Origin of the sequence: Corynebacterium sp. 5QC2CO, assembly GCF_024580435.1 — a bacterium.
GTDB lineage: Bacteria > Actinomycetota > Actinomycetes > Mycobacteriales > Mycobacteriaceae > Corynebacterium > Corynebacterium jeikeium_D.
The window spans coordinates 1-50,266 of the sequence record NZ_JANIKI010000013.1 but is presented as its reverse complement, the minus strand read 5'-3'; the positions used below and the strand labels follow the sequence as shown (position 1 = coordinate 50,266).

The 50,266-nt window shown below is 58.9% G+C and carries 39 protein-coding genes, 2 tRNA genes, 1 other RNA gene and 2 pseudogenes; 24 read left to right on the top strand and 20 right to left on the bottom strand.

The window, feature by feature from the left end; genetic code table 11:
• The first annotated feature begins 470 nt into the window (after positions 1 to 470).
• The 5 genes from NQ014_RS09725 (at position 471) to NQ014_RS09705 (ending at position 4,838) form a co-directional block, all read left to right on the top strand.
• A complete protein-coding gene (locus NQ014_RS09725; protein WP_257075071.1) occupies positions 471 to 1,643 on the top strand; it encodes a tyramine oxidase subunit B in 1,173 nt (390 codons plus the stop codon).
• Positions 1,644 to 1,715: 72 nt separating this feature from the next.
• Entirely contained in the window at positions 1,716 to 3,173 is a 1,458-nt protein-coding gene (glnA, locus tag NQ014_RS09720; protein WP_257075069.1) for a type I glutamate--ammonia ligase, read from the top strand.
• 160 nt (positions 3,174 to 3,333) lie between these two features.
• The gene (locus NQ014_RS09715) at positions 3,334 to 3,528 is read left to right on the top strand and encodes a PspC domain-containing protein (RefSeq protein WP_038625912.1); all 195 of its coding nucleotides are present in this window, start codon (positions 3,334 to 3,336) and stop codon (positions 3,526 to 3,528) included.
• Positions 3,529 to 3,579: 51 nt separating this feature from the next.
• A complete protein-coding gene (locus tag NQ014_RS09710) occupies positions 3,580 to 3,870 on the top strand; it encodes a PspC domain-containing protein (protein ID WP_070595644.1) in 291 nt (96 codons plus the stop codon).
• Between the two features lie 308 nt (positions 3,871 to 4,178).
• On the top strand, positions 4,179 to 4,838 hold the full coding sequence (locus NQ014_RS09705; protein ID WP_257075066.1) for a YtxH domain-containing protein: 660 nt from the start codon (positions 4,179 to 4,181) through the stop codon (positions 4,836 to 4,838).
• A 102-nt stretch (positions 4,839 to 4,940) separates the two neighbouring features.
• Here the strand turns inward: NQ014_RS09705 and NQ014_RS09700 are convergent, their stop codons facing one another.
• Complete coding sequence (locus tag NQ014_RS09700) at positions 4,941 to 5,558, bottom strand: DNA-3-methyladenine glycosylase I (RefSeq protein WP_257075065.1); 618 nt, start codon at positions 5,556 to 5,558, stop codon at positions 4,941 to 4,943.
• 52 nt (positions 5,559 to 5,610) lie between these two features.
• A complete protein-coding gene (locus NQ014_RS09695; RefSeq protein ID WP_257075064.1) occupies positions 5,611 to 6,528 on the bottom strand; it encodes a 2-dehydropantoate 2-reductase in 918 nt (305 codons plus the stop codon).
• A 261-nt stretch (positions 6,529 to 6,789) separates the two neighbouring features.
• On the opposite strand from NQ014_RS09695, the gene NQ014_RS09690 reads away from it, so the two are divergent.
• The 9 genes and pseudogenes from NQ014_RS09690 to NQ014_RS09650 all read left to right on the top strand — a co-directional run bounded on the left by NQ014_RS09690 (position 6,790) and on the right by NQ014_RS09650 (position 20,157).
• Positions 6,790 to 8,910: a glucose PTS transporter subunit IIA gene (locus NQ014_RS09690; RefSeq protein ID WP_257075063.1), complete on the top strand. Its 2,121-nt coding sequence runs from the start codon at positions 6,790 to 6,792 to the stop codon at positions 8,908 to 8,910.
• A 41-nt stretch (positions 8,911 to 8,951) separates the two neighbouring features.
• Positions 8,952 to 9,791: pseudogene (locus NQ014_RS09685) on the top strand (PRD domain-containing protein); the annotation flags it as partial.
• Between the two features lie 177 nt (positions 9,792 to 9,968).
• The gene (locus NQ014_RS09680) at positions 9,969 to 10,235 is read left to right on the top strand and encodes an HPr family phosphocarrier protein (protein WP_224433282.1); all 267 of its coding nucleotides are present in this window, start codon (positions 9,969 to 9,971) and stop codon (positions 10,233 to 10,235) included.
• An 88-nt stretch (positions 10,236 to 10,323) separates the two neighbouring features.
• Positions 10,324 to 12,015, top strand: coding sequence for a phosphoenolpyruvate--protein phosphotransferase (gene ptsP / locus NQ014_RS09675; RefSeq protein WP_257075062.1), 1,692 nt, complete (start codon positions 10,324 to 10,326; stop codon positions 12,013 to 12,015).
• Between the two features lie 464 nt (positions 12,016 to 12,479).
• Positions 12,480 to 13,883, top strand: a complete 1,404-nt coding sequence (gene brnQ / locus NQ014_RS09670) for a branched-chain amino acid transport system II carrier protein (protein ID WP_257075061.1) — start codon at positions 12,480 to 12,482, stop codon at positions 13,881 to 13,883.
• A gap of 80 nt (positions 13,884 to 13,963) precedes the next feature.
• Entirely contained in the window at positions 13,964 to 15,208 is a 1,245-nt protein-coding gene (locus NQ014_RS09665; protein ID WP_257075059.1) for a dicarboxylate/amino acid:cation symporter, read from the top strand.
• Positions 15,209 to 15,331: 123 nt separating this feature from the next.
• Positions 15,332 to 16,780 (top strand): threonine synthase, encoded by a 1,449-nt coding sequence (gene thrC / locus NQ014_RS09660; RefSeq protein WP_257075056.1) that lies wholly within the window; start codon positions 15,332 to 15,334, stop codon positions 16,778 to 16,780.
• 135 nt (positions 16,781 to 16,915) lie between these two features.
• Positions 16,916 to 18,652 (top strand): thiamine pyrophosphate-binding protein, encoded by a 1,737-nt coding sequence (locus NQ014_RS09655; protein ID WP_257075054.1) that lies wholly within the window; start codon positions 16,916 to 16,918, stop codon positions 18,650 to 18,652.
• Positions 18,653 to 18,729: 77 nt separating this feature from the next.
• Complete coding sequence (locus NQ014_RS09650) at positions 18,730 to 20,157, top strand: nitrate/nitrite transporter (RefSeq protein WP_257075053.1); 1,428 nt, start codon at positions 18,730 to 18,732, stop codon at positions 20,155 to 20,157.
• Positions 20,158 to 20,186: 29 nt separating this feature from the next.
• On the opposite strand, the gene NQ014_RS09645 is transcribed toward NQ014_RS09650, so the two are convergent.
• The 3 genes from NQ014_RS09645 to NQ014_RS09635 all read right to left on the bottom strand — a co-directional run bounded on the left by NQ014_RS09645 (position 20,187) and on the right by NQ014_RS09635 (position 27,073).
• On the bottom strand, positions 20,187 to 22,391 hold the full coding sequence (locus NQ014_RS09645) for a hypothetical protein (RefSeq protein WP_257075052.1): 2,205 nt from the start codon (positions 22,389 to 22,391) through the stop codon (positions 20,187 to 20,189).
• A 98-nt stretch (positions 22,392 to 22,489) separates the two neighbouring features.
• Positions 22,490 to 25,672: a bifunctional [glutamine synthetase] adenylyltransferase/[glutamine synthetase]-adenylyl-L-tyrosine phosphorylase gene (locus tag NQ014_RS09640; RefSeq protein WP_373467722.1), complete on the bottom strand. Its 3,183-nt coding sequence runs from the start codon at positions 25,670 to 25,672 to the stop codon at positions 22,490 to 22,492.
• Between the two features lie 60 nt (positions 25,673 to 25,732).
• A complete protein-coding gene (locus NQ014_RS09635) occupies positions 25,733 to 27,073 on the bottom strand; it encodes a glutamine synthetase family protein (RefSeq protein ID WP_005511085.1) in 1,341 nt (446 codons plus the stop codon).
• A gap of 140 nt (positions 27,074 to 27,213) precedes the next feature.
• Between NQ014_RS09635 and panB the strand changes: the two genes are divergently transcribed.
• The 3 genes from panB to NQ014_RS09620 all read left to right on the top strand — a co-directional run bounded on the left by panB (position 27,214) and on the right by NQ014_RS09620 (position 30,526).
• Positions 27,214 to 28,023 (top strand): 3-methyl-2-oxobutanoate hydroxymethyltransferase, encoded by an 810-nt coding sequence (gene panB, locus NQ014_RS09630; RefSeq protein ID WP_257075050.1) that lies wholly within the window; start codon positions 27,214 to 27,216, stop codon positions 28,021 to 28,023.
• 30 nt (positions 28,024 to 28,053) lie between these two features.
• Complete coding sequence (locus NQ014_RS09625) at positions 28,054 to 29,877, top strand: CYTH and CHAD domain-containing protein (RefSeq protein WP_257075047.1); 1,824 nt, start codon at positions 28,054 to 28,056, stop codon at positions 29,875 to 29,877.
• Between the two features lie 226 nt (positions 29,878 to 30,103).
• Positions 30,104 to 30,526, top strand: a complete 423-nt coding sequence (locus tag NQ014_RS09620) for a DoxX family protein (protein WP_257075046.1) — start codon at positions 30,104 to 30,106, stop codon at positions 30,524 to 30,526.
• 19 nt (positions 30,527 to 30,545) lie between these two features.
• Here NQ014_RS09620 and NQ014_RS09615 read toward each other — a convergent pair whose 3' ends face one another.
• Positions 30,546 to 30,749, bottom strand: a complete 204-nt coding sequence (locus NQ014_RS09615) for an SPOR domain-containing protein (RefSeq protein WP_016423068.1) — start codon at positions 30,747 to 30,749, stop codon at positions 30,546 to 30,548.
• A gap of 263 nt (positions 30,750 to 31,012) precedes the next feature.
• Here NQ014_RS09615 and NQ014_RS09610 point away from each other — a divergent pair, with 263 nt between their 5' ends.
• Positions 31,013 to 32,176, top strand: a complete 1,164-nt coding sequence (locus NQ014_RS09610) for a galactokinase family protein (protein ID WP_257075045.1) — start codon at positions 31,013 to 31,015, stop codon at positions 32,174 to 32,176.
• An 11-nt stretch (positions 32,177 to 32,187) separates the two neighbouring features.
• Here the strand turns inward: NQ014_RS09610 and rnpB are convergent.
• The 5 genes and pseudogenes from rnpB to cobC form a co-directional block, all read right to left on the bottom strand.
• An RNA gene (gene rnpB / locus NQ014_RS09605) (RNase P RNA component class A) lies at positions 32,188 to 32,652 on the bottom strand.
• Positions 32,653 to 32,711: 59 nt separating this feature from the next.
• Positions 32,712 to 33,377, bottom strand: a pseudogene (locus NQ014_RS09600) (histidine phosphatase family protein); the annotation flags it as partial.
• Between the two features lie 24 nt (positions 33,378 to 33,401).
• Entirely contained in the window at positions 33,402 to 34,145 is a 744-nt protein-coding gene (locus NQ014_RS09595; protein ID WP_049189597.1) for a zinc ribbon domain-containing protein, read from the bottom strand.
• Between the two features lie 5 nt (positions 34,146 to 34,150).
• Positions 34,151 to 35,338: a Nif3-like dinuclear metal center hexameric protein gene (locus NQ014_RS09590; protein ID WP_257075040.1), complete on the bottom strand. Its 1,188-nt coding sequence runs from the start codon at positions 35,336 to 35,338 to the stop codon at positions 34,151 to 34,153.
• Positions 35,339 to 35,407: 69 nt separating this feature from the next.
• Positions 35,408 to 36,541, bottom strand: a complete 1,134-nt coding sequence (gene cobC / locus NQ014_RS09585; protein WP_257075038.1) for an Rv2231c family pyridoxal phosphate-dependent protein CobC — start codon at positions 36,539 to 36,541, stop codon at positions 35,408 to 35,410.
• A 35-nt stretch (positions 36,542 to 36,576) separates the two neighbouring features.
• Between cobC and NQ014_RS09580 the strand changes: the two genes are divergently transcribed.
• Together NQ014_RS09580 and NQ014_RS09575 are read left to right on the top strand one after the other, a co-directional pair.
• Positions 36,577 to 37,257 (top strand): HAD hydrolase-like protein, encoded by a 681-nt coding sequence (locus NQ014_RS09580; RefSeq protein WP_257075037.1) that lies wholly within the window; start codon positions 36,577 to 36,579, stop codon positions 37,255 to 37,257.
• A gap of 68 nt (positions 37,258 to 37,325) precedes the next feature.
• A complete protein-coding gene (locus tag NQ014_RS09575) occupies positions 37,326 to 37,829 on the top strand; it encodes a low molecular weight protein-tyrosine-phosphatase (RefSeq protein WP_370547223.1) in 504 nt (167 codons plus the stop codon).
• Here the strand turns inward: NQ014_RS09575 and NQ014_RS09570 are convergent.
• Positions 37,826 to 38,407 (bottom strand): GtrA family protein, encoded by a 582-nt coding sequence (locus NQ014_RS09570; RefSeq protein ID WP_257075034.1) that lies wholly within the window; start codon positions 38,405 to 38,407, stop codon positions 37,826 to 37,828. The genes NQ014_RS09575 and NQ014_RS09570 overlap by 4 nt on opposite strands.
• 136 nt (positions 38,408 to 38,543) lie before the next feature.
• Here NQ014_RS09570 and NQ014_RS09565 point away from each other — a divergent pair, with 136 nt between their 5' ends.
• A complete protein-coding gene (locus NQ014_RS09565) occupies positions 38,544 to 39,530 on the top strand; it encodes an SURF1 family protein (RefSeq protein ID WP_257075033.1) in 987 nt (328 codons plus the stop codon).
• Here the strand turns inward: NQ014_RS09565 and NQ014_RS09560 are convergent.
• The 4 genes from NQ014_RS09560 to NQ014_RS09545 all read right to left on the bottom strand — a co-directional run bounded on the left by NQ014_RS09560 (position 39,527) and on the right by NQ014_RS09545 (position 41,354).
• The gene (locus NQ014_RS09560) at positions 39,527 to 40,486 is read right to left on the bottom strand and encodes a cobalamin biosynthesis protein (RefSeq protein WP_257075030.1); all 960 of its coding nucleotides are present in this window, start codon (positions 40,484 to 40,486) and stop codon (positions 39,527 to 39,529) included. The genes NQ014_RS09565 and NQ014_RS09560 overlap by 4 nt on opposite strands.
• A gap of 1 nt (position 40,487) precedes the next feature.
• Positions 40,488 to 40,676, bottom strand: coding sequence for a hypothetical protein (locus NQ014_RS09555; RefSeq protein ID WP_257075029.1), 189 nt, complete (start codon positions 40,674 to 40,676; stop codon positions 40,488 to 40,490).
• A gap of 72 nt (positions 40,677 to 40,748) precedes the next feature.
• Positions 40,749 to 40,820, bottom strand: a tRNA-Val gene (locus NQ014_RS09550).
• A gap of 123 nt (positions 40,821 to 40,943) precedes the next feature.
• Positions 40,944 to 41,354: a DUF3052 domain-containing protein gene (locus NQ014_RS09545; RefSeq protein WP_005511050.1), complete on the bottom strand. Its 411-nt coding sequence runs from the start codon at positions 41,352 to 41,354 to the stop codon at positions 40,944 to 40,946.
• Positions 41,355 to 41,630: 276 nt separating this feature from the next.
• On the opposite strand from NQ014_RS09545, the gene aceE reads away from it, so the two are divergent.
• Together aceE and NQ014_RS09535 are read left to right on the top strand one after the other, a co-directional pair.
• A complete protein-coding gene (aceE, locus tag NQ014_RS09540; RefSeq protein ID WP_257075027.1) occupies positions 41,631 to 44,387 on the top strand; it encodes a pyruvate dehydrogenase (acetyl-transferring), homodimeric type in 2,757 nt (918 codons plus the stop codon).
• On the top strand, positions 44,387 to 44,752 hold the full coding sequence (locus NQ014_RS09535) for an acyl carrier protein (RefSeq protein WP_257075026.1): 366 nt from the start codon (positions 44,387 to 44,389) through the stop codon (positions 44,750 to 44,752). The genes aceE and NQ014_RS09535 overlap by 1 nt, the downstream gene beginning before the upstream one ends.
• On the opposite strand, the gene NQ014_RS09530 is transcribed toward NQ014_RS09535, so the two are convergent.
• From NQ014_RS09530 to NQ014_RS09515, 4 genes are all read right to left on the bottom strand, one after another.
• The gene (locus NQ014_RS09530; protein WP_257075025.1) at positions 44,728 to 45,351 is read right to left on the bottom strand and encodes a DUF3145 domain-containing protein; all 624 of its coding nucleotides are present in this window, start codon (positions 45,349 to 45,351) and stop codon (positions 44,728 to 44,730) included. The genes NQ014_RS09535 and NQ014_RS09530 overlap by 25 nt on opposite strands.
• 267 nt (positions 45,352 to 45,618) lie before the next feature.
• Entirely contained in the window at positions 45,619 to 46,473 is an 855-nt protein-coding gene (locus NQ014_RS09525; protein WP_257075024.1) for a serine hydrolase, read from the bottom strand.
• Positions 46,474 to 46,483: 10 nt separating this feature from the next.
• Entirely contained in the window at positions 46,484 to 47,866 is a 1,383-nt protein-coding gene (locus tag NQ014_RS09520; protein WP_257075022.1) for a dicarboxylate/amino acid:cation symporter, read from the bottom strand.
• 317 nt (positions 47,867 to 48,183) lie between these two features.
• A complete protein-coding gene (locus NQ014_RS09515; protein WP_257075021.1) occupies positions 48,184 to 49,827 on the bottom strand; it encodes a DHA2 family efflux MFS transporter permease subunit in 1,644 nt (547 codons plus the stop codon).
• Positions 49,828 to 50,109: 282 nt separating this feature from the next.
• On the opposite strand from NQ014_RS09515, the gene NQ014_RS09510 reads away from it, so the two are divergent.
• Positions 50,110 to 50,186: transfer RNA gene (locus NQ014_RS09510), tRNA-Ile, on the top strand.
• Positions 50,187 to 50,266 lie beyond the last annotated feature (80 nt).

Genomic DNA, 50,266 nt, shown 5'->3' with positions numbered 1-50,266 from the left:
GATGCGGGGGCGGGGGCGGATGCGGGGGAAGCCGCCAAGAGCGGATGGGGCATGCTGCGAAGGTAGGAGGCCTGGCAATCACGCCCGTTGAACCAGAAATGTGTCGCAGCTTAATGACATGTGACAAAGTTCATAAACATTGATGCGTGGGAGGATAATTCACTCATCGGTAGTCGTTCTCAAAAAGTATCAATTGTGCATGTCGAAGTAGTTATTACGGGCGACTTATTGACGGAAATTGGGCTCTGTCGCTGTGACCGTCGTAAAGCGGAAATGGTGCGCTGAAGACTACATAAACGCCCCTACGCTGTGGTTTTTCCGTATGGTGGTTCGACATACCCCCGGAAAAGGCGACTCGAGAGCCCACGCCGAGGTATTTTGATTGATTCTGGAGAGCATGCATCTGGAATTTCTTAAGCACAGCCGCCACATACGGTGGCCGATGAACATTAAGAAGGATTTGAGCATTCTTGACTAACGACAACGCTGCCAACCCAGAAAACTCAACTCGCATTGATTTTCTCTACCTCAGCGAACCTGACATGGTTGAAGCTGGTGTCACGGATTTCGCCAAGTGCGTTGAGACCATGGAAGAAACCCTGATTCTGCTGGCTGACGGCGACTACCGCATGGCCGGCGCTTCCGCTAACTCCCACGGTGCCCAGATCAACTTCCCGGATAACCCAATCCATGAAGGTATGCCGGCAAATGGCCCTGACCGTCGTTTCATGGCAATGCCCGCTTACCTCGGTGGTCGCTTCAATGGCGCAGGCGTGAAGTGGTACGGCTCCAATGCCGATAACCGCCAGAACGACCTGCCACGTTCGATCCACCTGTTCATTCTCAACGATGCGATTACGGGTGCACCGAAGGCTGTCATGTCGGCAAACCTCCTGTCGGCCTACCGCACCGGCGCTGTTCCGGGTGTCGGCGTCAAGCACCTCGCAGTCGAAGATGCCGAGGTCGTTGGCATCATTGGCCCGGGTGTTATGAGCCGCACCATTCTCGGCTCTGCCATGTCGCAGCGCCCGAGCATCAAGAAGGTTAAGGTCAAGGGCCGCTCCCAGGCTTCGACCCAGAAGGCTGTCGATTGGATTAAGAACGAGTTCCCACAGCTTGAAGAGGTCCGCATCGTCGAGACCGAAGAAGAGGCCATCCGCGACTCCGACATCCTCATCGCCGGCACATCGACTTCCTCCGATGGCCCGTCCGGTTTCCCGTACTTCAAGAAGGAGTACCTGAAGCCCGGCGCGCTGCTGCTCATGCCGGCTGCTGCACGCCTCGACGACGATTTCGTGCGTTCCGACGACTGCAACCTCGTCGTTGACTACACCGGCCTGTACGAAGAGTGGTTCAACGAGAATGGCCCAGACGTGACCTATGAGCGCTTGCTCGGTATTCCGGGTAACCGCTGGTGGGACATGAAGGAAGAGGGCACTCTTCCCGCCGAGAAGCTTGTCAACATTGGCGATATCGCTTCCGGTAAGGCCCCGGGTCGCCAGAACGACGAGGAAATCTTCTGCTACTCCATCGGAGGCATGCCAGTCGAGGACGTCGCCTGGGCCACCGATGTCTATGACAACGCCCTGGCAAAGGGCATCGGCACCAAGCTGAACCTGTGGGATGTTCCGCTGTTGAAGTAATAGTGACCAGTAAGTTCGACAACACGATTAGTAAGCTCAACAAGCTAGACGCGAAGTAGGCGAGTTTTACCAATGGGTAAGTTCAAACCCAGCAGTGACCAGACAACTCCGGAAGGAATCCAACGATACATCCGGGACAATGCCATTCGCTGGGTAGACGTCCAGTTCACCGACGTTCCCGGCATCGAACAGCACCTGACCGTTCCGGTATCCGAGTTTGATGAGGACTCAGCCTATGAGGGCCTCGCCTTCGACGGATCGTCCATTGCGGGTTACACCTCGGTGGATAACTCCGACATGATGCTGCTGCCCGACCTGGACACGGCTTTCATCGACCCGTTCCGCAAGTCGAAGACGCTGAACATGAAGTTCTTCGTCCATGACCCGCACACCCGCGAGCCGTTTAGCCGCGACCCGCGCAATATTGCCCGTAAGGCCGAGAACTACCTGAACGAGCTGGGCTTCGCCGATACCTGTAATTTCGGCGCTGAGGCAGAGTTCTACATCTTCGACTCCGTCCGATACGACTCCACTTCGAACAAGTCATTCCACGAGGTGGACTCGGTTGAGGGCTGGTGGAACTCCGGTGTGAAGGTAAACCCGGACGGATCGCGCAACCTCGGCCACAAGGTACGTACCAAGGGTGGCTACTTCCCTACTGCTCCGTATGACCATATGCAGGATCTTCGTGACGAAATCGGTGAGCACCTGCAGGATGTTGGCTTCCATGTTGAGCGCTCTCACCACGAGATGGGATCGGGTGGCCAGCAGGAGATTAACTACCGTTTCAATACTCTGCTGCACGCCGCCGATGACATGCAGACTTTCAAGTACGTGGTGAAGAACACCGCCAAGTTCAACCAGAAGTCCGCTACCTTCATGCCGAAGCCGTTGGCTGGCGATGGCGGCTCTGGCATGCACATCCACCAGTCGCTGTGGAAGGATGGTAAGCCACTGTTCCACGATGAAAATGGCTACGGTGGCCTGTCGGACATGGCGCGCTACTACATTGGCGGCATCTTGAAGCACGCCGGTGCAGTCTTGGCGTTCACCAACCCGACAATGAACAGTTACCACCGTCTGGTTCCGGGATTCGAGGCTCCCGTTAACTTGGTCTACAGCCAGGAGAACCGCTCGGCTGCCATCCGCATCCCGATTACCGGTGCAAACCCGAAGGCTAAGCGCATCGAGTTCCGTGCTCCGGATCCATCGGGCAACCCGTACTTGGCTTTCACCGCCGCAATGATGGCTGGTCTCGATGGCATCAAGAACCGCATCGAGCCGGGCAAGCCGATTGACAAGGACCTCTACGAGCTGCCGCCAGAGGAACTCAAGGATGTTCCCACCGTCCCGCATTCGCTGGAGGGTGCGCTGAAGGCACTGGAGGAGGACCACGAGTTCCTGCTCGCCGGTGACGTCTTCACAAAGGACCTCATCGACGCGCACATCCGCTACAAGTTCGAGCAGGAGATTATGCCGGCACGTCTGCGCCCGACAACGCAGGAGTTCGAGCTCTACTACGACTGCTAGTACACGCCCGTTAAACTCGCTTGACGACGCCCACACCGCTACCCCACCTAACCGTGTTGGGGTAGCGGTGTTTTTAGCTGGGGCATGCTGTTTTAGTCGGCACATTTAGTAGAGCTAGCACCACTGCGAACTAAACGGATCAGGGCTACCCTTGATAGGTATGAACAACAAGTCACTGACCCGTTCCACTAATAACAAAATGGTTGCCGGTGTGCTCGGTGGGTTCGCTGAGTACTTCAACTGGGATGCGACTTTGCTGCGCGTTATATTTGTCGCGTCTTTCCTGATGCCGGGCCCGCAGTTTCTTCTCTACATTGCAGCATGGATTATCATGCCGAAGGAAACTTACGTATAAGCGCAATCAACCGGAAATACCTAAATATCCATACCTTGGAGTATTTATCTAATGAGCGATGCCGCTCCCGAAAAATCCACCAAGAAAATTTACCGCTCGCGTAATGACCGCCTCCTCGGTGGCGTCCTCGCAGGAATTGCGGAAAGCCAAGGTTGGGATATCACTTTCACACGAATGGTCTACATCATCCTTCCCTGCGTTGGATCGATGCTTGGCTGGAAGATTGGCGCTGGATTCCTCGCTCTTTACCTCTTGGCCTGGTTCGTCCTACCAGATGGTGAGTACACGCTTGACGACGAGGCCCGCGGCTCCAATCCCGCAGGGAAAGAAAATAAGCAATAAATGTCAAGCTTAATAAGATTGATACCTATCCGTTACCCAGAACGTCCTCACCAGCACTATTCCAATTTCGCAGTCACGCAAAATCAGTAACAAATAGTGCACAAAGTGCACAGATTCACGTCATTTGACTTGCGCAAGTCTCAGAATTACCTAATGTTGTTTCTGTACGGCTTTGAAGCCACGCCCTCTTCCGATGCCTGATATTCAAAAGAATTGTCATTTTCTCTTTGAATTTAATTCGGGCAAATAGTGGAAGATGCCGATAATTGAATAGGTAACTTAGTTAGCTCTCAAGAAAGTGGTTTGAAATGCAGAACAAGAAGATGACCCGTATCGCTACCGCAATCGTCGGCTCCGCCGCTCTTCTCGGCGGCCTGGCTGCATGTTCTTCCGATGATGCACAGGATGCTGCTAACAACTCCAAGGATCAGGCTGGCCAGGTAGCAACCGACGCCACTGATAAGGCTGGCGACGCTGCTGACGGCGCCAAGGATAAGGCCGGCGACGCTGCTGATGGCGCCAAGGATAAGGCTGGCGACGCTGCTGACGGTGCTAAGGACAAGGCTAACGAGGCTATGAACGGTCTGGGTCTGGGCGACGCTGCTGGCGAGGATGTGGCAGAAGCTGACCTGCCTGAGTCCATCACCGAGGCAGCTTCTTCCTTCACCTCCCCGTACGGTACTGAAGCTGGCGAGTTCAAGTCCGCCAAGAAGGTCGGCGACGCAGTTGCCGCTGAATACGAGAACGTCACCTTCGTTGAGTCCCCGGAGACCAATGGTGCACAGCCACTGATTGGTAAGATTCGCGAGACCTGGGTCGCCAACGGTGCACTGGAAAACGAGATTGGTCTGCCGACCGCTCCGGAGTCCGAGATTGAAAACGGCTGGGAGCAGCCGTTCACTAAGGACACCATGAAGTGGACTTCTGAGGACGGCCAGAACTACTCCGACTCCTACGAGAACAAGTAGTTCTACGCTGGCCGGTAGATTATGAGCGTGCCTGACGGCACGCTCTTTTTCTTTCCCCCTTAGCTAGTCACGTTCCCCACTCACCTAGTTTCCCCCACTCACCTAGTCAAAAACGCCAGAGGCACCGCGCCGATGTGCGCCAACAATGTTGATATCGACAATCCCCACGGCAGCCATTGATGCAAAGACCGTGGTGGGGCCTACGAACTTAAAACCGGCTTTCTTTAATGCCTTGGCAAGCGCCTTGGACTCTTCGGAGAAGCTGGGAACCTCTTCGATTGAGCGTGGCTCCGGAGACTTCTCCGGTTTAAACGACCACATCAGCTCGGCTAAGCCGCCGTGCTCACGCAGTGCAATAGTCGCCTCGGCGTTATTGATTACTGCGGTTATCTTCCTGCGATTCCGAATGATCTGTTCATCATTCATCAGTCTTTCGACGTCTTCGTCATCGAAATCAGCAACCGCATCGGGGTCGAAGTTCGCGAAGGCTTCCCGAAACGCGGGCCGCTTCTTCAGAACTGTCTCCCACGACAGTCCCGCCTGAAATACTTCCAGGCTGAGCCGTTCGAATAGTCCTTGCTCATCACGCACCGGCATCCCCCACTCGGTATCGTAATAGTCTCTCAGCAGCTCGCTGTGAGCCGCCCACGCCGGTCGAGCCAATTCATCGTCACCGATGATGAGCCCATTGTTTTCCGTGTAGTCCGATCCAATTTTCATCAGTCTTTCCAATCCCCCAATTCCGGTTTGATTTAACTGCGCGCCGCAGCTGTTAATCCTTGTGGTTCTGTTGACGCCCAACCAGAGCGCCATACACCAGATCGAGTGTCGGTGTTTCCACTGACACCTTCTGCCCCATCCGGCGGATTGCGCCAATCTGAGCATCGAGCTCATTGGCAAGGCCTTCGGTGTAGTCACGCTGCATCGACGAGGTGTTGTCGTACCCCTGAGCATCAGTAAAGGCCAAGGTCCGCGACACGATGTCCTCTGGCAGCGCGACACCGCAGGCTCGACCAACTGCTTCAGTTTCTTCAAACATCCGCGTCAAGCTGTCGCGCATTTCCGAACGCAAGTAACCAATCGGGCTATCAGCCAGGGCACCTAGTGCACCGAGGTTAGCCACGAACATCGCTTTTGCCCAGATATCGACCCAGATATCCGGGAGCTGTTCGCCACCGAGCCCAGCCGTGTGCAATGCCTCGATAACTTCCCCGACCAGGTCATTAGTGGAGCCATCGAATGTGCCGATGTTCAGGCTCATCGGTCCTGGGCGGAAGGTAACTTCCGCCGGGCCAGTGTGGATAAAGAAACCGCGGATAACACCCGGGAACATCTTGTCCTCACCGAACCGCCCCGCTGCCAAATAAGGGATTTCCACCGAGTTATGGGTGGTCACAACCGCGGCTCCAGCCGGAACTTGTGGGAAAGGATCGTTGCCCGGCAGCGCCTTGGTTGCCGCAATCACAACATCGACGCCGATGCCATCGGCAGTGAGTTCGTCCCAGTTGTCGGCTGCCTTAACGGGGATAATGCTGCGTTCCCCGTGCTCGTCGATAAGCGTGAGCCCCACCTCACGAAGACGTGCCAGGGTCTCACCGCGGGCGAGAAAGACGACATCATAACCCGCTTGCACAAGGCGACCGCCAAACCAGCCGCCCACAGCTCCTACACCTAAAACTCCAATCCTCATAGCTGCCACCTTACGACTTCCGCGTTGAGCGCGAAGCAAGTTGCATGCGGTTGTCCACAGGCAATCCGGGCTATCCCCAAATGTGAAAATTGGACTTGAATTACTACCTTGTCAAAACTATGTAAAGCGGAGTAGAGTCAGAACTAATAGATATCAACCCAGGGTTGTTACTCTTTTGAGGCAAGACCTGAGGCTCACAGTTTGTGGTGCCTCGGGTCTTTTTGCGTTTAACGGCCCTGTTTACTGTGAAGGAAGGTCACGATGGGGTCGTCAAAAGATTCCAGCGCGAGGGCAATAGTTGAAAACCTCGGTGGACCCGGAAACATCACAAGCATGACGCACTGTGCGACGCGTCTGCGTTTTGAACTCGGTGATGTCTCCAAGATCAACGAGGACAAGATTGACAAGGTGCCGGGCGTACTCGGCGTCGTTCACCAGGGCGACAACCGCTACCAGGTCATCTGTGGCGGTGGTGTCGAGTCGATGTACACGGCAATTAAGCATCTGCCAGAGATGAAGGAGGCGGGCGCGGTCGCCACTAAGTCCGATGCAGACGTAAAGGCAGAAGCCCGCTCGAAGGCACGCGGCAAGTATTCCTGGCTGGATAACTTCTTCGAGTACCTCTCGGATTCGTTCCGCCCAATCCTGGGCGTGCTGCTGGGTGCATCGCTGATCATCGCGATTGCCGCTGTTCTCGATGGTCTGAATATCGTCGACTTCCGCGCTGACGATAAGTCCGCCACCTGGGTTTTCGTCGATGCCATGTGGCGCAGCGTCTTCTACTTCCTGCCAATCATGGTCGCCTACAACGCAGCGAAGAAGCTGCGGGTAGATCCATGGCTGGGCGCGGCCATCATGGCTGCCCTGATGACTCCGGAGTTTATGAGTCTGCAGGATACTGATCGTTTCTCGGACACCGTCAGGACAGTCAACGAGGAACTCGGTACCGAGGCTTTCACCGCCAACATCTTCGGTCTGCCAATGCAGCTCAATGATTATGGTGGACAGGTCTTCGTACCACTAATCATGGTGGCCATCCTGGCAGTGGTCTACCACGGTTTGAAGAAGGTCTTCCCGGAGAATGTGCAGATGGTCTTCGTGCCGTTTATCTCCATGTTGATTATGATTCCGCTGACCGCTTTCCTTATTGGCCCGCTGGGCATCTGGCTTGGTAACGGCATCGGCTCGGGCCTGGCATGGATGAACTCGAACGCACCATTCGTATTCGCAATCCTCATTCCGATGCTCTACCCGTTCCTCGTACCGCTGGGCCTGCACTGGCCACTGAATGCGCTGATGCTGGTCAATATCCAGACTCTCGGCTACGACTTCATCCAAGGCCCAATGGGCGCCTGGAACTTCGCCTGCTTCGGTGCAACTGCCGGTGTGCTGGTTCTTTCCATGCGCGACCACGACACTCAGATGCGCCAGACTGCAACGGGTGCACTCGCTGCCGGTCTTTTCGGCGGTATCTCCGAGCCGTCCCTCTACGGTATTCACCTGCGCTTTAAGAGGATCTACCCGCGTATGCTGCTCGGCTGTTTCGCCGGTGGTCTGACCATTGCGATCCTCTCCGCCCCGTACGGTGGCGTGACCACCAACGCCTTCGTCTTTACCTCTCTGATTACCACTGTCGTGTTCAAGCCAATCTGGGTCTACTTGATCTCCATTGCAGTGGCGTTCTTCGTCGCCATGTTCGCAATCATCCTCACCGACTACCGCACGCCGGAAGAGAAGGCTGAGGCCGAGGCCGCACGCGCCGCAGAGCTTGACGACGAGCCCCGCGACGATACCCCACGCGCTGCCTCAGGTGACTCCGCTTCCGCTCCCGCTGGGACTCCAGGTGAAAGCGGCGCCAACGCCGAGGCTGCCGCACCGGCTGCTGCGGCAGCTGGCGCCGGTGGTGTCGCAACTGCCGTTGATACCAAGCCTGTACAGGTGCAGGCCCCGGTTGCCGGTGAGGTTGTCAGCCTTGCCGAGGCCGGCGACGCGGTCTTTGCCTCCGGTGCTCTCGGTGACGGTGTCGGTATCAAGCCAACCAGTTCTACCGTGGTCGCACCCGTATCGGGCACGTTGATGACTGTGGCAAAGACCGGTCACGCCTTCGGTATTAAGACCGATGACGGTGTAGAGGTACTCGTCCACGTCGGTATCGACACAGTCAAGATGGCCGGTGAAGGCTTCGATGTCCAGGTTTCCAAGAAGCAGCACGTCGAGGCCGGCGATGTACTTGCCGAGGTCGATTTCGACAAGGTCAAGGAAGCTGGTTACCCAACCACGACACTGATGACCATCACCAATACCAAGAAGCTAACCAAGGTTTCCCCGGTCACCGGCATCTCTGTCCAAGCCGGCGACATGGTCATCGAAGTTCAGCCATAATTGATTTCTAGAAGGCATACCGGCCTGAAATCCCTCAACTTATGGAGGAGTTCACGGTTACCGACATGGAAATCCTGAGAGTATTCAATAACAACGTGGTCCTGGCCAAGGACGCGACCGGTGAAAAAATCATCACCGGCCGCGGAATTGGGTTCAAGGCTCGCCCGGGACAGCCGGTTGATTCGAGCAAAGTAGTCCGAATCTTCGTCCCGGCAGAAGGCCGCGATCCGGACCAAATTGCCACGATGCTCACAGAAATTCCGCTGGCTCACATGACTCTTGTGACCGATGCGGTAACCGCAGCCGGCCTGCCGGAATCAATGACGAAGAACGCTTCCCTCCTTGTGGCGTTGGCCGATCACATTGGTTTCGCCATCATGAGGGCAGCTAACGGGCAGCGAGCCGATTACCCGCTGCTCGCGGAAGTCAGCCAACTTTATAGTGAAGAATACGCGCAGGCGCAGGCGATTTTGTCGCATATCAATCGCGCCCTCAATGACCGTCGTATAGCGCCATTGCCCCGCTCAGAAGCGGTGGCAATTACGTTACACCTGGTCAATGCTGGTTTTTCTACGGGCGATTTGAGCTTCACCTACACCATGACGGGCGTGCTGCAGCAGCTGCTCACAATCATTGAAAGTGATTTTGGCATCACGCTGGAGCCAGAGACTGTCAATGTGGGGCGCTTCATCACGCACCTGCGCTACCTGTTCGTCCGGATCGCCAAGCATGAGCAGTTGAAAGACCACTCCTCCGCTATTGGCCAGGCCATCCGTGACTCCGCCCCAGAGGCGTTTCGCTGCGCACAGCGTATCTCCGCAGTCATTGAACTGCGTCTGGGGTCGGGGCTGACGGAAGACGAAGTTTCCTACCTCACCCTGCATATTGCACGCATTGTGCAGGCAGCGGCTGTATCTCCCACCGCCTCCAGGGTTTCCCGGAGCGTGCGCGACGTTGATGCTAAGCAAGCACCAGCGGGCGGCGCACCAGCGGTGGGGTGTACAGGCACTGTGCCGGAGTCAGAGAATTTCACATATTCGACCCGAAAGGATTCAACCATGATTACTCGTACCGCTACCATCGGTTCCTCCGTAGGCCTGCACGCTCGCCCAGCTTCCCTGTTCACTCAGGCTGCTGCTGAGTACGACTACGACATTGTCATTTCCCTTGACGACGAAGAGGCCGATGCCGCCTCGATCCTGGAGGTCATGACCCTCGGTGCTAAGCACGGCGACGAAGTCACGCTGAGCTGCGAGGACGACTCCGCAGCTGCAGCTCTGGACGAGCTTGCTGCCATGCTCGAGCGCGACCTTGATGCCGAGTAAGCCCAGCTAGAACGCTCCTGGATAACACCACGGCACACCACGACCGACGAGTATCCCCGCAGAGGTCCCGAAAAGGAGATCGGAAGCAATGAACGAGCAGCACACTGTCATCTATGGCATCGGTGTCTCGACCGGTACGGCCAGCGCTGAAGTAGTAAAAGTACTCCCCGCTCCGGGAGTTGATACCAAAGAGCCGTCGTCGACCGATCCCGTCGCCGATGGTGAGCGCGTCCGCGCAGCGATGGCCAACGTCGCAGAGTCGCTGAAGAAGCAGGCTGAGCACTCCAGCCCGCAGGCACGTCCAATTCTGGAGGCCACGGCGCAACTGGCTTCCGATAGGGCGCTCGCCAAGGCCGTGGTGAAGAAACTCAAGGCGGGCTCCGGCATCACCCAGGCCGTTCACGATGCCGTTGAGGACTACGCGCAGCTCCTAACCAGTCTCGGTGGCTACATGGCTGAACGTGTCACCGACCTCTACGATGTTCGCGACCGCACAATTTGCGAGCTGCGTGGCCTGCCAAAACCGGGCGTCCCGGATGTCTCCACCCCAACTATTCTGCTTGCCGACGATCTCGCGCCCGCCGAAACCGTGGGTCTTGACCCCGAGTTGGTCGTAGGCATTGCCACCGCCGGTGGCGGGCCGACCAGCCACACGGCTATCCTCGCAGCACAGCTGGGCATTCCGGCCGTCGTTAAGGCGAAGGGCGTCATGGAACTTGAGGCCGGTACCTTCGTCGCCATTGACGGTGGTGCAGGTGAGGTAATTGCGAATCCGACCGCCGATGAGGTCGCCGCGTTGGAAGAGCGCGCTCGACGCCGGGAAGCAGCCCTAGCGCAGTCTGTGGGCGCAGGCAAGACCGCTGATGGTTACCCGGTGAATCTGCTGGCCAACATTGGTACAGCGGAAGATGGTGAGTCTGCAGCAGCGCAGGATAATGAGGGCACCGGCCTGTTCCGTACTGAGTTCCTTTTCCTCGACCGCGACAAGGCTCCGAGTTTGGAAGAACAAACGGAAACCTACACTCGTGTGCTGAAGGCATTCGGTGAGCGACGCGTGGTTGTGCGCACACTGGATGCGGGTGCGGATAAGCCACTGAGCTTTGCCGACCTAGGCGAGGAAGAAAACCCGGCGCTGGGGCGCCGCGGACTGCGCCTGTCGCAGGCTCGGGAAGATTTGCTGGATACGCAGCTGGATGCACTCGCCGCTGCGTTTGACGCCACCGGCCGTAAGGCTGACCTGCGGGTTATGGCTCCGATGATCGCAACGGTCGAAGAAACAAAGTGGTTTGCAGACAAGGCACGGGAGCGTGGCCTGCCGAAGGTCGGCATCATGATTGAGGTCCCCGCAGCAGCGATTCGCGCGAAGCAGCTGCTGTCCATTGTGGACTTTGCCTCCATTGGTACTAACGACTTGTCGCAGTACACTATGGCAGCCGACCGTATGCAGGGGGCTCTGGCGGATCTGCTTTCCCCGTGGCAACCAGCGGTACTGCAAATGATTAAGTCCGCATGCAAGGGCGGCAATGCTACCGGCAAGCCGATTAGTGTCTGCGGTGAAGCCGGCGGTGACCCGCTGCTGGCACTGGTCCTGGTGGGTCTCGGCGTGAGCTCGCTGTCCATGGCTGCCAAGAAGGTGCCGGCCGTCCGCGCCGCTCTCCGCCTCCACGACCGCGCTACTTGCCAGCAGATGGCAGCGTACGCTGTCGATGCCGAGACTGCGGCTGATGCGAAGGCCGCAGTGACCGCGCTGGTGAATCCGAAGGTGAAGGATCTGCTGTAGAGCGACGGAATCAATACTGAGCCTGGTGCGCACACGCTGTCAGCGTAAATGTGTGTGTCAGGCTCTTTCTTTTTGTCCGCTGCCCCATCACAGGCAGAAAGTTTTCTGGGAAACTCCTTGATTTTCCCTCTCTGGAACGCCCCATTAGGATAAATAGAGTACCTTCGTCGGCACCACCAACGCCGTCGAAGCCCCTTAATAATTCAAAAAGACGGCTCATACAAGCCGCAACTTAATTCACGCATCAGGCTCCACCCAGCCCGTGAAAATTCACAATTTCACATTAAAAGTGTCAGTTTTCGACATCGTGGCCTTTCATCTACATGGGCACACGAACTGCAATTGCGCTGCTGTAACGGGCGTTTGCGCCACCGCAGCACCGGCAACAACGGCGTCGCCACAGCAGCATGCAGCATCGCCCTTGACCTTACGGGCGACACTATTTTAGAAAGAACACAATTCTCATGACCAAGTCGAGCGGAGTGGAGTCCCCGAAGTCTTTCGCTTCCATTATCGTTGTTACCGCGCTCATGCTGTTTTCGATGTTCTTCGGCGCGGGTAACCTTATCTTCCCGCCGAAGCTCGGAGTGGATTCCGGTAGCAACTTTGGCCCCTCAATCACCGGTTTCCTGCTCACCGGTGTGGCGTTGCCAGTTCTGGCCATCATCGCCATCGCCATTTCAGGCAACAACCTGCGTGACCTAGCGTTCCGCGCGGGCCGCATCTTTTCCCTGGGCTTCCCGGTAATCGCATACCTTTCCATCGGTGCTTTCTACGCTCTACCGCGTACCGGTGCCGTGTCGTACGAAACCGGTGTCCAGCCGATTGTCGGCAGTGATTCGCTGGCCGCCGCTGCGGCCTTCTACTTTGTTTTCTTCGGTATCGCCTTAGTATTGGCGTGGAATCCGAATGAAATTGTGTCCAAGCTGGGCAAGATTCTCACCCCGGCTCTGCTGATTCTCTTGGTTGTATTGGTTGGGATGTCGGCATTCAAATTCGATGCCGCTCCGGCTGCGCCAATTGAAAAGTACTCCTCTACCCCATTTGCCTCCGGCCTAGTCGAGGGCTACCTCACCATGGACTCCATCGCAGGTCTGGCATTCGGCATCATTGTCATTTCTGCCCTCCGCGTTAGCGGTGTCCCAGAGGGCAAGCGCATGGTTCGCGGCACAATGATCTCAGGTCTGTTCGCCGGCATTTTGCTTGCCATCATCTACTTGGGGCTGGGCTATGTCGGCCAGGTGCTGCCGAATGCCGCCTCCTTCGATAACGGCTCGGGCATTCTCGCAGAGGCTTCCAAGCAGGCCATGGGCCAGGTCGGGCAAATCGTCTTTGGCCTCATCGTTTTGCTCGCATGTATGACCACCGCTGTCGGCCTGATTGCCGCAACCAGCGAGTTCTTCAACCTGCTGCTTCCGGGCATCAGTTACAAGGCCTGGGCAATTATCTTCACGGTCATGTCCTTCGCGATGGCAACGCAGGGGCTATCTCAGGTACTGGCGATTGCAGCGCCGATCATTACCTTTATTTATCCGCCGGCAATCACACTGATCGCACTGACTCTTCTCGACCCGGTCATTTCCTACTCCTTCAAGCTGCATTACACCTACCGCCTGGGCGTCTGGGTTGCCACCATCTGGTCGGGTATCTCAGTGCTCTCCGGTCTGGGTGTCGGTGGTTCTGCTTTGGCGGACTTCCTCAGTCTCGTACCTGGTCAGACCATCGAGTTCGGATGGTTCCTGCCGACTCTGGCAGCGACGGTGATCGGATACGCAATTGACGTCGTCACGCGAAAGCAGCGCGCAAATCGCCCGGCGAGTGTGCTTGCCGACGAGGCCGCCAAAGAAGAGGTAGCCGAAAAGGCGTAAAACCACACCCGGTTATTTGCGTTGCATAACGTAAATACCGCACGCTAGAGAAGTAAATTCCATCCGAACAAGGATTGACTATGAGTACCCGAATGCGTTTTACGCAAACGCTCCTATTCCGCGTTATTGTCGCGGTTATTCTGGGCATTGTCTGCAGCTTTTTCTTCCCGGAATGGCTGGCTCGAATTTTTGTCACTTTCAATGGCCTCTTTGGTAACTTCCTGGGCTTCTTTATCCCGGTGCTGATTTTTGCCCTCATCACGCCGGCGATTGCCAGCCTGGGCCGCGGCGCCGGAAAGTGGCTGGGTATTACCACTGCTATCGCCTACGGCTCGACGGTGTTTTCGGGTCTATTGGCCTACGCCGCCACCCAGGGGCTCTACCCTTGGCTGCTCGGCGCTGACCAAGCCGGCGCATCGGTGGATATTGATGAGGGCGCGCTGGAGAGCTTCTTCAATGTGGAGATGCCACCGCCGTTTGATGTCATGACCGCCCTGCTGCTGGCTTTCACGGTCGGTGTGGCGATGACCACCGTGAAGTCGGACTCGCTCTACCGCGGTGCAACGCAGCTGCGCGACGTGATTATGAAGATTATCTCGGCGTTTATCATCCCGCTGCTGCCGATTTACATCTTCGGCATGTTCCTGTCTATGGGCATGAACGGCAACCTGACCACGACGCTGTCGATGTTCTTCAAGGTGCTCGTTCTGGCAGTCATCGGCACCGTGCTTCTGTTGGCAATCCAGTTCTCCATCGCTGGTGCCATCACTGGCCGCAGCCCGTGGCAATCCCTGAAGAACATGCTGCCTGCCTACGCCACCGCACTCGGCACCTCCTCCTCGGCCGCTACCATTCCGGTGACTTACAAGGCCGCGCTGAAAAATGGTGTCTCGGAGAAGGTCGCTGGCTTTACCGTGCCGCTGTGCGCGACCATTCACCTGGCCGGTTCGATGATGAAGATCACCCTGTTCGCGTTTGCGGTGATGTTCATGGCGGACAAGCAGGTTTCGCCGGGCATGGCCATCGGCTTCATTCTCACTTTGGGTATCACCATGATCGCGGCCCCGGGCGTTCCGGGTGGCGCAATTATGGCCGCGGTCGGTGTGCTGCAGTCCATGCTGGGCTTCGATCAGGAGCAGGTCGCTTTGATGATTGCCGCCTACATCGCCATCGACTCCTTCGGTACCGCATGTAATGTCACTGGTGACGGTGCAATTGCCATGATCGTTAACCGCTTCGCCAAGGACGATGTCATCGACCGTTCCGAAGAGCTCAGCTTCGACGCTGAAGAGGCCAATTCCGCATCTTCCGCAACCGGGGCCTAACTGGCTTCGGTGCGTATGTAAAAATTAAAGAAAACATCCACCGGTCAACCCCGTCGCAATCTTTCAAAAGGCCTTCTTATGGGCCGATGCGGCGGGTGTTGGCATACATGTAAGGGGCCCGCCTTGGACTTCATTTCGACTCGCGACCCAGAGCGCACGCCGCACAAGTTCTCAGACATTCTCCTGGGAGGTCTCGCTAACGACGGTGGCCTCTACCTGCCGGTCGAGTACCCACAGGTTGACGATGCCACTTTGACGCGTTGGCGCTCCGTGCTTGTCGACGACGGTTACGCAGCCTTGGCTGCAGAGGTCGTCAGCCTTTTTGTGGACGACATTCCACTGGAGGATTTGCGCGGTATCTGCGCACGGGCGTACACCTACCCGAAGTTCTCCGATCCGGATATTGTGCCGGTGACGAAGCTGGAAGATCAGCTCTACATCGGTCACTTGTCCATGGGCCCCACGGCGGCATTCAAGGATATGGCGATGCAGCTGCTCGGTGAGTTCTTCGAGTATGAGCTGGCTCGTCGTGGTGAGACCCTGAATATCCTCGGCGCCACCTCTGGTGACACGGGTTCCTCGGCCGAGTACGCAATGCGCGGCCGTGAGGGAATCAGCGTGTTCATGCTAACTCCGGCTGGTCGAATGACCGCTTTCCAGCAGGCTCAGATGTTTGGTCTGCAGGACGCCAACATTCACAACGTTGCCCTCGATGGGGTCTTCGATGATTGCCAGGACATCGTTAAGGCGGTCTCCGGTGATTTGGACTACAAGGCCAGCCGCCACATTGGCGCAGTCAATTCCATCAACTGGGCTCGCCTGATGGCTCAGATTGTGTACTACGTCTCCTCGTGGATTCGTGTCACTGGTGGCAACGGTGCTGAGGCCGATAACTCGCAGAAGGTCAGCTTCAGTGTGCCGACCGGCAACTTCGGCGATATCTGCGCTGGCCATATTGCACGTCAGATGGGTGTGCCAATTGACCGCCTGATCGTGGCTACCAATGAAAACGATGTGTTGGATGAGTTCTTCCGCACGGGCGCCTACCGCGTGCGCAGCGCTGCGGAGACGCAGGCTACCTCTTCCCCATCGATGGATATCTCCCGCGCGTCTAACTTCGAGCGTTTCATCTTCGACCTGCTGGAGCGCGATGCTGAGCGCACTGCAGACCTCTTTGGTGTCAAGGTCAAGGAGGGCGGCTTCTCTCTTACTGCTGATCCGATTTTCCCGGAGGCTTCTGCCCAGTACGGTTTCCTCTCCGGTCGCTCGACTCACGCTGACCGCGTCGAGACCATCAAGGACTGCTGGGAGCGCCTGGAGGTCATGGTCGATCCGCACACCGCTGACGGCATCCACGTCGCCCGCGGCCTGGTAGACCAGGTATCTACCCCAATTGTCTGTCTGGAGACTGCCCTGCCGGTAAAGTTCTCCGAGACCATCTTGGAGGCCACCGGACGCGAGCCGGATTGCCCGGAGCGTTTCGCGGATATCATGAATGCCCCGCGCCGCGTTACCGAACTGCCGAATGATGTCGATGTGGTGAAGAAGTTCATCGACGACAACGTGGCTTAAAACCGGGCATAGCCCAACGTCACCCCCATCCGCGCAGCAGCGATGTGGAATAGTGCCCTCTTTTTTAAGGGCAAACGGCATTATCTTGGGCTATAGGGCTGTTATTACCCCCGTGATTACCTCACAATTGTTCACATGAGTTTCACTCGAGTTAATAGCCGTCCTATGCCCCACGCGCCCGCGTCTTCCCCGCAGGAAGGTTTCCAAAAGACCACAACGGTCTCGCGGGCGCTGGCCGACACACTGGCCCAGCACTGCGACCACTGCTTCGGTCTCATCGGCAACGCGAACTCCCACTTCACGTCAGCCCTTACCGAATCGGGATTCGGCTACTCCTCCGTCCGACACGAATCGGCTGCTGTCGGGGCCGCCGATGCCTTCCACCGCGCAGGCGGAGGGCTTGCTATCGCGACCGCCACTTGCGGCGCAGGATTCACCAATGCGCTAACTACTCTGGCCGAGGCTCGAGTAGCTCGTATTCCGCTGGTTTTTGTCGTCGGCACGCACCCGGAACGCCCACGTCCCTTTGACCTCAATCAGGCGGCGCTCCTCGACGCCCTCGATGTCTGCCATCGCACTGTTACTCCCGAGTCCGCGCTAGACGACGCAAACTTTGCGGTCCAGCACGCACTGAGCTCTCGGCAGCCTGTCGTGCTGCTGCTCCCCTATGACATCCAAGAAGCACCGATAACGGCATCTGCGTCTGAAACACAGTCGGCTAACCAGGAGCATCTACACACCAGCAGACCAGAATGGTTAGAGTCAACTGTCACGTCGCTGGCAGAGGAACTGCAGGCTGCCCGCCGCCCTCTCATTATTGCTGGTAGAGGTGTATTGCTCTCTGATACCGCAGAGCTAGTCCGCCGCATCGGGGACAGTGTAGGGGCACTGTTTATGCACTCAGCGATGGCTCGTCATGTGCTTTCCAGCCCGTGGCAGATTGGCACTGTGGGCGGTTTTGCGCACGCGTGGCAGGTGGAGCTAGCTCGACAGGCCGATGTGGTGCTGTTCCTGGGAGCAAGTTTCAACGCCTTCCAAAACCGTGGCGGCAACATGTTTGCACCGGACGCGAAGATTATCCAGGTTGTCGACGAGCCCCATCCCGCCGCTCAGCCATCGGTGACACCGCTATTGGCTAAGCTGGAGGAACTTCTGCCCGTCCTGGCAGAGCGGCTGGAGAAGCCCCGGGGATCGTCGTCAAGCACATGGCGTGCAGAGTTGAAGACACTGCCGACGGCAGCGGAGGTCGAGTCGCTGACATGTGCGGATGGCCGGCTGGATCCGCGGGCGTGCCTGCAGTACCTGAATCGTGTCCTGCCCAATCAGCGCGCTGTGTGTACTGACGGAGGCCATTTCCTGGGATGGGTTCCGAAATATCTCGATGTGCCGGGCCCGCAGCAGCAAGTGATTGTGGGCACGGCGATTCAGTCAATTGGTTTGGGCATGGGGTCACTTGTCGGCCTCGCGGCGGCACGGCCCGAGGACTATTGCGTGCTAGTCGCCGGTGACGGTGGCGGCACGATGGGCATTGCGGATCTACCCGCGGCGATAGAGCAGCTGCGTCGTGGTCGTGGCGGCTGCGTGGTGTTCATTAACGATGCTGCCTACGGCGCGGAGCTGCACCAGTTTGGCGATGTCGGGTTGGACACCTCGTCGATGGAGATCGCCGACTACGACTTCGCCGCAGTCGGACGTGCGTATGGCGCTCACGGTTTCAATGTCGGCAAACCCGAGGACTTTGCCCAGCTCGACGCCTATTTCCATGACGTTTCCAACTCCGATGAGGCTTCCGTTGCCGTAATTGATTTCAAGGTCTCGCGGCTGGTGGTTGCGGACTTCGTGAAGGAAGTTCTGGCTAAGGCACAAAGGTAGTTTGCCGCGGGCATAATCGGGTCACCTAGAACCCCGGTGCGCCCCCACTTCAGGCCGGTTAGTTGATGGGGTCTACAATGTGGCGAGTGGTAAAGCAGCGTAACGGTAACGATCAGATTTCATCAACAGATCAGCCCGCCACCGCGGTGGCAAAGGACCCGCGCGAGCACGTCACTGGCCGCGCGATTGCCGTCTGGCTGGCGGCGCTGATTACCTACATCGTTGCCATCGTCGGCCGCACCTCCATGGGTGTCGCTGGCGTCGAGGCGCTCAATCGCTTCCATATCAACGCCTCCCAACTCGCGCTGTTCACCGCCGTGCAGGTTGGTGTCTACGCCCTGGCGCAGATTCCGACGGGCATCATCATTGACCGCGTCGGCGCCAAGAAAACCATGGTCGTGGGCGCACTGATTATGGCGCTGGGCCAGGTCATCATCGCGTTTACGACATCGTATCCGCTGGCTGTCATCGCTCGTGTGTTCATCGGCGCCGGCGATGCCACCGCATTCCTCGGTGCGATGCGACTGCTTCCCGCGTGGTTCCCACTGCGCGTCACTCCGCTGTTCACGCAGCTCACGGCTGGTCTTGGCCAGCTCGGCCAGTTCATCTCTGCGGTCCCGTTCCTCGCGATTCTGCACGCCGCGGGGTGGGTGCCCGCGTTCTTGTCGCTGAGCACCGCGGGTCTTCTCATCGCTATCGTAGGCATGATCGCGCTTGCCGACGTCCCGGAGAACTCCTCCACAGCCAAGATGTCACTTCGTAAACGCCGCGCCGCCAAGAAGGCCGCGAAGACGGCTGCCAATGGCGGGACCTCTGCCGCAGCCGACGAGAAACTGACTATCGGCCAGACTCTGAAGATTGTGACCACTCACCCGGTGTGCTGGCAGGGTTTCTTCACTCACTGGACTGGTTTGATGCATCAGTGCATCTTCACATTGCTGTGGGGCATGCCTCTGATGATGCTGGGTATGGGTCTTAAGCCCTCCGAGGCCAGTGTGGTGCTGGTCGTTAACACGCTGTCAGTAATTATCGCCGGGCCGTTGATGGGCATGGTCTCGGCACGCACCGGCCGCGACCGCATCAAGGTTGTTGTCGCAATCGCGTTTATCAACATGGCCGTCTGGATTGTGTTCCTGGCACCGAGCAACCCACCAGCGTACTGGGCAATTATTGTGGTCAACATCCTAATGGCCGGTCTTGGCGCGATGTCCAACTTCGGCTTCGACTCAGTGCGCGAAGAGGTCGATCGCAAGGTACTCGCCACGGGCACTGGGCTGGCGAATATGGGCGGTTTCGTGGCCACCATGCTCGCTGCACAAGGTGTCGGCTTCCTGCTGGATATTGCAGCTCCCGATGGAAACTACACCTGGGAGACCTTCCGCATTGGCTGGTTGGCTGTCGTCGGTGTGTGGGTGATTGGTTTCGTTGGCCTGCTGGTGGCAAAGCGTGCGGCGGCACGCTTTGTCGCCCAGCAGAGCCGTTTTGAGCTGGAACCTACGGAGTAGGAACTACAGGAAGTCGAGAGACGGAGCGGCTAGAACAGCGAAAGCTGCTCTGGTCCTTCCAGTCCCTCCGAGTCCTCCGATTGCCCAGAGGAGTCTGCGCGGCCGCTATCCGCCGTGCGTTCGCTGCCATCGGTCTGAGCACCATGGGAAACGCGCTCACCGGTGTCAGTTTCGGAGGCTGCGTTCTCCGGGACGTCGTCAAGCGAAGGCGTTGGTGCTACGGCCTCACGCTCATACATTTCCTGCAGCTTCTCGGTCTTGGTAATGCGGACTAGCTCGGCGTAGATGACCAGCTTCATAGAACTATTGACCAGTGGCCCCAGCTGGGAAAACAGGACATCGACGTCGCCGTCAACCGCGAGGCAAGCGCGACGCAGGCTCTCCTCGGAAATAATCCAGCGAGAAGTTTCCGCGCAGGTTTCGCGGTCGCCGATGAAGTCCAACGCGAGGGCAACCTGGTTGCTGGCGACGCCATCAAGTGTGGCAGCCAGGCGCTCGTTAGGTGCGGCATCCTTGAACAGGCGGGCAATCTGGACTGCCTCCGCCGTCGGCACCTGACCAGCGGCATACTCAGCGATGAGTTCGGCCATGCGCTGAGCACCGACGTGCTGATCAGTCAGCCAAATGTCGTGCAAGGCATACATGATAGCCATGGCCTGCCAGGAGGAGTGCCCATGGTAGAGAATGCCCAAGATGCCGGCCTGCTCCAGCAGCCAACCGACCATCGCTTCCCCATCGGCGCCATTGCGAGCGCAGAGGTTGTCGACATTCCAAGCCATATGCCCTTCGACGCAGCAGCCATAGAACTTCTGATCTTCCTCCAGCTGCGCGGCCAGTGACACTACTTCACGCGCGGCATACGGGTAGCCGTAGGCAAGGGTGGCATGCGACAGATCATCGACGCCCATGGTCACCCACGGAAACTCACCGTGCCACGGACCGCGACCAACGAGGAAGCCCGCCGCGAGATACGCCCATCGGGTCGAGGCATCAGCGTTGTACCAGTACTGCAGTGCGCGCGGCGTCGGATGCCCGCTGTCAGCGTGAATCAATCCCGCGTTGACCAGCATCTCCACAATCCAGGGCGCCGCAAAAGCACTCGCACCTATTGATGCTGCGAAGTCCTGAATCCACAGCAGGCTCGATTCCTCATACATGTGCAACGGGTCCTTCAGGCGCCCGTCGCCGCTACCCGCAGCATCCATAAACGCCGAAGCAAACGCCACCGCAGCCACCGAAGCTTCGGTCAATTCCTTTGACTCCAGCGTTGCCGGGAAAGACTCCGTCGGATGCGGCTTACGAATCGACCACATGTCGCCCTTGAGCGCCAACGCGACTGCACCCACCAGGCGGGCAACGACTGTCGAATCGTTGCGTGCTTCCGATTCTTGCTCGGAATCCGGCATCGCCGGTTCTTCTAGCACGGTCAGCAGCAGACGCTCTTCGGCCCAGCGCACCGCGTCGGCGCGTAGTTCAGACCACATATAGGAGGGCAAGTACTTCTCGTCGGTTGCCATCCAGCGCAGCTCATTGCGAATATCCACCGGAGCTGTCATCACCAGAGCCCGCACCTTCACCGGATCGCAGAGGAAGCCTGCAATTTGCTCCACCTGGCGAGCCTGCAAATTTCGCACCGTTAAATCGCTGGCACTCAGTGCTCGCGATGTGCCCTCTCCCGGAGCGTTATCCGGCTCCAGCCCCATGCGCTCCATACGGCGACTCAGCACATCCGCTGGCATATTCGCCACCAAGTCGGCGACGCGGAAGCTGAGGCTCGGTTCCGCCGGGAACACCTCCGAAATATGTGGCGGCACATGCCACACGCCCGCCGGTTCCTCCCACACGAGCCCCTGACGCTGGCCACGGCGTAGCACATGCTCAAGCTGCTGCTTGCCGACGCGACGACGCTTGCGGTCAACACCCTTCGGCGTATCGTGCGCCATCACGTCCGCATCCGATGCCCAATAGGCCACTTCTGTGAGGGTATCCAGCGATGCGGAATCCTCCAGAATATGAACTAAGTGAGCCACATCGAGAACATCGGGATCACAAAAAGACAGCGCCGTATGCGCTGAATCCTGTGACATCAGCAATTCCACCGCCTCTTGCCCAGCAGCTGAGGTGTCAGCTGCTGGGCACGTGCGGCTCAATAAAAAACGCAGGTCAGTGCCATCGAGGTTGAGAATGAAATCCTCATACCTAGGGCGTACCGAATAATCGATGTTGCGTTCCATAGCCCACCATTATGCCCGGTCGCCGTGCTAAGACAAAGGCTGCACCCCGCAGCCACATAATGATCCTCGCAGCGAGGTTCGGCAGACCTCTGCCCGGCCTACTCGTGGTCGGGGTTCTCCTCACCCCAAAACACGCGATTGACGACACGGCTGGAGTGACGAGTCAGACGCAAATAGTGCTCAATAAAACCGTTGGAATCCGATGCCTCCCACCCCGCCGCACCTGCGACCTGAGTCAGCTGACGCCCCGGCTGTGGCAACTGATCCGTGCGTTTACCACGCGTGAGCACCAGTGCATTGCGAGCATTCGTCGCCATCAACCAGGCATCCCGAAGCGCGTCGGTATCTTCCACATCTAGAATTCCGCGGTCTTTCAGCACTTCCAGACACTCCAGCGTCGACGTGTTGTGCAACTCCGGCACTTCGTGGGCATGCAGCATGATTAGCAGCTGCACAGTCCATTCAATATCGGTCAGTGCACCGGAACCGAGTTTGGTGTGGGTACGGCGATCAGCTCCGCGAGGCAGCCGTTCGGAATCAACACGCGCCTTCATACGACGGACATCGCGGACCATCTTGGCATCAGCTCCGCCCTCTGGGTACCTCAGCGGATCGATGGCCTTGAGGAAGCGGGTGCCCAGGTCTTTATCGCCGGCAATCCAGGTAGCACGTAGCAGTGCCTGAATCTCCCAGGTTTCACCCCAGCGCTCGTAGTAGCTCACATAGGAATCCAGGGTCCTGACAATCGGACCCGAGCGTCCTTCTGGACGCAGGTCCACGTCAACTTCCAGTGGTGGGTCCTGGCTTGGCTTTGCCAGCCGACGACGCAACGAGTCACAAATCCTGGTTGCCCACTTGACCGCCTCGGAATCGTCGACAAGCGGCGTGCCATCGGCGTCCTTGCGGGGTTCACAGATGAACATCACGTCGGCATCGGAGCCGTAGCCCAGTTCAGCACCGCCGAGTCGCCCCATACCAATCACGGAGATAACGCCCGGGACCTCCGAGTCAGGATGCTCCAGCGACCATGCACGGATTTCGGCGGCGAGGGCAGCTTCGAGCACGTTGTCCCACACCATCGACAGAGAGTGACAGACCTCTTGCACATCCATCAGCCCGAAAAGATCCGCGGAGGCAATGCGCGCGAGCTCTGCACGGCGCAACGCACGTGCCACACCAATGGCCTTAGCTGGACTGTTGTGACGGGCAGCCGCTGCGACCAGCGCACGCCCGACTACATCGGAGTCGGTATTCAGTAGCTTTGGCCCGGACGCACCGTCGCCGAACCGTTTAATTACGTCCGGCGCACTCATAATCAGATCAGACGCGTACGGCGAAGAACCGAGCACACGCATCAGCCGCTGGCCGACGACGCCCTCATCGCGCAGCGCTCGCAGGAACCACGTTTCGTCGTGGAGCTTCTCAGAGAGCTTGCGATAATTGAGCAGACCCGCGTCGGGATCTGGCGTCGACGATAGCCACTCCATCAGCGTCGGTAGCAGCATCGCCTGAATACGCGACTTGCGCGAGCTCCCCGCCGCCAGCGCAGAAAGATGCTCGTAGGCGCGATCCGGGTACTGATAGCCCAGCGCGGCCAGCTGGCGCTTTGCCGCATCGGCCGATAGCTGCAGGGTTCCGATGTCCTGCTCCACCACGGAGTTCAGCAGTGGACGGTAGAAAAGTTTGTTGTGCAGGGAGCGAATCTGCGAGCTGGCCAGTCGAACCTGCTTGGCCAGCGGTTTGCTGGCATCGGTGCCGCCCTCACCGACGATGCCAGAGGCCCGACCGAGCCACTGAAGGGCTTCGGTGTCGTCCTCGGCGGGCAATAAATGCGTCCGCCGCATCTTCTGCAGCTGCAGGCGGTGCTCCAGCAGACGGATGAATTCGTATGCGTTAATCAGCGCGGCACCGTCTTCGCGACCGATGTAGCCAGCCTCGACAAGTGCGTCGAGTGCCATCACAGTTGGCAGCACGCGGAGGCTATCGTCATAGCGACCGTGGACCAGCTGCAGCAGCTGCACCGCGAACTCGACATCCCGCAGACCACCGCGACCGAGCTTGAGCTCTCGGTAGCGAAGCTCTTCGGGGACGTTTTGAACCACGCGGGCGCGCATGCGTTGAACATCGTCGACGAAGGATTCCCGCTGAGAGGCGGTCCACACCATCGGGGCCAGAGCATCGATGTATTCGCGGCCCAGCTCGACATCGCCCGTCATCGGCCGCGCCTTCAGTAACGCCTGGAACTCCCAGGTTTCGGCCCAGCGCTTGTAGTAGGCGACGTGGGAATCCACGGTGCGTACAAGTGCACCCGACTTGCCCTCCGGGCGGAGATTCGCGTCGACCTCAAAGAAGCAGTGACAAGAAATCCGGATAAATTCACTGGCCAAACGAGTGGCTCGGGCATCCGCCGGCTCTGCGACGAAAATGACATCCACATCGGAGATGTAGTTCAGCTCTTCCGCACCGCACTTACCCATGGCGATTACGGCCAGGCGTGTTGAGACCGGCGACGAAGGAAAGACCTGCTGAACAGCTACAGACAGTGCAGCCGTCAACGCCGCATCAGCCAGATCACTGAGTGCCTCCGAGACCTGACGGAATGGGACTTGTGGCTGTCCCGGACGGCGAGGACCCCGTGGGTACGTGCCAGCCAAGTCGTAGCACGCAATACGCATAATCAAGTCTCGGTAGGCGCACTGCATCGCAACTTCGGCCTCACGGCCGGTGAGCTTCGCACGGTACAAACCGGGGCCTTCAAGCGTGGCGGGCGCAACGACGGGCTTGCGATACTCCGGATCCTCCTGCTTTTCCAGACTGGCCTCATCAGTGAGTTCAATGACCTCGGGCACAGCCCCGACGCTGGAGAGCATCTCGCGGAACATGTCTGCCTCAGTAGGAAGCTCAGCTTGGAGTAGAACCCACTTTTCTGGGTGTGCAACCAGGTGATCGCCCAGTGCACTCGAGCCGCCGAGCAGCGCAAACATACGCGTACGCAGCGGCACCTGCTCGCGCATGGCCTCATCGAGACCGGACCAGGTGGCCCAGTTCTCCAGCTTTCTCTGCTGCTCCAGCTCGTCGAGAGCGCCTTTCAGCCGCACTAGCGCCATGAGCGCCAGTTTGGGGTCGCTGGCTCCGGCAAGACCCCACAACAGGTGTAGGGATTCCTCGTTGTACCACCCCAAATCTTCCAGGTCAGCGCGCGTCCGATCGTCGTTACGCAAGCCCAGCGCTGCGGGCCGCGGCACTGACTGGCGGGATGTGCGAGGTCGATTCATCACCATTGAAACTGGTCACCCAAAAAACAAATTAAAGACGAAAAGGAAGGGAGCGGTACGGGGAAACTAATAATCCAGGGTTGTGCGCAGCTCCCACTGCGTCACCTGACGCTGGAACTCGCGCCACTCGCGCCACTTATTGAGCAGGAAGAACTCGTAGACATGGTCGCCGAGAGCATCGGCCACCAGATCGGAACGTTCCATCTCCTGCAGCGCCACCTCCAGGGACGTCGGCAAATCGCGGTAGCCCATCGCACGTCGTTCCCGCTTGGTCAACTCGGAGATGTTGTCCTCTGCCTGCTCCGGAAGCTGGTAGCCCTCCTTAATTCCCTTCAGACCGGCGGCCAAAATCACCGAGTAAGCGAGATACGGGTTACAGGCCGAGTCCAAGGAACGAATTTCCACCCGGCGCGAATGTGCCTTACCCGGCGAGTACATGGGCACACGCACGAGCGCCGAGCGGTTGGCCATGCCCCAGGTCGCGGACGTAGGAGCCTCATCGCCAAATGCCGTGCGCTTGTAGGAGTTGACCCACTGATTGGTCACAGCGGAAATCTCGCTGGCGTGGGTCAGAATGCCGGCAATGAAACCCTTTGCGGTGTCGGAGAGCTGGTTTTCATCATCCGGGTCGTGGAATGCATTGGTGTCCCCTTCAAAAAGGGAAATGTGCGTGTGCATGCCATTGCCCGGCAAGTCCTGGAAAGGTTTCGGCATGAATGTCGCCTGCACACCATTTTTCATTGCAATCTGCTTAATGATGTAGCGGAAGGACATCACGTTATCCGCCATAGTCAGCGGATCGGCGTAGCGCAGATCGATTTCCTGCTGACCCGGCGCGTTTTCGTGATGGGAGAACTCCACGGGGATTCCCATGTCTTCCAACACCGTGATCGCTTCTTGGCGAAAGCGGGGAGCGCGGTCGTAGACCGCCTGGTCAAAGTAACCGCCATTGTCCGTTGGCACCGGCGGCTTTCCATCAGTAGCCAGGCTCTCTACGAGGAAAAACTCAATCTCCGGGTGGATGAACGCGTGGAAGCCCTCGTCGGCAAGCGCCTTAATTTGACGGCGCAGCACCTGGCGTGGATCTGCCCACGACGGCTGACCATCGGGCATGACGATGTCGCAGAACATGCGCGCGGACGTAATCGTGTCTTCTTTATGCAGACGCGGCATGACCTGGAACGTCGAGGGATCCGGTTGCGCAATAGTGTCAGCCTCGGAGACGCGGGAAAAGCCCTCTACCGCGGAGCCATCGAAACCGATGCCCTCTTCGAAAGAGCCCTCAAGCTCAGCCGGTGCGACGGCAACGGACTTCAGATACCCCAAAATATCGGTAAACCAGAGGCGGATATAGCGGATATCTTGCTCTTCGATTGCGCGGAGGACGAATTCCTGCTGACTGTTCATACTTTCCAACGTTACCCAGGTGCCCGGATTCGCGGTACACATTTTGACCATTCGGCGTGGCTAGCCAACTGCCGCGTCCGAGCCACAACCGCTGCCCTCGTGGCCTCGAATTGCGGGTGACTATGGCATGCTCTATTGACATGAGCGGAAAAAAGATTCGTCTGAATAATCTGGCCGAATGGAAGGCTGAGTCTCGCCCCTGGGCAATGCTGACTTGCTACGACTACTCCACCGCGCGCGCTTTTTCCGCCGCCGGTGTCGAGCTGCTGTTGGTCGGCGACTCTGCAGCAAACGTTGTCTACGGCTACGACACCACCACCGAGATCTCGCTGGAAGAAATGATCCCGCTTGCTCGCGGTGTCGTCCGGGGCGCTGGCAACGCACTTGTGGTTGCCGATTTACCCTTCGGCACTTACGAGGCCTCCGATGAGCAGGCCGTGCTGTCCGCCGCGAAGATGATGCGCGAAACCGGCGCACACATGATCAAGATTGAAGGTGGCGTGCGCATCGCTCCGCGCATCCGTGCGCTGGTCAACGCCGGCATTCCGGTCATGGCTCACATCGGTTTCACCCCGCAGTCCGTCAACGCACTGTCCGGTTTCAAGGTACAGGGACGCGGTGCGGGGGCGGAACAGCTGCGTGCCGACGCCCATGCGGTAGCCGATGCTGGCGCCTCGGCCGTTGTCCTGGAGATGGTGCCGGCGGATCTGGCCACCGAGATTACCCGTGAGCTATCCATTCCGACCTGTGGCATTGGCGCTGGTAATCAGTGCGATGGCCAGGTTCTCGTCTGGCAGGATGCCTTTGCAGTTCCGGCCGATGGCCGCAGGCCGTCGTTTAGTTCGGTGTTCGAAGAGGTCGGCGAGATGCTGACCAAGGGAGCTAAGCAGTATGTCGACCAGGTGCACTCCCGCGAGTTCCCAACTGAGGCGCAGAACTTCTCGGGTTAGTTCTTCGGTTCGGGGGTAGAATTAGTGGTTATGGCATCTAAGTCTGGTTCTAAGTCCAAAACTCCAACTGCGGCATTGGAGGTGGAATCTAAGTTCTCAGCTACCCCGGAAGTGGTAGCCCCATCGTTCGATTTCGTTCCACAGGTTGGCTCCACCACCACTGAGGTGCGAAATCTCTCCGCGATTTACCTGGACACGGCAGACCTGCGTCTGACCCGGTCCAAGCACACTCTGCGTCGCCGCACTGGCGGCCCCGATGAGGGTTGGCACCTGAAGGCGCCGGGCACCGGCGGTCGCCTCGAATATGGCGTTGGCCTGGCAGAGGGCTCTGTTAACGGTGAAGGCCGCGATGCTGACTACATCGTGCCTACCGAGTTGCTTGCCCCCGTCCGCGCAATTGTGCGCAATCACCCGCTGCAACCAATCGCGCAGGTAGACAATGAGCGCCACGTCACCACGGTGTTTGCCCTCGATGGCACACCCATGGCGGAGTTTGCGGATGATCACGTCACGGCGACTTCCTTCCTCGAAGGCGGCGAAACCACTACCTGGCGTGAGTGGGAGATTGAGCTTCTCGGGGATTGGGCAAATCACCCGGACGGCAAGGCCGTAATGGCAGCAATGTCCAAGGTCGCTGAGGTGGCTGGCGCCGTGCCGTCGGAAAGCCCTTCGAAGTTGGCGACGGCGTTGGGTGACTCCATCGACTCCGCTCCCCTGCCGCCGGTTCCAGCGAAGCTGCCGAAGGGTACTCCGGGACGCACTGTGGTCGATGCGCTGGCCGCTAACGTGGCCAAGATGGTCGAGTACGACCCGAAGGTACGCCGCGATGAGTTTGACTCGGTGCATCAGATGCGCGTCGCCACTCGTGAGCTGCGCAGTCATATGCAGACCTTCCACGGCATTGTTGTGGGCGATAAGGTCGCTGAGTTGGAGAGCAACCTCAAGCAGCTGGCGGGTGTTCTCGGCGTGGCTCGTGACGCTGAGGTCGTCGCTATGCGCTGGGAGGAGTTGCTGGCCAATCGCGAAAGCGCCGCTTTGGGCGAGGAGCTGCGTGCGAATCTCGTCGAAGATGTCCAGAAGGACTACGACCGCGCTCATCAGCGCGTCATTTTCGCACTCAATTCCAGCGAGTACCTGCAACTTCTCGACGATCTCGATGAGTTCCTCGCCAATCCGCCAATTGCCGCAAACGCGGACGAGGCCGAGGCTGGGGAAAAGAAGTCCAAGAAGAAGGACGAATCGCTTGTCGACGGCGCGGAGAACGCAGCCGCAGAGGATTCTTCGGCAGCCGACTCCGAGGTCGCGGCTGAGGCTGATACTGCAGCCGCCGATGCAGCATCTTCCACGACCCCAGATAAGGCCGAGCCGGAGAAGGTAGAGGCACCGAAGGAACTCGACACGACTGCGGTGCTGCTCGATCACCTGCGCAGCGCGTTTACGAAGTTCCGTCGTCGCCACAACCTGGTAGTCGATGGCCGCGAGGATGCTGATCTGCCAGAGGCAGATTTGGACGAGCGTTACCACGATGTCCGCAAGGCTGCGAAGAAGCTCCGCTACAGCGCGGAAGCTGCTCAGAACGCGGACCTGCCGACCGAGAAGCTCTACGCTGCTTGCAAGAACCTGCAGTCGGTTCTCGGTGACTTCCAGGACACCTGCACTGCGCGTGACTTCGTGCTGGCTCGCGCTAAGCGTGCCTCCCGTGCGGGCAGGGACACCTTCGGCTACGGCGTGCTTTACCAGATGGAGTACTACGACGGCCTGAAGGCCCTGGCTGAGTACGACGATGCCGTGGCAAAGGTTTTCAAGGCCTTCCGCAAGATGGAAAAGAAGATTAAGAAGGGCAAGAAGGCCTAGAGGCAAAGCCTTCTACACGCCCCGGTGCACCACCCCGAGATTGGTGTCACTGAAATAGTTTCATCCAGGTTTTCCATACTGTGCTGAGCTGCGCATTTCCTCATTCAGGTAATGCACAGCTCCTTTTTGTTGATATGCCCCCATTGACATAGGCAAATAGCCCCTCCTACCATCCTTTGAGTACCTGTCAACATCTGACTTTGAATACCTCAAAGGAGCTCACGCAATGCCCTCTACCGTCCGCGATATCATCGGCCTTTTGTCGCGTCTCTCACTGGCGCTCGTACTTTTCGCACACGGCTACCAGAAAATGTTCACCTTCGGCATGGACGCAGCCGGACAATCCTTCGCAGAGATGGGTGTTCCGGCACCGGAACTGGCGGCGTGGGTCGCCACCCTCATTGAGCTAATCGGTGCAATTTTCATCGCGCTCGGCCTTTTCCAGACTGTCGTCGGCACACTGGTCGCACTCAACCTTCTCGGCGCAGTCTTCCTGGTTCACATCTCCAACGGTGTTTTCGTCAGCGATGGCGGCTACGAGCTGGCACTGATTATCGCGGCATTGGCTGCGATGATTGCAGCATTCGGCTCCGGACGCTTTGCGCTTGACCACGTCATCTCCAAGAACAGGAACACCTCTACTAAGTAGACCGCAAGCGCGTAGAGACTTATTTCTCAGCTACGCCCCAGTCATCATCTTCTTCATCCCAGTCGTCGGCCGCCTTGTTGCGCTCGGCGACTTTTTCCATGGCAGCGCGGGCTTCCTCTTCGGAATCGTAGGGGCCCATTCGGTCGTCCCAACCTGTTTTCTTCCCCTGAAACACCGTGCCCGTCGACGGCTGGTAGTACCACTTACTACTGTTGTCGCTCACGATTCTTCTCCTCTTCCACATCGAGAACATGTCGAGTTATCAAGCGGTTCTGCCACCGCCAACTACGCCTATAAGCAAACTTGCAGAGAGGCAACCATTTGCCTGCCATGTGCGCTGCGGCGACTTAAAATCCCAGTATATAGGTTTGTCACTGTCCCCCGACCCGGGTATTATCGACGGAATTGTTCACCTTAGAACACAAGCGTTGAACGCGAACACTGCACACCAGCACTATGAGTCCGATCTCTGGAGAGGTTTCACCCATGCCCGCCGCACCCGCTGTCGTAAACGACGTCTTCGATGCCGTCGGTTCTAATTCTTCAGTTGCATACGCCCCGGGTTCCATCAACCTGTTGGGTGAGGACTGCGCGTCCTCCGGCGGCATGCTCCTAGCCACCGCCATTCCGGCCTATGCTGCGGTCGGTATCGAGGAAATCGACGAGCAGCAGCTCATTGTCGTGTACAAGCGCGAAACTACCAAGATGGATTTCCCGGATAGCGTCCCCGCCGCTTTTTCTCAGGTGCCGACCGCTGTCGCGGCTGCCATCGTCGCATTACAGCACTCGCTGCATCTCGTTCCGCGCAACAGCAACGGCCTGAAGGTCACCATTGCCTCCACTATCGCGCCAGGTCGCGGTTTTGGGGAAATTCCGGCAATTCAGTGTGCCCTCGCACTGGCTCTCAATGCGCGTTTTGGCGACCGCGATGATGTGCCCACCCGCACGCGTATTGCCACCGCTGTCCACGAGACCATGGTGCAGATTAAGGGACAGTCGTGGCCGCTGTACCCCTACACCACGGCGCTGCGCAGTCGCCCGGACAGCCTGCTGTGCATCAACCACTCCGATGAGGCAGTCACGCAGACAGCGTTCCCGCAGTCGTTGGCGCTGACTGTCGCTTACTCCCCCGATGTCACCGGCGGTTCGCCCGACGAGGAGCGCTACGAGTTCTTCCAGCAGGCCTGCGCCGCTTTTGGCGTGCCGAGTCTCGCTAGCCTCCCCGACTCACAGGAGCGGGTCGCGGACTGGGTGCGTGCTCGTCACGAGGTGCATCCGGACGACGAAGACATCCCCACCATTGGCCGTGCCATTCAGTGGCTTGACGAAGCCGACGCATCCTCCGACCGTGCCCGCGCAGTAATCGGCCACATCCGTCACAGCGATATTCAAGCAGCCATCGCAGGGGTTTCGCGCGATGTCAGTGAGCGTGGCTCCGCGCCGTCGGCAAGCTCTGTACTGGGGCAGATTGCCGAGCTGACCGACACCATCGACTGCGAGAAGATTGCCCGTTGTGCGCCGTGCCCGGGTGCATCGCTGGTGATGTGGTCCCACGTCGACGATGCCGATCGGATTGCCTCCGCGCTTAACGACGGCGGTTCCGAGACCATCCGTGTGGAGAACACTGCGGCCGGCGCGGTGGTCGAGTAGAAAAGCTTGTGTGAACGAGTCGGCCTATGAGCCGGATTCTGTCCCTCGGCGCTCCTTTCGGAAAGCGCCGGGTGGCGATCATCCATCTCGGTCTGCCATTGCTGACAGCCTGAAGCAGCACACCCGCGAGTATCGGACGGGCAGCCCTCAAACACTCGCGCACGCGCACGACGAAGCATGCGCGATTTTGCCTTGCTCCTGGTGGGGTTTACCTAGCCGGTGCAATCACTTGCCCCGCTGGTGCGCTCTTACCGCACCTTTTCACCCTCACCGGATCTCCACAGCTTCATGTCAAAGACATCGGCTGTGCGCCCGGCGGTCTATTTTCTGTGGCACTATTCCCGCAGGTCACCCTGGGTTGCTGTTAGCAACCACCATGCCCAGTGGAGTCCGGACTTTCCTCGACAGCGGCCTGGACACACTCTGTAAAAGAGGCGTCCGGTTCCGTTAACTGCCGCGATCACCCGGCCGGCTCGCTCGAATGGTTAGTGTACCCGCCACAACTGCAATTCAAATAACCCGCCGTGCTCGGCTGCTAACCACGCAGGTAGCTGGTGTCGTTAATCAGCCGCACTGATGTCGGCCCATCTGCGTAGAACTCTGCGATGGAGAGGCTGGCCAGGTCCAAGTGCAGGCGAGTGAAGATTTCAAAGCCGCAGCCGAGCCCCTGGCGCAGCAGCGACTTGATTGGCGTGACATGGCTGACTACCAGCACATCCGAGGCACCGAATTGTTGAGCGATGCGCTCACGCGCGACGCTCACTCGGCTATCGACCGTGCGGAAATCCTCCCCCTCCGGTGGCGCCACGGTCGGGTCCGCAAGCCAGGAACTGTGCAGCTCAGGGGTGGCGTTGTGAGCCTCGGAGAAAGTCATGCCCTCCCACTGCCCAAAGTCGGTCTCGCGCAGATCCTCTTCAACGTGGATGTCCAGCCCGAGCGCTTTGGCTGCCGCCTCTGCTGTCTGCTGTGCACGACGCTGTGGAGAGGCCACAATCGCCGAGAAACTCATGCTGCCGCTATCGGCCAGCGCCGCCAGATGACGTGCTGCCGCTTCCGCTTGCTGCCTGCCCACCTCTGTCAGGTCGGGGTTCGAACGACTTCCCGAGTACTCCCGGCGAATCGACATTGGCGACTGCCCATGGCGCAGCAGCACCAACCGCGTGGGGTCGGTAGTCGCCCCCGTCCAGCCCGGCGCGCTATCGCGCTTGTCTGCAGCCTGGCTCATCTACTTGCCCTTCACCGCTCCCAGCGTTTCCGCACGCACAATCATCGCGCCACATTCAGGACAAAACGTCACTTCTTCCGGCGCAAGCGTGGTGAATTCATGCACGGTTCCGACATCGAGCTCCATGAAGCAGGAACCGCAGGTGCGTCCGTTTAAGCGGGCAACGGGGATCCCGTTGGCAAGCGCTAGACGACGGTAAAGCTTGGCTGCCGAACCATCAATGAGTTTGTCAGCCTCTTCGATTCGGGTCTCAGCGATGGAAATGCGCGCAATGAGGTCAACCTCGGCGTCGTTAAGCCTTTGCTTGGCGGCGACGATGTCATCGTGCGCCTCGTCGGCGTCGTATTCGTGCTCAGCGTCGACCTGATAGGCCTCCTGCATGCGCTCGTACTGCTGGAGTTCCTGTTCAGCGCGTTCGCGGCGGCGCTTGGTGGAGCGCAGGTCGTGCTCGAGGTCACGGCGCGTGGATGCGTCTTCTGCGGCACCGAGCGACAGACGATCAGCCTTTTCGCGAGCCTTCAGCTTGTTGATGTCCGATTCCAGCTTGGCAATATCGCGGCCGATATCGGAGGCGCTGAGCTTGGAGCGCGCTGCCTCACTGGCCTGACGGCTGTGCTTTTTGCGCAGCTCCTGCAACTCGGCACGCTCGGGCAGAACGTTCTGGCGGGCGGTGAGCCCATCCAACAGAGTTTGGTTCTCCGCCTTTTCCAACATCGCAACTTGGATTTGTGGACTAAGCCTCATGGTCTTCACTTCCTTGCCTGTGTCGACGATTCTGCCACTGTCCAGGGATCGGTGCGCACCTCAAGGACCTCGGTCGCGACCCCAAGCCTCTCGGCCAGCATGTCTGCGGCCTGGTAGCACCAGGGGAACTCGCTGGCCCAGTGAGCCGTGTCCACCACGCAGAAGTCCGCGGTCCGCAGTGTCTCATCGACAGGATGATGCCGCAGGTCAGAGGTAACGAACGCATCGACGCCCATTTTCGCCACAGTGTCCAGGAAAGAGTCGCCTGAACCCGATGCGACGGCAACCGTGTGAATCATCCGCTCCGGATCGCCTGCGCCACGGACGCCCCATGCCGTTGCGGGCAGGCGCTCAGCCACGCGGGCGACGAAGTCCTTAAATGGCATCGGCGTATCCAGCGTGCCCACTCGCCCAATGCCCACGGCCTGCTGCGGATCCAAGCCGGTAGCCTGATTGTCCACAATGTCGAATGCCGGCTCCTCATACGGATGCGCTGCAACGAGAGCCTTAACAATCGCCGCACGCATGGACCGTGGCGCGACCATCTCCAGGCGCACTTCCTCGACATACTCAACCTGCCCCTCGGCACCGATGAAAGGATTTGCCCCGCTCAGCGGGCGGAACTGGCCGCGGCCGTTAATGCGAAACGCACAGCTGTCGTAGTCGCCGATAGTGCCCGCGCCCGCCTCAAACATGGCTTGCGCGACCTTATCGACGTGATCTGCCGGAACCTTCACCGTCCAGGTATCCAAGCCGGGAGCCGGCTGCGGAGCTAGCGGCGCACCCGGTTCAACTCCGAGCACCGTGGCCAACTGGTCGTTGACACCCGGTCGGGCGCTGTCAGCGTTGGTGTGCGCTGCGAAGAGAGCCACACCTGCCCGAATCAGCTTATGAATAATCCGACCCTTCGGTGTATCCGCCGCCACGGAATTCACACCGCGCAGAAGCAGCGGATGGTGCACAACGAGCATCTGAGCACCGGAGGCAATCGCGCGATCTGCGACCTCGTCAGTGCAGTCCAGCGCCAACGCGATGCGACGCACCTCATCCTGCGGGTCACCGCAAATCAGGCCAACTTTATCCCAGCTCTCCGCCAGTGCCGGTGGGTAGGCCGTGTCCATCGCCGCACGCACGTCGGCAACGGTCACCACCGTGTTATTGCCCTCGGCACGGGTCTGCGCAGAGTCCGTCATACATCCATCCCTTCAACATGCATTTCTCTCCAGCTTCTCTTCCAGCGTAGTGAACTCTGCCCCACCCCATCAGTTCTGCGACAGCAAATCCGCTACTTCCGCAACAAGCCGCCGCACACTCGTCTCGTCCCGCACAGCCAGCCGCCACCACGAACCGTCCAAACCGGCGAAGGTGTCACAACGTCGCACGGCTATTCCACGCTCTGCAAGATCCTGTCGCAAACGCTCATGCTTGACGACGTCAACCTCCGCAGCACCCTGCCCATTGTGAGAGCTCCGGTCACCTCCCGGATGTGCCAGGACAAAGGGAGCCTCGGAATCCAACACTTGCCAGCCGGCGGCCACTAACAGCTGTGTCATAGCCTCGCGCTGCTGACCAATCTCAGCGCGGATTTGTGGCAACAGCTCTGCCTCGCGCTGCGCGATTGCCGCCATAGCGGTAAGTTGCAGCGTGCCCAGTGGCCAGTGCGGACGCCGTCGCGCCAGCTGTGCCAGGAGCTCCGGGTGACCGAGTGCGTAACCACAGCGCAGGCCTGCGATTGCCCAGGTCTTAGTCATACTGCGGAAAACGATGACATTATCGGGGATTCGGTTCGCTTCCCCCGGCCTGCAATCGGCTAGCGAGCACCGCCGAATAATCTCACCACCGGCGACGTCCATAAACGCCTCATCCACGACCAGGATCCCACAACGGCTGGCGAGCCCCCGCAGATCATCCGCTGAATGAGCAACGCCGGTGGGGTTGGTCGGATTGCCGATGATGACCATCCGGCCTTCAAGCTGCTGGGAATGCGGGAAGGATGCGTTCTCGTGAACGTCGGCAAGCGTAGGCATGAGTGTGTACGGCGACGGCAGTACCAGCGAATCCACCTCGACTCCTGCGGCGAGGAACGCGGCTTCGGGTTCGGTGAACTGCGGCTGGACGATTGTGGCGGGCAAGCGCAGGTGTGGCAAGAGCGAGAAGCCCTCGGCGACGCCGTGAAGAAGCAGTACCTCGTCGGCGCTGCGATTGTGGTTGGCGGCGATGGAGGCACGGACGTCGGCATCGAGCTGCGCAGACGGATACGCGGCAAGTTCTCCGAGGGAGGTGGCCAGCGAGTCCTGCAACCACTGGGGTGTGGTGCCGTGAACATTGACGGCAAAGTCCAGGTCAGCGCCATGGGCGGCCTGGTCGCCGTGATAGCGCAGCGGGTCGTCTAACATGCCATCCAGCCTAATGACCTTTTAGGATGAACAATATGTCCACTGGCCATCGCCCCACTGTCCTTATTGATGTCGACGGCACCATCGCCGATTCTCTCCCCGCAATCGCACATGGATTTCGCCTTGCATTGGAGGCAATTGACCACCCACTTCCGCCTGAGAGCTTTATCAACACGATTCCCGGGCCGCCAATGGTGGAAACACTCGCATCTCTCGGGCTTTCCGACGAACAAGTCGACCGAGCCTTCGCCGTGTACATGGAGCATCAACGCGCCGGTGGTTGGCAGCGTGCCGAGATGTTTCCCGGCTGGCCGGAGCTCCTGCGCGATTGGCGGGAAGCAGGCGTACAGCTGGCCACTGCGACTTCCAAGGGCGAGTACTTCGCCCGCAAGACCCTGGACAATTTCGGGCTTCTCGCCGCCTTTGATTTCATCGGCGCCGCCAGCGACGACGGCTCACGACAGACAAAGACTGAGGTCATTGAGTACACGCTCATGGAGTTGGGCATTGAAACCGATGAAGCAGTGCGCCCGTGTGGTTCGGTCGTAATGGTCGGCGATCGCATCCATGATTTTGAGGGCGCCGCACAGTTCGGCATCCCCGCCATCGCTGTTAAATGGGGCTACGGCTCGGAATCTGAGTGGGCATCGGCTGCCGCATTGGCGTCGTCGCCTGGGAACCTGAATCGTGTTGTTCGGGAAATGTTGTATCTTTAAGACTCGTCAACGATTAGTGACAATCCTATTTTTATTTTCCGAGAAGTTTGGTTTTGCCTATTATGCTTATGAACTCGTCGCATCGTACTGAGTCCGTGTACGTCGTGTTTGTCTGCTCCGGAAATATCTGCCGCTCCCCCATGGCTGAAATCATCGTCCGTGACGCAGTTGAAGCCAATGCGCTTGCCGACGATGTCCTGCTCGCCTCCTGCGGAATCGGCGGCTGGCATGTCGGCGAACCCGCCGACGAGCGGGCACAAGCCGAGCTAGAAAATGCTGGATACGATCCGAACCACACCGCGGCACAGCTGGGCGATGAACACATGGATGCAACGCTTTTCATCGCCATGGATGAATCGCACATCAATGGTCTACTCCGCGCTGGCGTGCCAAAAGAAAAGATTCGCCTGCTGCGTTCCTTCGACCCGGCATCCCCGAAGGGCGCCGTCGTGGCCGATCCCTACTACGGCGGCCCGGAGGGATTCGTCCGCACTCGAAACGAAATTGAGGCCGCGACGCCGGGTATCATCGCATGGTTGCGTGAGACTCTGGCGCTGGCCTCTGAGCGTTAAGGTTTCAAAACAACCTTTTCTTTTGTTTTATTGGCATTGCCCCGGTTTCGGAACGCCCAAATCTTATTCAAGATGAAGTTAGCGGGCGTACCCAGGATGACGCCGATGAGGTTTGCCCAGTAGAGGCGGTTTCTAAAGCCGGTGGAGTCGTCGAAAATGTCCACCGGCAGTGCCAGCGGCGAGGTGGGGTTAGTCAGCAGCGTGATGACAACCAGGTTCACAATCAGCGCTGAGATACCTGCAAATAAAAACGGGAAGAACTGTCTAAACCAGTTCGGGCGATTGTCAGTTCGGAAAGTCCAGGACCGGTTGAGCTGGAAGTTCCAGATGTTAGCCACGACAAACGCCAGAGTTGCATAGACGTGGGAGTAACGGATATTCCACCGCGTTCCGAACAGGTTCATAAACACGTCGTGCTCATTGGTGCCCAGACTGAGGCCCAACTTGCGGGCAATAATCACGACAATCAGGTTGACAACCACACCTGTGCCGCCGACCAGACCGAACTTGATGAACTGGCGCGAGACTGTGCTGAAGCGACGTGAAGGCGAAGATTTCGCTGTTTGCGTGCCCACCACGACACCTCTCTTTCCATCTATCCCCGGGTAGATTCCCCGTCAAATACGCTCAAACAACTTTACCCGAAGTTCACTCAATCTCCGCACCGCCAACCACCAGCCGCTCGAGTGCCATCCACACCACCGGGTAAGCTCAATGAATGTGTTTAAGAATGTGCGCCAGTTTCTGACCCCTGGATGGGTTCTCACTGCCATTGTCGCCATTGCGTTTTCCTATCTCGCATTTACTGTTCTGGCTCCGTGGCAGTTGGGGAAGAACACCGCGACGCAGCATCGCAATCAGCAGCTTGAGCACTCATTCGAGCTCGACCCCGTAGATGTCAATGAGCTAATGCCCAAGGGCAAAGGGTTCGTCGAGGGCAACGAATGGCGTCGCGTTACCGCCACCGGGTCCTTCCTGCCGGATACCCGCGTACTATTGCGTAACCGCCCAGTCAATGGCGCTCCCGCCGTTCAGGTACTCGATGTCTTCGTCGCTAACAATGGCGAAAACTACCTGGTCAACCGTGGCTTTGTACGCCCGACAGACTCCAGCACCCCCGATGTTGAGCCAGCCCCGAAGGGCACCTTGACTATCTCGGCCTTTACCCGCCGAAACGAGATTCCCGCCGAGACCGCTCCAATCCCCGGCACCCCGCCGCAGGTCTACGGACTCAATACCAAGGAAGTGTCCGAGCTAGTCGACACCGAACTCAACCCCGATTGGCTTCAGCTCTCGGACAAATCCGATGCCGTCATCGAGGCCATCCCGCTGCCCACTCTGGAGTCCGGCCCTTACCTCTCCTACGGCATTCAGTGGATCTTCTTCGGCGCTCTTGTGCCGCTGGCCGTCGTCTGGTTCATTCGCGCTGAAATCGTCGAGCGCAGACGAGACCGCGCGGAGCAAGAGGAGATGGCTAAGAACCTTCGCGATGCCGAAGCCGCGGAACCAGTAGATGACGCTGATGACACCGAGGACGCGGCACCCGAATCGGACGACGACGCCACTCCGACTCCTCCGCCGGCTAAGTCCGAAGAGGATCGCGCCGCCGAGCTGCACCGCCAGCGCATGGCGCAACGCTACGGCAACACTGGCCACCGCGCCGCAGGTTACCGCGACAACCGATACGACGAGCGTTTCTAACTCTCAGCTCGCGCTTTCACGCGCCGGATACATCCGGCGATTACTGCTGCTCCGGCGCAGCTGAGCGCAACAATGTTTTGTACTCGTTTGCTCAGCTCAGCCGCACGCCGCACATCCGCCACCGCAGGCCTCCGACCACTGCCAAGCACCGGGCGCATCTCGACTCCGCTGGGATACACCGTCGCGCCGCCCAGCTGCAGCCCCAGCGCGCCTGCAGCGCTTGCCTCCACGACGCCTGCGTTCGGACTTGGGTGGTTGCTGGCGTCTCGTCGCCACGCTGCCAATGCTTGACGACGGTCCGGACCTGCAACCACAGTTGCGACAGCTGTAAGTCTCGCGGGCAAGAACCCGGCGACGTCGTCAAGCCGTGCACTAGCCCACCCAAACTGGCGATAGCGAGCGTTGCGGTACCCCACCATCGCGTCGAGGGTATTGGCCGCTCGATGAGCGACCACACCAGGAGCGCCTGCGATGGCACCCCACATGAGCGTGCCGGTGACTGCGTCGGAGGTGTTTTCGGCGAGCGATTCAACGGTGGCTCGGGCGATGCCATCAGCGTCGAGGGCTTCCGGATCACGCGAGCACAGCCACGGCACTAGCGCACGAGCGGCATCGATGTCACCAGAGGTGAGTCGGTCGGCCATGCGTTCGCCAGTACGGCGAAGAGTGGTGCCGCCAAGCGACACCCACGTGATAGCAGCCAGAGTGAGGCTCGGAGCGACTGTGCTGATTGCGGCGGTAAACGCTACCGGTGTGGCCACTGCGATGGTGGTGAAAGCTATCCCGCGCGCTTTGGAGTCGGCGTAGATTCGGCGCTCAAGCTTGCTGACAGCCTGCCCGTAAAGGGCCACCGGATGGTGATTGGTGGGATCTGCGAAAATGCGGTCAAGTGCATACCCCACAGCGATCGCCGCACCGCGCCGACAGAGATGTCGGCTCCTGGCATGTGTACGCAATCTAATCAAACTGTCCCCGTAGAACGGCTACGACATCGAGCGGCTCGCCCGCATTTGCAGCCTTGACCATTGCTTTACCGGTGGCCGCGTCAATCATCGGTTGACTATCTCCGCCGATTGCGTAGGCGGGAGCGTCCGCGAGCAGAGATCCGATAAAAACAATGGTGGCAAGCGATTTTGTAAAACGCACAGACCGGGAGTTTAGCACAAACAAAAATCCGCCCGGATTCTCCATTACAAGAATCCGGGCGGATTATGTCTGTGCGGCGAGAGGGTTTCGAACCCCCGACCGCTGGTGTGTAAAACCAGAGCTCTACCGCTGAGCTATCGCCGCGCTGCTGCGAAACTTTAACACACGGCAAACATAGATTGCCAATTGCGCACTACATACAGCGTTTATGCAGATTATTTCAATAGCTCGGCTAGTAGCCGATTCAAACGGGACAGCGAAAGCCGGCTAGCTAGAGCGCTGCACCAGGCAATTGCCCTGCCAATCCCCCAGACGAAGCGCCGAGGTGTTGGAGAAACCAGCCAGCTGTGCGGACTCATCAATCACGCCAGGATCAATGGCGCCCGGCTGACCAGCGCCTGGCGTGAGCAGCCAAACGCGGCCTTCATCCTCCAAAGGGCGGGAAGCATCCACAAGACCATCGACCAAGTCGCCGTCTTCTTCACGCCACCACAGCAATACGACGTCGACAACCTCATCCGTGTCTTCGTCGAGCAGGTCTGCATCCAGGAAATTCTCGACCGACTCGCTGATTGCTGAGTCACAGTCTGTATCCCAGCCAACCTCCTGGACTAGCTGACCTTCCTTGATGCCGAGCCTGCTCGCATATTCATGAGCAGCGCCTGTGGCGTTGACCACTTCCCTTTTCCTCCTCTAGAAAAAATATTCAGCTCGATTTTTCGAACTATGTGGAGAAATTTTACCGCTCAAATACATTTTTCACAGCTGCAAAATAAGAATTTCCCCAAAAAGGTGCAGTTTTCGCGGTGTTCTTCGCAATGTTCGTCGTAAAGCCGAGCGGATTATTCGGTGAAAGCGTGTGTAAGAGACGGCTAGGGGCACAACAAACGATTCAGACGTAGAGTGGAGAAAAATTACCTTTGCCTTTCCTTCAGGGACTGAAAGGAGCTCACAATGTCCGATACCTCTTCAGGTACGCCACAAGCCCACTCTGATGAGTCAAACTTTGCCCTTATCCGTGATGGGGTCGCCTCCTATCTCACGGATGCAGATCCTGAAGAGACCAAGGAGTGGCTTGAGTCTCTCGACGGCCTGTTAGAAGAGGCAGGTCCGGAGCGCGCACGCTTCCTCATGCTGCGGCTTCTGGAACGTGCCACGGCAAAGCGCGTGGCTCTACCGCCGCTGACCTCGACAGACCTCGTCAACACCATCCCAACTGAGATGGAGCCGGAATTCCCAGGCGATGAGGACATTGAGCGCCGCTATCGCAAGTGGATCCGCTGGAATGCGGCAATTATGGTCCATCGCGCACAGCGTCCGGGTATCGGCGTGGGCGGACATATCTCCACCTATGCGGGCGCCGCACCGCTTTACGAGGTCGGTTTTAACCACTTCTTCCGCGGCAAGGACCACCCAGGCGGCGGTGACCACGTCTTCTTCCAGGGCCACGCTTCGCCGGGTATGTATGCCCGCGCGTTCCTAGAGGGGCGTCTGACCGAAGAGGACCTCGACGGTTTCCGCCAGGAGGTCTCCCTCGGCGAGGGCAATGGCCTTCCCTCCTACCCGCACCCGCATGGCATGCCGGAGTTCTGGGAGTTCCCGACGGTGTCGATGGGACTTGGCCCACTCAACGCGATCTACCAGGCCCGCTTTAACCGCTACCTTCACGACCGCGGGATCAAGGACACCTCACAGCAGCACGTTTGGGCCTTCCTCGGTGACGGCGAAATGGACGAGCCGGAATCCCGTGGCGCCATTCAGCATGCGGCGCTGAACAACCTGGATAACCTGACATTCGTCATTAACTGCAACCTGCAACGCCTGGACGGTCCGGTGCGCGGTAACACCAGCATCATCCAGGAGCTGGAGTCGTTCTTCCGCGGCGCTGGTTGGAATGTCATCAAGGTCGTTTGGGGCCGTGAATGGGACGAGCTCTTCGCTAAGGACAAGGACGGCGCACTAGTCGACCTGATGAATAAGTTCTGCGATGGCGATTACCAAACGCTGAAGGCTAACGACGGCGCTTGGGTGCGAGAGCACTTCTTCAACCGTGACCCGCGCACTGCCAAGCTGGTCGAGGACATGACCGACGAGGAGATTTGGAACCTCCGTCGCGGCGGCCACGACTACCGCAAGATTTACGCTGCCTACAAGAAGGCCTTGGAGACCAAGGACCAGCCGACTGTCATTCTGGCGCACACGGTTAAGGGCTATGGCCTTGGCCACAACTTCGAGGGCCGCAACGCGACCCACCAAATGAAGAAGCTGACGCTCGATGATCTGAAGCTCTTCCGCGATAACCAGCGCATTCCAATTTCCGACGAGGAGCTGGAGAAGGATCCATACCTGCCGCCGTACTACAACCCGGGCCCGGAGTCCGAGGAAGTGCAGTACATGCTGGAGCGCCGCAAGGAACTCGGCGGTTTCGTGCCGGAGCGCCGCACTAGCTACGAGCCTCTGACGGTGCCAAAACCCGAAAGCCTGAAGAACATACTCAAGGGATCAGGTAAGCAGAAGGTCGCCACCACTATGGCGACGGTGCGTGTTTTCAGGGACCTGATGCGCGATAAGGATCTCAAGGACCGCTTCGTGCCTATCATCCCTGATGAGGCCCGCACTTTCGGTATGGACTCCTGGTTCCCGACGCTGAAGATCTACAACCCGCACGGCCAGAACTACACCCCGGTCGACCATGAGCTGATGCTGTCCTACAAGGAAGCGAAGGACGGCCAGATTCTGCACGAGGGCATTTCCGAGGCGGGCTCTGTGGGGTCGTTTACCGCTGTCGGCTCGGCGTACGCCACCCATGGCGTGGCCATGATTCCGCTCTACATCTTCTACTCGATGTTCGGTTTCCAGCGCACGGCTGACTCCATCTGGGCTGCCGGTGACCAAATGTCCCGCGGCTTCCTACTCGGCGCTACCGCCGGTCGCACGACGCTGACAGGTGAAGGCCTGCAGCACATGGACGGTCACTCCCAGCTGCTGGCAGCTACGAACCCGTCCGTGGTCTCCTACGACCCAGCATTCGGCTACGAGATTGCTTACATCGTCTGCGACGGTATCGACCGCATGTATGGTCCGGAGCGCGGCGAAGATGTCATCTACTACCTGACTATCTACAATGAGCCGACTTCGCAGCCGGCTGTCCCGGAAGACCTCGATGTCGAAGGGCTGCTTGGCGGTATCTACCGCTTCCGCAAGGCTGAGGGCGACAAGCACGTCAACCTGCTGGCTTCCGGCATTGGCATGCAGGAGGCGCTGCGCGCCGCGGACATCCTGGAAGACTACGGCGTGGCTTCCTCGATTTACTCGGTGACCTCGTGGAATGAGCTGGCTCGTGATGGACACGAGCGTGACACTGAGCGTCTACACAACCCGGCTGAAGAGGTCGAGGACGCCTTCGTTACCCGCCAGCTGTCCGACACCGATGGGCCGTTCATCGCAGTGACTGATTTCCAGCGTGCGGTCCCGGAGCAGATTCGCAAGTGGGTGCCTGGTGATTACACTGTTCTCGGCACCGACGGCTACGGCTTCTCGGATACCCGTCCGGCCGCTCGCCGTTACTTCAACTCCGACGGCGAGTCAGTCGCTGTTGCGGCCCTGGCCGCACTGGCACGCGCTGGCAAGCTCGACAAGAGTGTCGCCCAGGAAGCAGCCGAAGAGCTGCAGATTACCGATCCAACCGCAACCACTCAGGACGCTGAATAATGACCTCTAGCCTTGGAGATCAGCTCAGCGCCCTACTGGGCACACAGGTCACCGGCGCCGGTGACGCTGACGATGCCTCACCTAATGCAGCGAACGCGGGCTCGAAGAAGGGTTCCGCCGACGCTGACCTGCCCGCAGGTCTTCACGGCGAGGTCGCGGCAATCGTCAAAAAGATGGCTAACGACGAGGTGGAGTCCTTAGAGCTCTCCACCCCACTGGCCGACTACGGCTTTGACCGCTTGAGCGTCGTAGAGTTGGCTGTCCGCTGTGAGGAAGAGTTGGGAGTCCGCATTGAGGACGAGGACATTTCCTCGTTTAAGACCCTTGGCGATGTAGTTGATTACATTGCCGCCCGGCGCGGGTAGAGCTGCAGCACGTTAGCTGCCTCTACCCCACCGAGGTCTGCGTTGCCAGCGGTCAAGTTGCCGCTGGCGCTGTCGGACCCGGCAGGGGTGGACGTCGTAAAGCATTCTTCGGGGGCGTAGCCCGCCGTCATCATGCGCATCGGCTCTAACACGCGGTCCCACGGCCCGCCGACGGCCGCGTCAAGGGCGCCTGCGATGTCGCCGCCGCGCGCCATGATGGAACGCAGTGCGTCTTCGTTGACCACGATGTTTCCGGCGGCATCGGTCTGTCCGGCGAAAGTCCCCAGCTGCGGGGTATGGCAGTAGCGCATACCGTCGATGGCGTAGCCGTCATCATCCACGGCTGGGTCTTGCGCCAGCTCGAAATAGAGGCGCGGCCACCTAGCCAGGTTGTCCACCAGTGTGGCGATGGTGTCAGCACTTGCAGTGAAAGGCACCTCGGCGCACAAAGTGGCATCCTGGTCGGTCGCACGCCAAATATCCCGGCCTGGCTTAGTGCCATCGGGCATGCTGAGTCGGGCCAGCGCCCACGTGATGTGTGGTTGCAGCGGCCCTGGCATGCTGTGAATCCACAGGACGCCTGAAAGTTGGGTGCGCATAGACGAAGGTCCTCGGAAAAGTTGCGGTCAATTGGTGTAAGACGAGATTCGTCTTCCCCTACGAACTCATCCAACGACACTTGCCACACTGCAGAAAAAGCACTGCGGTAAAACAACACTTCTGAGGTTTGCGTTGCACGTGTTTATGATTGTTATTTCCGAGACGGCTGCTGGCAACCCTCAAGTTGTCCTTAATCCCCCAGATGTGATTTAGCGCTGAGACGAAAAATCGGCGCCGCAAGCGACGCCGACTTAGCTCATATTCCCTTAATCTTCAGCGTGTTCTTCCAGTTCACGCCATAGTTCATCGTTGAAGTCAGTCCACAGCGGCTTGGCCCATTCGCCGAAATCTCGGTCGGTCAAGGCGATTGCCGCCCGCCCGGTTGGACGATGCAGCCACAGGAATGTGCCCGCCTGCCCGAAGTGGCCTGCGGCATCCTTGGGCATCGAGGCACCGAACCACAGCCCCAGCTTGGAATCGGGGTGTCCGAAGATCTCAAAGCCCAGGCCCCAATCGGCCGGACGTTGCATACCATAGCCCGGCACCACACCATTGAGGCCCGGGAACTGCACGGTCAACGCTTCGGTCACGGTTTCGGGATGCAGCAGAGTCGGGGTGAAGATCTCATCGACGAAGGCCATGAGATTAGCGACGCTGCTACGCGCGCCATGCCCTGCCGAGCCATCCAGCACGGAGTCTGCCATCCCCAGCGGCTCAAACACAGCCTGGCGCAGGTATTCACTAAACGGCATCTCTGCCTCCGCAGCGATGGCATCGGCGATGATGTCAAAGCCTGCGGAGGAGTAAATGCGCCGCTCCCCTGGTTCTTTTTCCAGCTCGCGGCTGGCAAACCCCACCCCGCCGGCGTGCGCCAGAAGGTGACGCACCGTCGCGCCGTGACCGGGTGGTGTGAGCTCTTGGTCGAGCTCTACCGCACCCTCTTCGACGGCCACAAGCATGCCCACAACGGCCAGCAACTTGGTCACGCTGGCGAGCTCAAAAACGCGACCGCTATCACCGTGGGTGTGCCAACTGCCATCGTCGGCACGCACGGCAGCCGCGACGGTGTCGACTGGCCACTGGTCAACTTGCGCAAGAACAGAGGGCTTCCAAGAAGTCATGTCCTCAAGACTACGCAAGCGCGGCGGGCATGGACTTTTCGGCGGACTCGGACTTCTCAGCAGGCGCGTCTGCAGACTCGTCGTCCGACTCGTCAGCTGGCGACAGGTCGGCGTTGGCGCTGGCGTCCCACTCGTCCTTGTCCCAGATTCCCGCACGCTTTGCGACGACCAACGGGACCACGGCCTGACCGGTGACGTTCACCGCAGTGCGGCCCATATCCACGATCGGCTCGACAGCCAGCAGGAGGCCGACGCCGGCGAGTGGCAGGCCAAGTGTCGACAGAGTCAGGGTCAGCATGACAGTAGCGCCGGTGGTGCCAGCAGTTGCAGCCGAACCAATCACGGAGACGAAGATGATGAGCAGGTAGTCCGTGAAATCCAGCGGCACTCCGTAGAACTGCGACACGAAGATAGCTGCGATAGCCGGGTAAATGGCAGCGCAGCCGTCCATCTTCGTGGTGGCGCCCAGCGGCACTGCGAAGGAGGCGTACTCATCCGGTACTGCCAGACGACGGGAGACAACGCGCTCAGTGACCGGCATGACGCCCATAGACGAACGGGTGAAGAAGCCGAGCGAGGTCACTGGCCAGACGCGACGGAAGAAGTCGATTGGGCTAATGCCATGAATCTTCAGCACAACTGGGTACACAACTGCGATAACCAGGAACAGGCCAATGTAGATGGCAATGGCGAACTTGCCCAGACTGCCGAGTGCCTCCCAACCGTACTCAGCGACAGCATGGCCGATCAGAGCCGCAGTACCGATTGGTGCCAGACGGATGACCCACCACAGCACCTTCTGCACGATGGTCAAAAGAGAGCCGGAGAACTCGATGAATGGCTCAGCCTTCGGTCCGACCTTCACCGCGGCGACACCGAAGACAATCGCGATGACCAGCAGCTGCAGGACGTTGAAGTTCAGCGAGCCGGATACTGCACCGTCAGATTCGCTGATTTTCACGCCAAGGCCGAGGAAGTTCTGCGGGACAATGCTCTGCAGGAATCCCCACCAGGAGCCGACGGAACTCGGCTCTTGAGCTGCCGAGGCATCCACGCCAGAGTTGACACCTGGCTTGATGACCAAGCCCAGCACGATGGCGATAACCACCGATACAAAGGACGTAATGGCAAACCAAATCAGTGTCGAAACAGCCAGCTTGGCTGCACCTGCGACCTGACGCAGGTTGGCAATCGACACCACGACTGCGGTGACCACCAGCGGCGGGATCAGCAGCTTTAGCAGCGTGACGTAGGTACTGCCGACCTCGTCCAGCGCTGTGCGCAGCGAGGAGTCATCGCCAGTACTGCGGGCCATGAAGCCCAAAATGAGACCAATAATCAGGCCATAGACAACTTGGGCACCGAAGCCGGTCGCCCATTTAAATTTATTCACTTTTCCTCCTGGAGTTTTATTTCTCTGAAAACACTTGTGCCGCGCCTTATGCCGTCTGACAAATGCGCGCGACGGGATCCGAGGCCGCTGAGCTCAGCCTCGAAAAGACAGGCGCAGCGAGGCGGAAGCCCCGAAGTGTTTAGCGACAGGAGGAAGTGGAGATTCGGCCGTAATCGAGCCAACGCCGCTTTGTGAGCATTTTCATGTTGGTCATTTCTATCTAGCAAGTCCGGTTAAGAGACAAACGATAAGACTGCCACGATTGATGTTGTGACACCAATTTCCAACACGGCCCCTCACCCGAATATTCCACATCGCTAATTCGATTTCTCAGCCTGCCTGCGCAACTGCAGTACCTTCAGCGAGCAGAGGAAGCCAATAGTCAACGCGCCGACAGCGGAATACAGCGCAAACTGCGTGGCATGTGCAAACGCATTTGTCAGCGGCACCAACACACCGTCGGGAGCACCCTGCGCACGCAGACCAATCAGCATCGAGCCAGCGGAATCCTTCAGCCCCTGCCCCATCTGCTCCAGGCCCGGCGACAGCTTCGCGATCTCACGATCCAGCCCAATCGTCAGCGCCATGCCACCGAGCGCAGCACCGAGCGCCGAACCAATCTGCCGAATTGTCGACTGCGTTGCCGATGCCTGCCCCGACAGCCGCACCGGAATATCGCCAAGCACCAACGAGGTCAGCTGCGCCGAAGCCAAACCAAGACCCAGACCGTAGACAATCAATGCAAACACAACCAGCCACAGCGGCAGGTCAACGCGCTCTTCCGCCGCCAACTGCAACGAACCGAAGACCTCGAGCCCCAGCCCCACAATTACCACACCGGCCGGGGTAATCCGAGCCGCCAAATGACGCGCCATGGCACCTGCGAAGAACGCACCGAGAGCCATCGCTGCCAGAACCAGACCGGTTGCAATCGTCGATAAGCCAATCGCCGACACCAAGTAGAGCGGCAGCACGAAGACCAGCGCGAACTCCCCCACCGCGACGAGCATCGCCGTGGTATTCCCCCAGCTGAACGTGGCGTAGGAGAACATCGACACGTCCAACAGCGCAGGATCCGCGTTCTTCCGACGACGGTTTTCCCACAGCACGAAGGCGACAAGCACCACCGCACCAACCAAGAGCGTGACGACGGGTGCGGAGGGAAAAGCAAACCCGATCTTGGCGCCCTGAATGATGCCGAAGACCACGGCACCAAAGCCAATTCCAGACAGCACCAGCCCCAGGACATCGAAGCCACCAGCGCCATTGGCATCGCCTGCGGTGTTCGGTACCCAGCGCAGAGCAAGGACGAAAAGCACAACTGCGATGGGCACATTGACCCAGAAAATAGCTTCCCAACCAGCGAATTGAGTGAGCACGCCGCCTAGGAGCGGGCCGACTGCTGCCGCACCTGACATGACCGCACCCCAGATGCCGAATGCGGTGGCACGATCTTTGTCACGAAACAGCGCGTTGACGCTGGAGAGTGTGGACGGCAGAATGCACGCACCACCAATGCCCTGGATGACGCGGGCAATGACCAATGGCACCAATGAGGTGGAATGTGCCGCCACGATGGAACCGACCGTGAAGATAACTAGACCGACGAGGAAAAGCGTTCGCCGGCCGAAGCGGTCGCCAGCACGTCCGGAAGTTAGGAGCAATGCAGCAAAGACGACGGAATAGATTGTGGTAATCCACTGCGCGCCCACGATGTCGAGGCCCAGCTCCGAAATGATGGTCGGCAATGAAACACCGACGATGGTGCCGTCGAGGACAATCATGCCGAGGCCAACCGCGAGCACGAGCAAACCCCACCAGCGCTGTGGCGAGGCCGCAAACTCAGCAATCTGATCCTCGTTGGCGATTGCCGTGACGGTGGTGCCCTTCGCTTTCGCTGTGGCACCGGTTTGTGCGTCGGCTGTGACGTCGGCGCTGCTCAAGGAAGGTTTTGTACTCATAGGACTAATGCTAGAAGTGTCCAAACACTGATTCATCAACCGAAAGTCGTAACTTTGCGGAAAGCTCAGCTCCGTTGAGCACGGGGAGCCACTTTGCTTCATCGCGCTCCGGAGATGAGGTCATTGGGAACGCGGGACAGCTTCATTAGTCCTGTATAACTGCACCTGGAACCGCTGGGTATAGGGCTTTTATCACCCCACAGTGGCAGATTGCTATGATGCTATGAGGTTTTGGGCACTGGTTTAGAGCGCTTAATTGCCACTTCACAGTGCCCGATCCTTGCCCCTATAGCTCAGTCGGTTAGAGCAGAGGACTCATAATCCTTTTGTCGCAGGTTCGAGCCCTGCTGGGGGCACCACGCCCGAAATTTCACGCTGGAGTGTCATAGACAGTGAGGACAAATCGCCAGTCACTACCCCCGCGTAGTGACGCAGCGTT

Excerpts from the sequence above, each read along its gene's own strand:
- glnA (WP_257075069.1), top strand. The coding sequence starts at position 1,716 with ATGGGTAAGTTCAAACCCAGCAGTGACCAGACAACTCCGGAAGGAATC.
- NQ014_RS09715 (WP_038625912.1), top strand. The coding sequence starts at position 3,334 with ATGAACAACAAGTCACTGACCCGTTCCACTAATAACAAAATGGTTGCC.
- NQ014_RS09710 (WP_070595644.1), top strand. The coding sequence starts at position 3,580 with ATGAGCGATGCCGCTCCCGAAAAATCCACCAAGAAAATTTACCGCTCG.
- NQ014_RS09705 (WP_257075066.1), top strand. The coding sequence starts at position 4,179 with ATGCAGAACAAGAAGATGACCCGTATCGCTACCGCAATCGTCGGCTCC.
- NQ014_RS09700 (WP_257075065.1), bottom strand. The coding sequence starts at position 5,558 with ATGAAAATTGGATCGGACTACACGGAAAACAATGGGCTCATCATCGGT.
- NQ014_RS09695 (WP_257075064.1), bottom strand. The coding sequence starts at position 6,528 with ATGAGGATTGGAGTTTTAGGTGTAGGAGCTGTGGGCGGCTGGTTTGGC.
- NQ014_RS09690 (WP_257075063.1), top strand. The coding sequence starts at position 6,790 with ATGGGGTCGTCAAAAGATTCCAGCGCGAGGGCAATAGTTGAAAACCTC.
- NQ014_RS09680 (WP_224433282.1), top strand. The coding sequence starts at position 9,969 with ATGATTACTCGTACCGCTACCATCGGTTCCTCCGTAGGCCTGCACGCT.
- ptsP (WP_257075062.1), top strand. The coding sequence starts at position 10,324 with ATGAACGAGCAGCACACTGTCATCTATGGCATCGGTGTCTCGACCGGT.
- brnQ (WP_257075061.1), top strand. The coding sequence starts at position 12,480 with ATGACCAAGTCGAGCGGAGTGGAGTCCCCGAAGTCTTTCGCTTCCATT.
- NQ014_RS09665 (WP_257075059.1), top strand. The coding sequence starts at position 13,964 with ATGAGTACCCGAATGCGTTTTACGCAAACGCTCCTATTCCGCGTTATT.
- NQ014_RS09655 (WP_257075054.1), top strand. The coding sequence starts at position 16,916 with ATGAGTTTCACTCGAGTTAATAGCCGTCCTATGCCCCACGCGCCCGCG.
- NQ014_RS09650 (WP_257075053.1), top strand. The coding sequence starts at position 18,730 with ATGTGGCGAGTGGTAAAGCAGCGTAACGGTAACGATCAGATTTCATCA.
- NQ014_RS09645 (WP_257075052.1), bottom strand. The coding sequence starts at position 22,391 with ATGGAACGCAACATCGATTATTCGGTACGCCCTAGGTATGAGGATTTC.
- NQ014_RS09640 (WP_373467722.1), bottom strand. The coding sequence starts at position 25,672 with ATGGTGATGAATCGACCTCGCACATCCCGCCAGTCAGTGCCGCGGCCC.
- NQ014_RS09635 (WP_005511085.1), bottom strand. The coding sequence starts at position 27,073 with ATGAACAGTCAGCAGGAATTCGTCCTCCGCGCAATCGAAGAGCAAGAT.
- panB (WP_257075050.1), top strand. The coding sequence starts at position 27,214 with ATGAGCGGAAAAAAGATTCGTCTGAATAATCTGGCCGAATGGAAGGCT.
- NQ014_RS09625 (WP_257075047.1), top strand. The coding sequence starts at position 28,054 with ATGGCATCTAAGTCTGGTTCTAAGTCCAAAACTCCAACTGCGGCATTG.
- NQ014_RS09620 (WP_257075046.1), top strand. The coding sequence starts at position 30,104 with ATGCCCTCTACCGTCCGCGATATCATCGGCCTTTTGTCGCGTCTCTCA.
- NQ014_RS09610 (WP_257075045.1), top strand. The coding sequence starts at position 31,013 with ATGCCCGCCGCACCCGCTGTCGTAAACGACGTCTTCGATGCCGTCGGT.
- NQ014_RS09595 (WP_049189597.1), bottom strand. The coding sequence starts at position 34,145 with ATGAGGCTTAGTCCACAAATCCAAGTTGCGATGTTGGAAAAGGCGGAG.
- NQ014_RS09590 (WP_257075040.1), bottom strand. The coding sequence starts at position 35,338 with ATGACGGACTCTGCGCAGACCCGTGCCGAGGGCAATAACACGGTGGTG.
- cobC (WP_257075038.1), bottom strand. The coding sequence starts at position 36,541 with ATGTTAGACGACCCGCTGCGCTATCACGGCGACCAGGCCGCCCATGGC.
- NQ014_RS09580 (WP_257075037.1), top strand. The coding sequence starts at position 36,577 with ATGTCCACTGGCCATCGCCCCACTGTCCTTATTGATGTCGACGGCACC.
- NQ014_RS09575 (WP_370547223.1), top strand. The coding sequence starts at position 37,326 with ATGAACTCGTCGCATCGTACTGAGTCCGTGTACGTCGTGTTTGTCTGC.
- NQ014_RS09565 (WP_257075033.1), top strand. The coding sequence starts at position 38,544 with ATGAATGTGTTTAAGAATGTGCGCCAGTTTCTGACCCCTGGATGGGTT.
- aceE (WP_257075027.1), top strand. The coding sequence starts at position 41,631 with ATGTCCGATACCTCTTCAGGTACGCCACAAGCCCACTCTGATGAGTCA.
- NQ014_RS09535 (WP_257075026.1), top strand. The coding sequence starts at position 44,387 with ATGACCTCTAGCCTTGGAGATCAGCTCAGCGCCCTACTGGGCACACAG.
- NQ014_RS09530 (WP_257075025.1), bottom strand. The coding sequence starts at position 45,351 with ATGCGCACCCAACTTTCAGGCGTCCTGTGGATTCACAGCATGCCAGGG.
- NQ014_RS09525 (WP_257075024.1), bottom strand. The coding sequence starts at position 46,473 with ATGACTTCTTGGAAGCCCTCTGTTCTTGCGCAAGTTGACCAGTGGCCA.
- NQ014_RS09515 (WP_257075021.1), bottom strand. The coding sequence starts at position 49,827 with ATGAGTACAAAACCTTCCTTGAGCAGCGCCGACGTCACAGCCGACGCA.